This is a genomic window from Stenotrophomonas sp. PS02301 (assembly GCF_029959485.1).
Classification (GTDB): domain Bacteria; phylum Pseudomonadota; class Gammaproteobacteria; order Xanthomonadales; family Xanthomonadaceae; genus Stenotrophomonas; species Stenotrophomonas maltophilia_Z.
Genome location: NZ_JASCOO010000016.1, coordinates 1 through 56371, shown reverse-complemented (window position 1 = coordinate 56371; position 56371 = coordinate 1). Strand labels below are relative to the sequence as shown.

General features: G+C 67.7%; 54 protein-coding genes (1 of these 54 cut by a window edge). 35 read left to right on the top strand and 19 right to left on the bottom strand.

The window, feature by feature from the left end; translation table 11 throughout:
- From QMX81_RS06880 to QMX81_RS06840, 9 genes are all read left to right on the top strand, one after another.
- Positions 1-794 carry the final stretch of an FUSC family protein gene (locus QMX81_RS06880; protein WP_282259965.1) on the top strand. It extends 1222 nt beyond the left edge of the window, so only the last 794 of its 2016 coding nucleotides appear in the window; its start codon lies beyond the left edge, outside the window; it ends in the stop codon at positions 792-794.
- A 4-nt stretch (positions 795-798) separates the two neighbouring features.
- The gene (locus QMX81_RS06875; RefSeq protein ID WP_088433403.1) at positions 799-1008 is read left to right on the top strand and encodes a DUF1656 domain-containing protein; all 210 of its coding nucleotides are present in this window, start codon (positions 799-801) and stop codon (positions 1006-1008) included.
- 1 nt (position 1009) lies between these two features.
- Positions 1010-1894: a biotin/lipoyl-binding protein gene (locus QMX81_RS06870; RefSeq protein WP_282259964.1), complete on the top strand. Its 885-nt coding sequence runs from the start codon at positions 1010-1012 to the stop codon at positions 1892-1894.
- Entirely contained in the window at positions 1891-3351 is a 1461-nt protein-coding gene (locus QMX81_RS06865) for an efflux transporter outer membrane subunit (protein ID WP_282259963.1), read from the top strand. The genes QMX81_RS06870 and QMX81_RS06865 overlap by 4 nt, the downstream gene beginning before the upstream one ends.
- A 309-nt stretch (positions 3352-3660) precedes the next feature.
- A complete protein-coding gene (locus QMX81_RS06860; protein ID WP_282259962.1) occupies positions 3661-4827 on the top strand; it encodes a hypothetical protein in 1167 nt (388 codons plus the stop codon).
- Positions 4820-5092, top strand: coding sequence for a hypothetical protein (locus tag QMX81_RS06855; RefSeq protein WP_282259961.1), 273 nt, complete (start codon positions 4820-4822; stop codon positions 5090-5092). Before QMX81_RS06860 ends, QMX81_RS06855 begins: the two co-directional genes overlap by 8 nt.
- A 355-nt stretch (positions 5093-5447) precedes the next feature.
- Positions 5448-5660: a helix-turn-helix domain-containing protein gene (locus QMX81_RS06850; protein ID WP_282259960.1), complete on the top strand. Its 213-nt coding sequence runs from the start codon at positions 5448-5450 to the stop codon at positions 5658-5660.
- A gap of 136 nt (positions 5661-5796) precedes the next feature.
- Positions 5797-6066, top strand: coding sequence for a hypothetical protein (locus QMX81_RS06845; RefSeq protein WP_088433391.1), 270 nt, complete (start codon positions 5797-5799; stop codon positions 6064-6066).
- A gap of 156 nt (positions 6067-6222) precedes the next feature.
- On the top strand, positions 6223-6909 hold the full coding sequence (locus tag QMX81_RS06840; protein WP_253247686.1) for a hypothetical protein: 687 nt from the start codon (positions 6223-6225) through the stop codon (positions 6907-6909).
- Positions 6910-6916: 7 nt separating this feature from the next.
- On the opposite strand, the gene QMX81_RS06835 is transcribed toward QMX81_RS06840, so the two are convergent.
- A complete protein-coding gene (locus QMX81_RS06835) occupies positions 6917-8401 on the bottom strand; it encodes an FAD-dependent oxidoreductase (protein WP_282259958.1) in 1485 nt (494 codons plus the stop codon).
- 114 nt (positions 8402-8515) lie between these two features.
- Here QMX81_RS06835 and QMX81_RS06830 point away from each other — a divergent pair, with 114 nt between their 5' ends.
- The 3 genes from QMX81_RS06830 (at position 8516) to QMX81_RS06820 (ending at position 10525) form a co-directional block, all read left to right on the top strand.
- A complete protein-coding gene (locus QMX81_RS06830; protein ID WP_282259956.1) occupies positions 8516-8935 on the top strand; it encodes a MarR family transcriptional regulator in 420 nt (139 codons plus the stop codon).
- 73 nt (positions 8936-9008) lie between these two features.
- A complete protein-coding gene (locus QMX81_RS06825; protein ID WP_282259954.1) occupies positions 9009-9824 on the top strand; it encodes a trypsin-like serine protease in 816 nt (271 codons plus the stop codon).
- Between the two features lie 113 nt (positions 9825-9937).
- The gene (locus QMX81_RS06820) at positions 9938-10525 is read left to right on the top strand and encodes a hypothetical protein (RefSeq protein ID WP_088433386.1); all 588 of its coding nucleotides are present in this window, start codon (positions 9938-9940) and stop codon (positions 10523-10525) included.
- A gap of 117 nt (positions 10526-10642) precedes the next feature.
- On the opposite strand, the gene QMX81_RS06815 is transcribed toward QMX81_RS06820, so the two are convergent.
- Both QMX81_RS06815 and QMX81_RS06810 read right to left on the bottom strand, forming a co-directional pair.
- Positions 10643-11545, bottom strand: coding sequence for a tyrosine-protein phosphatase (locus QMX81_RS06815; protein WP_282259949.1), 903 nt, complete (start codon positions 11543-11545; stop codon positions 10643-10645).
- Positions 11546-11562: 17 nt separating this feature from the next.
- The gene (locus QMX81_RS06810) at positions 11563-13845 is read right to left on the bottom strand and encodes a TonB-dependent receptor (RefSeq protein WP_282259947.1); all 2283 of its coding nucleotides are present in this window, start codon (positions 13843-13845) and stop codon (positions 11563-11565) included.
- 129 nt (positions 13846-13974) lie between these two features.
- On the opposite strand from QMX81_RS06810, the gene QMX81_RS06805 reads away from it, so the two are divergent.
- From QMX81_RS06805 to QMX81_RS06795, 3 genes are all read left to right on the top strand, one after another.
- Entirely contained in the window at positions 13975-14619 is a 645-nt protein-coding gene (locus QMX81_RS06805; protein WP_282259945.1) for a TetR/AcrR family transcriptional regulator, read from the top strand.
- Positions 14620-14791: 172 nt separating this feature from the next.
- Positions 14792-15178, top strand: a complete 387-nt coding sequence (locus QMX81_RS06800) for a lysozyme inhibitor LprI family protein (RefSeq protein ID WP_183073647.1) — start codon at positions 14792-14794, stop codon at positions 15176-15178.
- Positions 15179-15264: 86 nt separating this feature from the next.
- Positions 15265-16251: an MDR family oxidoreductase gene (locus QMX81_RS06795; protein WP_282259942.1), complete on the top strand. Its 987-nt coding sequence runs from the start codon at positions 15265-15267 to the stop codon at positions 16249-16251.
- Between the two features lie 13 nt (positions 16252-16264).
- On the opposite strand, the gene QMX81_RS06790 is transcribed toward QMX81_RS06795, so the two are convergent.
- The 3 genes from QMX81_RS06790 to QMX81_RS06780 form a co-directional block, all read right to left on the bottom strand.
- The gene (locus tag QMX81_RS06790) at positions 16265-17572 is read right to left on the bottom strand and encodes a chloride channel protein (RefSeq protein ID WP_282259940.1); all 1308 of its coding nucleotides are present in this window, start codon (positions 17570-17572) and stop codon (positions 16265-16267) included.
- Between the two features lie 107 nt (positions 17573-17679).
- On the bottom strand, positions 17680-18210 hold the full coding sequence (locus QMX81_RS06785; RefSeq protein ID WP_282259938.1) for a nuclear transport factor 2 family protein: 531 nt from the start codon (positions 18208-18210) through the stop codon (positions 17680-17682).
- Between the two features lie 3 nt (positions 18211-18213).
- The gene (locus QMX81_RS06780; protein ID WP_282259936.1) at positions 18214-19284 is read right to left on the bottom strand and encodes an aldo/keto reductase; all 1071 of its coding nucleotides are present in this window, start codon (positions 19282-19284) and stop codon (positions 18214-18216) included.
- A 158-nt stretch (positions 19285-19442) separates the two neighbouring features.
- Between QMX81_RS06780 and QMX81_RS06775 the strand changes: the two genes are divergently transcribed.
- The gene (locus tag QMX81_RS06775; protein WP_282259934.1) at positions 19443-20327 is read left to right on the top strand and encodes an AraC family transcriptional regulator; all 885 of its coding nucleotides are present in this window, start codon (positions 19443-19445) and stop codon (positions 20325-20327) included.
- Positions 20328-20427: 100 nt separating this feature from the next.
- Here QMX81_RS06775 and QMX81_RS06770 read toward each other — a convergent pair whose 3' ends face one another.
- The 9 genes from QMX81_RS06770 to QMX81_RS06730 form a co-directional block, all read right to left on the bottom strand.
- Positions 20428-20583 carry a hypothetical protein gene (locus QMX81_RS06770; RefSeq protein ID WP_167390404.1) on the bottom strand — a complete coding sequence of 52 codons (156 nt, stop codon included), beginning with the start codon at positions 20581-20583 and terminating at the stop codon, positions 20428-20430.
- A 70-nt stretch (positions 20584-20653) separates the two neighbouring features.
- Positions 20654-20776, bottom strand: a complete 123-nt coding sequence (locus tag QMX81_RS06765; RefSeq protein WP_282259928.1) for a hypothetical protein — start codon at positions 20774-20776, stop codon at positions 20654-20656.
- Entirely contained in the window at positions 20773-21540 is a 768-nt protein-coding gene (locus tag QMX81_RS06760; RefSeq protein WP_282259927.1) for a YggS family pyridoxal phosphate-dependent enzyme, read from the bottom strand. The genes QMX81_RS06765 and QMX81_RS06760 overlap by 4 nt, the downstream gene beginning before the upstream one ends.
- A gap of 111 nt (positions 21541-21651) precedes the next feature.
- Positions 21652-22158, bottom strand: a complete 507-nt coding sequence (locus QMX81_RS06755) for a hypothetical protein (protein WP_121037061.1) — start codon at positions 22156-22158, stop codon at positions 21652-21654.
- 111 nt (positions 22159-22269) lie between these two features.
- Complete coding sequence (locus tag QMX81_RS06750; RefSeq protein ID WP_282259925.1) at positions 22270-25371, bottom strand: error-prone DNA polymerase; 3102 nt, start codon at positions 25369-25371, stop codon at positions 22270-22272.
- Entirely contained in the window at positions 25368-26783 is a 1416-nt protein-coding gene (locus QMX81_RS06745) for a DNA polymerase Y family protein (RefSeq protein WP_282259922.1), read from the bottom strand. Before QMX81_RS06745 ends, QMX81_RS06750 begins: the two co-directional genes overlap by 4 nt.
- A gap of 9 nt (positions 26784-26792) precedes the next feature.
- Entirely contained in the window at positions 26793-27410 is a 618-nt protein-coding gene (gene imuA, locus QMX81_RS06740; RefSeq protein ID WP_088433373.1) for a translesion DNA synthesis-associated protein ImuA, read from the bottom strand.
- A 256-nt stretch (positions 27411-27666) separates the two neighbouring features.
- On the bottom strand, positions 27667-28101 hold the full coding sequence (locus tag QMX81_RS06735; protein WP_070425312.1) for a glyoxalase: 435 nt from the start codon (positions 28099-28101) through the stop codon (positions 27667-27669).
- Positions 28023-29360 carry an MFS transporter gene (locus QMX81_RS06730; protein ID WP_121037056.1) on the bottom strand — a complete coding sequence of 446 codons (1338 nt, stop codon included), beginning with the start codon at positions 29358-29360 and terminating at the stop codon, positions 28023-28025. The genes QMX81_RS06735 and QMX81_RS06730 overlap by 79 nt, the downstream gene beginning before the upstream one ends.
- 74 nt (positions 29361-29434) lie before the next feature.
- Here QMX81_RS06730 and QMX81_RS06725 point away from each other — a divergent pair, with 74 nt between their 5' ends.
- Together QMX81_RS06725 and QMX81_RS06720 are read left to right on the top strand one after the other, a co-directional pair.
- Positions 29435-29878 (top strand): helix-turn-helix domain-containing protein, encoded by a 444-nt coding sequence (locus tag QMX81_RS06725; RefSeq protein WP_282259910.1) that lies wholly within the window; start codon positions 29435-29437, stop codon positions 29876-29878.
- A 268-nt stretch (positions 29879-30146) separates the two neighbouring features.
- Positions 30147-32966 carry a glycoside hydrolase family 3 C-terminal domain-containing protein gene (locus QMX81_RS06720; RefSeq protein WP_282259908.1) on the top strand — a complete coding sequence of 940 codons (2820 nt, stop codon included), beginning with the start codon at positions 30147-30149 and terminating at the stop codon, positions 32964-32966.
- 38 nt (positions 32967-33004) lie between these two features.
- Here QMX81_RS06720 and QMX81_RS06715 read toward each other — a convergent pair whose 3' ends face one another.
- Positions 33005-33901 (bottom strand): LysR family transcriptional regulator, encoded by an 897-nt coding sequence (locus QMX81_RS06715; RefSeq protein WP_282259906.1) that lies wholly within the window; start codon positions 33899-33901, stop codon positions 33005-33007.
- A 106-nt stretch (positions 33902-34007) separates the two neighbouring features.
- Here QMX81_RS06715 and QMX81_RS06710 point away from each other — a divergent pair, with 106 nt between their 5' ends.
- The 4 genes from QMX81_RS06710 (at position 34008) to QMX81_RS06695 (ending at position 39744) form a co-directional block, all read left to right on the top strand.
- Positions 34008-35363 carry an MFS transporter gene (locus QMX81_RS06710; protein WP_282259904.1) on the top strand — a complete coding sequence of 452 codons (1356 nt, stop codon included), beginning with the start codon at positions 34008-34010 and terminating at the stop codon, positions 35361-35363.
- A complete protein-coding gene (locus QMX81_RS06705) occupies positions 35360-35755 on the top strand; it encodes a hypothetical protein (RefSeq protein ID WP_121037046.1) in 396 nt (131 codons plus the stop codon). Before QMX81_RS06710 ends, QMX81_RS06705 begins: the two co-directional genes overlap by 4 nt.
- 98 nt (positions 35756-35853) lie before the next feature.
- The gene (locus QMX81_RS06700; RefSeq protein ID WP_282259901.1) at positions 35854-37749 is read left to right on the top strand and encodes a CocE/NonD family hydrolase; all 1896 of its coding nucleotides are present in this window, start codon (positions 35854-35856) and stop codon (positions 37747-37749) included.
- A gap of 123 nt (positions 37750-37872) precedes the next feature.
- The gene (locus QMX81_RS06695) at positions 37873-39744 is read left to right on the top strand and encodes a hypothetical protein (protein ID WP_282259899.1); all 1872 of its coding nucleotides are present in this window, start codon (positions 37873-37875) and stop codon (positions 39742-39744) included.
- 11 nt (positions 39745-39755) lie between these two features.
- On the opposite strand, the gene QMX81_RS06690 is transcribed toward QMX81_RS06695, so the two are convergent.
- Positions 39756-40850, bottom strand: coding sequence for an alkene reductase (locus tag QMX81_RS06690; protein ID WP_282259897.1), 1095 nt, complete (start codon positions 40848-40850; stop codon positions 39756-39758).
- 208 nt (positions 40851-41058) lie between these two features.
- On the opposite strand from QMX81_RS06690, the gene QMX81_RS06685 reads away from it, so the two are divergent.
- The 7 genes from QMX81_RS06685 to dld all read left to right on the top strand — a co-directional run bounded on the left by QMX81_RS06685 (position 41059) and on the right by dld (position 48364).
- A complete protein-coding gene (locus tag QMX81_RS06685) occupies positions 41059-41817 on the top strand; it encodes an SDR family NAD(P)-dependent oxidoreductase (protein WP_282259895.1) in 759 nt (252 codons plus the stop codon).
- A gap of 99 nt (positions 41818-41916) precedes the next feature.
- On the top strand, positions 41917-42375 hold the full coding sequence (locus QMX81_RS06680; protein WP_121037036.1) for an MgtC/SapB family protein: 459 nt from the start codon (positions 41917-41919) through the stop codon (positions 42373-42375).
- Positions 42372-42806 carry a VOC family protein gene (locus QMX81_RS06675; RefSeq protein ID WP_121037034.1) on the top strand — a complete coding sequence of 145 codons (435 nt, stop codon included), beginning with the start codon at positions 42372-42374 and terminating at the stop codon, positions 42804-42806. Before QMX81_RS06680 ends, QMX81_RS06675 begins: the two co-directional genes overlap by 4 nt.
- A 185-nt stretch (positions 42807-42991) precedes the next feature.
- Entirely contained in the window at positions 42992-44650 is a 1659-nt protein-coding gene (lldP, locus tag QMX81_RS06670; RefSeq protein ID WP_282259890.1) for an L-lactate permease, read from the top strand.
- A gap of 67 nt (positions 44651-44717) precedes the next feature.
- Positions 44718-45482: a transcriptional regulator LldR gene (gene lldR / locus QMX81_RS06665; protein ID WP_121041082.1), complete on the top strand. Its 765-nt coding sequence runs from the start codon at positions 44718-44720 to the stop codon at positions 45480-45482.
- A gap of 3 nt (positions 45483-45485) precedes the next feature.
- Positions 45486-46646 (top strand): FMN-dependent L-lactate dehydrogenase LldD, encoded by a 1161-nt coding sequence (gene lldD, locus QMX81_RS06660; RefSeq protein ID WP_121037030.1) that lies wholly within the window; start codon positions 45486-45488, stop codon positions 46644-46646.
- Positions 46643-48364 carry a D-lactate dehydrogenase gene (dld, locus tag QMX81_RS06655; protein WP_121037028.1) on the top strand — a complete coding sequence of 574 codons (1722 nt, stop codon included), beginning with the start codon at positions 46643-46645 and terminating at the stop codon, positions 48362-48364. Before lldD ends, dld begins: the two co-directional genes overlap by 4 nt.
- Positions 48365-48397: 33 nt before the next feature.
- Here the strand turns inward: dld and QMX81_RS06650 are convergent, their stop codons facing one another.
- Positions 48398-48703: a hypothetical protein gene (locus tag QMX81_RS06650; RefSeq protein WP_121037027.1), complete on the bottom strand. Its 306-nt coding sequence runs from the start codon at positions 48701-48703 to the stop codon at positions 48398-48400.
- A gap of 118 nt (positions 48704-48821) precedes the next feature.
- Between QMX81_RS06650 and QMX81_RS06645 the strand changes: the two genes are divergently transcribed.
- From QMX81_RS06645 to QMX81_RS06625, 5 genes are all read left to right on the top strand, one after another.
- A complete protein-coding gene (locus QMX81_RS06645; RefSeq protein WP_121037025.1) occupies positions 48822-49316 on the top strand; it encodes a DUF1543 domain-containing protein in 495 nt (164 codons plus the stop codon).
- Positions 49317-49416: 100 nt separating this feature from the next.
- Entirely contained in the window at positions 49417-50043 is a 627-nt protein-coding gene (locus QMX81_RS06640) for a decarboxylase (RefSeq protein ID WP_152151351.1), read from the top strand.
- Between the two features lie 86 nt (positions 50044-50129).
- Complete coding sequence (locus QMX81_RS06635) at positions 50130-50918, top strand: CDP-diacylglycerol diphosphatase (RefSeq protein ID WP_282259875.1); 789 nt, start codon at positions 50130-50132, stop codon at positions 50916-50918.
- Entirely contained in the window at positions 50915-51769 is an 855-nt protein-coding gene (locus QMX81_RS06630) for a hypothetical protein (protein WP_282259873.1), read from the top strand. The genes QMX81_RS06635 and QMX81_RS06630 overlap by 4 nt, the downstream gene beginning before the upstream one ends.
- A 125-nt stretch (positions 51770-51894) precedes the next feature.
- Complete coding sequence (locus QMX81_RS06625; RefSeq protein ID WP_088433354.1) at positions 51895-52662, top strand: SapC family protein; 768 nt, start codon at positions 51895-51897, stop codon at positions 52660-52662.
- Between the two features lie 75 nt (positions 52663-52737).
- On the opposite strand, the gene QMX81_RS06620 is transcribed toward QMX81_RS06625, so the two are convergent.
- Positions 52738-53454, bottom strand: coding sequence for an MgtC/SapB family protein (locus tag QMX81_RS06620; protein WP_282259871.1), 717 nt, complete (start codon positions 53452-53454; stop codon positions 52738-52740).
- A 164-nt stretch (positions 53455-53618) separates the two neighbouring features.
- Here QMX81_RS06620 and QMX81_RS06615 point away from each other — a divergent pair, with 164 nt between their 5' ends.
- The gene (locus QMX81_RS06615) at positions 53619-56342 is read left to right on the top strand and encodes a TonB-dependent receptor (protein ID WP_282259869.1); all 2724 of its coding nucleotides are present in this window, start codon (positions 53619-53621) and stop codon (positions 56340-56342) included.
- The last annotated feature ends 29 nt before the right edge of the window (positions 56343-56371 follow it).

Below are 56371 nucleotides of genomic sequence, written 5' to 3'. Positions count from 1 at the left end.
CGCCCGCGGGCCATGTCATGCGCTATCTGGCCGGTTCGGCCATCGGCGTGGCGGTCGGCCTGGTCTACGGACTGGCGATCCTCCCTGGCATGTCCGGCTTTGTCGGTCTGGCCGTGGCGCTGGCGCCGGCCCTGCTGCTCAGCGGCGCCTTTCTGGCTCGGCCGGCGTTCACCCTGGCTGCACTTGGCGTGGTGCTGACCTTTCCGCTCGTTGCCGGCCTCGGCGCCACCAATGCATGGGATTTCGTGGCCGCCGTCAACAGCAGCGTGGCGCTGCTGGTGGGTATGGGCGTCGCGTTGTGCAGCATGCTGTTGTTCCAGACCCTGGATACCCATCGCAGCCGCCGCAGGCTGCAGGCCGCGCTCCGGCACGATGTCGCGCGGCGGATGCGCGGTGGCGTGAGTGACGTCGCCGGCTGGAGGAGCCGCATGGTGGACCGCCTGGGTCTGCTGGCACCGCGGCTGCGCGGACAGCCAGGCGCCAGCCAGTGCCTGCGCGCGGGCTTTGCCGCTCTGCGTGCGGCCGATGTGGTTGCCGAGCTTCGCTGCCTGGGCAGCCGTTCGGACGCGCCAACCATCCGCCGCTGTCATGCAGCGCTGATCGACGCGGTGATCGATCACTGCCAGCGCGACACGCTCCAGCGCCATGCCCCGGATACGCACCTGCTGGACTGCCTTGATTGTGCCCGGGGAGCGGTGCTGGCGGGGGATGAGCCAGAGCGCACGCGCCTGCTGTTGCTGCTCGCCGCACTCCGCCGCGATGTGCTGGCACCCCTGATCGCGCATGGAGACTGATGCGATGTTGCCCGACGTTTCCGTTGATGGCGTTTTCATCCCCGGCCTGATGGCCGTGGCCCTTGCCGCGCTGGCGCTGTCGTTGATGGCGTCGCGGCTGCTGGCGCGGCTCGGGCTGTACCGGCTGTTTGCCTGTCGCCCGCTGGTCGGCCTGTCCCTGTTCGTCATCCTGGCCGAATGGTTGATCCAGTTCGTGCCCCTGCTTGAGAAATGAAATGAAGCACACGCTCGTTGTTCTTGGCCGTTGGAGCGCTACGCTCTGCCTGGTCTCCCTCGCCGTGATCGCGGTTCTGTCGCTGTGGAGCCGATACGAACGGCATCCCTGGACGCGCGATGGTCGCGTCCGCGCGGATGTGGTCCGGGTCGCGTCCGACCAGGGCGGGCTGGTCACCCGGGTGCTGGTGCAGGACAATCAGCGGGTCAGGGCAGGGCAGTTGCTGCTGGTACTGGACCAGCCGCGTTTCGCCGCCGCGCTGGAAACGGCCGACGCACGGCTGCGCAGCGCCCAGGCGACGCTTGCGCTGGCGCGCCGCGAATCGGCACGGGACGGTGCCCTGGGCAACCTGGTCGCCTCCGAGACACGGGAGCGCAACGCCGCCAAGGTCGACACCGAAGTGGCCGGCCTGGCCGAAGCGCAGGCCGAGCGACGAGTGGCACGGCTGAATGTCCAACGGACCGAAGTGCGCGCCACTGCCGATGGCATCGTGACCAACCTGGACCTGCACCCCGGCGACTTCCTGCCGCCGGGCACCCAGGCCATGGCCCTGATCGCCACCCGCAGCCTGCGGATCGAGGGCTACTTCGAAGAAACCAAGCTTGCCTGCATCACCGAGGGCGATCACGCGACAGCGCGCCTGATGGGCGACACCCGTGACGTGCACGGCCACGTCGAGAGCATTGCTGCCGGCATCGCCGATGACCAGCGCTCGAACACCCACAACCTGCTGCCCGCGGTGGCGCCGACGTATGCGTGGGTGCGGCTGGCGCAGCGCATCCCCGTGCGCATCCGGATCGACGACATCCCGCCTGATACCCGCCTGATCATCGGCAGGACGGCCAGCGTCACCATCACCCCGACGGTACGGGGCGCCTGCAAATGAGGGCGCACCTTCGGCGTGTGGGCGCGATCAGTGCGATGCTGTGGTTGTCCGGCTGCGTATCGGGTCCGGATTACCGTGTTCCGGCCACTGCCATGGCGGTGGCGCCCGATGCCCAGGGTCGCTTCGCTTCAAGCAGAGCGCCAACGTATACGCAGGCCGAGCCGCCAGACCATTGGTGGCAGCTGTACCAGGACGCGCAGCTGGAGGCCTACGTGGCCGAAGCGCTGCGGGCCAACACGGACCTGCGCGCGGCCGATGCCAATCTTCGGCGTGCCTCGGCGGTGGTGCTGGAGCATCAGGCGCAAGGCACCTTGCGCACCGACACTGCGGCATCAGGCACGCTCGCGCATGCGGGCGGCTACACGCTGCCCTCGGGCTCGCTGCCGCAGGCCTATGCGCTCGGCATCACGCTGTCGTATCCATTGGATCTGGCCGGCGGCATCCGCCGCGGCATCGAAGCGGCCAGCGCCGATGCCGAAGCCGTCGCAGCGGCCCGTGACCACGTCAGGGTGACGGTCGCGGCGGCGGTGACCCGCGCCTACGTCGGCGCCTGCGCCGCCAATCAGACGCTGGCAGCGACCCAGCGTGTGCTGTCGACCCAGCGCGACACGCTGGATGCGACCCGCCGGCTTGCCGCCGGTGGGCGCGGCACGGAGTTCGACGTGACCCGTGCCAGCGCCGCGGTCAACCGGAGTGCGGCGGCCGTTCCGCAGCTGATCGCCGAACGTCAGCGAGCAGTGGCTCAGCTGGGTGCGCTGATGGGCCGGGTGCCGTCCCATTATCCGCAGGAGGTCAGCGCCTGCGCGCGACCGCCCCGGCTGGATCGGCCCCTGCCGGTGGGCAACGGGTGGCAGCTGATCCAGCGGCGTCCGGACATCCGTGCGGCAGAACGCAGCCTGGCCGCTGCGACGGCCACCATTGGCGTGGAGACCGCCGAGCTGTATCCGCAGGTCAACCTCGGCGCCTCGGCCGGCATGGCGAATGCCCCCCGGCGGCTGCTTGCCAGCGAGAGCGTCGGTGCCAGCGTCGGGCCGCTGCTGTCATGGCGCTGGCCGAACCGGCGCGCAGTGAAGGCCCGGATCGCTGCGGCCAATGCGCGTGCGGAGGCGGCGTTGGCCTCCTTCGATGGCGCCGTGGTGCAGGCGCTGCAGCAGACAGACACCGCGCTATCCACTTACTCGCAGGCGCTCGATCGCGAGGCCAGCCTGGCCCGAGCGCGTGAGGACGCCGCCCATGCCAGTGCGCAGGCCGGGCAGCTGTACCGGTTCGGCCGAATCGGTTTCATCGACGTGCTCTCGGCAGAGGCGGCGCTGGCGGATGCGGAATCCGCATTGGCGTCCTCGCAGGCACAGCTGATTGACCGCCAGGTGGACCTGTTCCTGGCCCTGGGGGGCGGTTGGTCGCCGTCCGGCCCGGGCGACGATGCGGAAGCGGAGGCGGCGCAGCGCGCCCCGTGAGCGCAGGCAGGAGGTCGGCCTCATGGCGTCACTGCCCGCCTCGGGTTACCTTCCGGAGCTGGTGCAGCGTGGGTACGCCCAGGGAGAGGTGCGGGAATGATGGCAGGGATGTCCACAATGAAGCGGGCAAGGCCGCCGCGGCGTCCTGCACGCGGTCACCGCGTTGCTGTCGCCGTCGCAGCCGTCATCGCAACCCTTTGGCTGATGCCCTGCAGCGCTGCACCCCAGGCTCCGCCGGCGGGGGTCGATGACGCGCTGACCAGGGTCGCCAGCGTGGCGGAGGCCGCGTCGTCCAGGCAGGTTGCACAGATGCTGTGGGGAACACCACTGGATGCGCCGGTGGTGGTGCACGACCGCGGCTCCGGCACCAGCTGGCGGAGAAACGGCGTTGCAGGCACCACGCTCCCCGTCGTGCTTCGCAACGACCAGCCGCCCGCGAACACCTGCATCACGATCGATGGTGCCCCTGCGGTGCTGCTGCTTCTGCCACTGCCCGCAGAGCTGGACGGACTGGCCACGCTGCTCTGGCACGAGCAGTGGCACTGCGTGCAGGCGGCCCTCGGCCTGCCTGCCGCCGAAGGTGACACGGCCCATCTGGACAACGAAGCCGGTCGCACCGCGTTGCGGCTGGAGATGCGTGCGCTGGCGCAGGCACTCTCCACGCGCGATGAGCGCCAGGCGCGCCAGCATGCGGCAGCGGCGCTGGGCTTCAGGGCATTGCGTTCGGACGCTGCGGCAGCGGGGACACGCGCGCTGGACGAAGAGGCGAAGGTGGAGCGCAACGAAGGCCTGGCCGAGTACACCGGGCGCAGAATCGCCGCGGCCGCGCATGAGGGCGATGCGGTGTCCGCCGCGGTGGATGCGCTGGCCAAGGCGGATGCGTCGCAGAGTTTCGTGCGTTCGGCGGCGTACGCGACCGGACCGGCGTACGGGATGCTGCTCGACCGTTGGTCGCCGCCATGGCGCAGCGGGTTGTCTGCCCGCTCGGCATTGCCTGCGCTGCTGGCCGATGCGCTGGGCGGGCCCGGCATCGCAAAGGGCGATGCCGGATATGGCGCGGACGAGGTGCGCGCAGAGGAACGCGAACGCGCCACAGTGCGGGAGCGACGCAGCGCCGGCTATCGTGAGCGTTTCCTCGGTAACGATGCGGTTCGGCTGGAACTGCGCAAACCGTCGGTGTCGTTCGATCCGCGTTCTCTCTTCCCGCTCGACGATGCCGGGACGGTCTATACACCCCTGACGGTGCGGGACGAGTGGGGCGAGCTGACGGCGGCGGCCGGTGCGTTGCTCTCCAAGGACTGGGCGCTGCTCAGCGTGGGCGGCGGCGCCGTGGAAGGCGAGGGGGCCAGGTGGTCGGGCCCCGGCTGGACGCTGGTGCTCAGCGAGGGGTGGCGCCTGGGCAGGGATGCCGGCGGCTGGCGTGTGACGAAGGCGCTGGAGGCGAGCGTGGGTGATCGGGCCGGCGATGATGAGTGAGGCATCGCATCAGATAAGGACGCACCTTCAATGCGGTGATGTCGAGCTGGCCCATGCCGTTGGCAAAGCCGCCTTGCGTGACACCCCCGACGACCCGGCCGTGGTGTCTGCGCTGCTGGAGCTCACTGCCAAGCTGCGCTCGGAATGCATGGACATGGCGATCAGGAAGATGGATGGCAGCGCCATCTACGCTGCAACGGAAGCACTTCTGCGTGAGGTCAATGTGCTCACCGGACAGGACCTATACGGACGTTTCGGACCGTAGCGTCCGTTCAAGGCGGCATTGTCGCCTGGCGTGCCTTGCAGCACGTCCTCCCTGCAGCAGGCGTGAAGCGGGCACCGGGTCTTTCCCGGGTCTCAGTCATCTGACGATTGCGCTCCGCGTCATCGCCTGAAGACATCGCACCCCTGTGCCCGCCGCGCCCTCAGCGCACGCCGGGCGGCAGCGCCGTGCCCGCGGATTGGCCGTCCCCCACGCGGATGGGCAACGGCACAGAAATCGCTTGACCTTCCAAGCGTGGCATGCCGGACAACTGTCGCCGGAGCCGCTCCGGTTCAGCAATCCAGACATCCAACCGCAGTCGCGAAAGGCACAACGATGACAATCACGCGGGCGAACGGTGGCGAGGCTGTTCCATCGAGAAGTCGGTATGAGTTTTGGCGACTGGCGGCGGCGGATGTGCCTGCTGCTCAGCCTGCCGCGCCTCGCCTCGGGCGTCTCCATCCTTGAGGTTGCGCTGGAGCATGGTTATCAGAGCCCAAGCGCGTTCTCGGCCATGTTTCGCCGCTCTCTCGGGGTGTCACCGACGGAGTATCTGGTCTCCAACGTGTGAGGTTTTCAGAGTGGGAAAACGAGAGCGCATGTCCTTCACGCTGCCTCTACGTCGCCGAGCTTCAACTGAATGCCGGTCATGGCGCTGGCGTAAACGCCGCTATAGTCCGAACACCCCATGAGAAGGAGGCAGTGCGATGATTCTGACCAAACAACACCTGACGACCGCGCGTACGCTTGCTGTGGCGCTTGTCGCTACCGTGGGCCTGAGTGCCTGTGCGACCTACAAAGACGAGTTTGCAACGATCAATTCACGCCTCGACCAGCTCGACGTGAAGGTGCAGGGTGCAGCGCAGAGCGCCGAGTCCGCCAATCAGTCGGCGCAGCAGGCCAACCAGCGTCTGGATCAGATCGAGGGCCGCGTCCAGCAGCTCGAACAAGCACCGCGTCGCAAGCCGCGCGGCTGATTCGTTCCCGCAGCATGTATCAGGCAGGCAACGTGTGAATCGGAAACCAGTGGCCTTTGCAGGCCACTGGTTTCCTGTGGCTGTGCAGTCTTCAATGTAAGGAATTGTCCCATCCGTACGCACTCATACCCTGTAACCCGGGCCCTGCGTGGCGCATTGGCCGTGGCGCTGGCGTTCACGAGCATCGGCGTGGCCAGCGCCGAGGATGCTCCCGCTCAGCCAGCACCCGCCGTCGATGAGCTTCCGCAAGGGCAGGCCGTGTCCGAGACCGTGATTGAACTCGCGGGCTGGGTTGTCGCGAGCAAGGACAGCCAAGGCTATCCGTTTGCGATCATGGACAAGGCCGCTGCGCAGATCCTGGTCTTCGACGGCGATGGCAAGCTTCGCGGCGCCGCCCCGGGGCTGTTCGGCTCGGCGACCGGCGACCACATCGCGCCGGGGATCGCCGGCCTCGCCCTTCGCGAAATTCCCGGCCGGGATCGCACGACGCCCGCCGGGCGCTTTGTGGGGGGCTTCGGGCCGTCCATCGACGCGGGCCGCGTCCTGTGGGTCGACTACGATTCCGCCGTCTCCATCCACCCCACAGCGACAGGTGTCCCGAAAGAGCGACGGGCCGAGCGACTGGCATCGGCGTCACCGGACGACAATCGCGTCACCCATGGCTGCATCAATGTCTCGCCGGCGTTCTACGCGCAGATCATTGAATCTACCTTCCAGCGCGGCGGGGTGTTCTACGTCCTTCCCGACAAGGCCTCGATAGCGGAGACCTTCCCGGAGTTCGCGAAGAGTCGCGAGGCGACCCAGGGCGATGAGGGAGCCCGCGCGGGTCCCGCCGGCAAGTAATGCGTCGTCATGGCGCATGGCGTTCAAAATGCGCCAGCAGCGCCGCCAGGTGCGGCGTGTCGACGATAGCGGCGATATAGCCGTCCGGCCGGATCAGCAGCCACGCGCCCGGTTGCACGCCATAGGCCTCGGCGAAGTGCCCGTCCGCATCGCGCAGGTCGCCAGCCGGGCCGATGATGTGGACGCGCAACCCCGCGCGCGAGGGGGCGCTGGACCGATCGCAGGCGTAGCCCAGTAATGTCCAATGCGTTCCGCGCAGCACGTCGAACAGGCGCACGCGCTGTCCACCCGCGCCCAGGAGCGGCGCATCGGGCGCCCGGCTGCCCGGCGCGGTGCGTCCGCTGCGGGCCTCGGCAGCCAGCGTGAGTGACGATTCACCATAGGCGAGATCGAGCTGCTGCACGTCGCGCCCGCGGCGGTTGTCGCCGCGCTGGGCCTGAGCGAGCAGCGTCGTGGCAAGCCCGAGCATCGAGGCTGCAATGGGGCGGCGCTCTTCCTCGTAAGTATCCAGCAGGGCCTGCGGCGCACCCTTCAACACCGCCGCCAGTTTCCAACCGAGGTTGTAGGCGTCCTGCGCGCTGGTGTTCAGGCCCTGGCCGCCGGTGGGCGGATGCGTGTGGGCGGCGTCGCCGATGAGGAAAACGCGGCCGTCGCGGTACCGGTCGGCCAATCGCGCGTTCATCCGGTACGCCGAGGCCCAACAGACATCGAGCACTTCGAGATCGTTGCGGCCGGTACGCATGCGCACCATGTCCGCCAGCCCGTCGATGGAAAGGTCGACGTCGCCCTCGAACGGCACGGGGGCCTGCAACTGGAACAGCGCTGTTCCCATGAGCGGGCATAGCGAGATGCGCCGCGCCATGTCGTCCTCGTTGAAACTGTGCCAAGCATCGCGCGGCAATCCCTGCAGGACGATGTCGGCCACCACCGCGCGCACACCCAGTGTTCTGCCCGGGAAGCCGATGTCCAGGGCCTGCCGCACGAAGCTGCGGCCGCCATCGGCGCCCACCAGATAGCGCGTCTGGAGCGTCTGCTCGCCCGTGGGGGTGGCGAGCCGAACCGTCACGCCATTTGCGTCCTGCTCGACGCCGATCAATCCATGCCCGAACTCGACCCGGTGGCCGAGCTCGGCAAGTCGATCGCGCATCACGGCCTCGGTCAGGAACTGCGGCACCATCAGCGGCTGGCGGTAGGGTTCGACCGGCGTAGCCGGTGCGCCTTCGATGACCGTCGCGTCGACGCTGCTGCCGTCGGCGCAATGGACCCGGGACACTGGGTAGGGCCCACCGGCCGCGAACAGCTGATCGAGGATGCCCATGTCCTCGAAGATTTCCTGGCTGCGCGGCTGGATGCCCTTGCCGCGCGAGCCGTGAAAGGGCTGCTTGCGCTGTTCGAACAGCCGGAAGGCGACACCGCGGCGCGCCAGTTCGATGGCCAGGGTGAGGCCGGCAGCGCCGGCACCACAGATCACTACATCAGGGGTATTGCCCATTGTGCCGCTCCAGGTGTGTGTAATATGCACTTACTTGGAGGGGATGCTATGCCTGCGAAAAATAAGGTGCAAGATACACATAATTCTTCCGCATTGAAGTCGCTGCACCTTTCCATGGTCAGCCTCGCCAGCGTGATGAATCGGCCGCGCAACGATGAGCGGCTGATCCAGGAGGCCGGGGTGACGCTGGACCAGGCCCTGTTCCGCCTGCTGGTGGTGATCGAGCGGGTCGGCCCCATCGGCGTGGTGGACCTGGCTGACCGGCTGGGCCGCGACTACACCACCATCAGCCGACAGGTCGCCAAACTGGCGGCGATGGAGCTGGTGACACGTCGTGGAAACCCCGAGGATCGCCGCATCCGTGAGGCGACCATCGCGCCGAAGGGCAAGGAGATGACCGATCGGCTGGACGCCGCACGCGAGCGGATCGGTCGGGAGATCTTCGCGTCCTGGGCGGCGGAAGATGTGTCGGAACTGGTGCGGTTGATGGCAAAGTTCGCCAGCGCACTGGAAGCCCGTGAACGCGCGCCGTAGTGGCGCACCGCGGCCTTCCCAGCCCGTCCGTTCGTCTACCGGATCCCGTTGTCAGACCCTCAAGGCATCACACGTGAAAGGATTGCTGCTTCTTGCCCTGCTCACGGTCGCGTCCTCGACCGCCCATGCCATCGTCATCCGCCACGACGTGGACGATGCGCGGTACCGCGTTCCCGCCACCGAGTTTCCGGCCCTCGTGGATATGCCCGGCGAAGGCCACGGCGCGCTGATCGCACCGCAGTGGGTGCTCACCGCCGCGCACACACTGCCGATGCATGCCGACCTCAAGCAGGTGGTGATCAATGGAGCGGCCCGGGACGTCGAGCGCGTCATCACCCATCCCGGCTACCGGACGCTGCCGCAGACCTTGATCGATCAGGCCATGGCCAGTGGCGAGGCGATGCTGATCGTGGTGTTTCTCGCCTCGGGCGATGATGTTGCGCTGATCCGGTTGAAGGCGCCCGTCACGGATGTTGCGCCCGTTGCGCTTTACAGCGGCAGCGACGAGGCCGGCCAGATCGCGAAAATCCTGGGGAAGGGCGCAACGGGTACCGGCGCCACCGGGCATTCTCCCAACGGCCCCAATCGCACCGAGCTCCGGCGTGCGTTCAACCGGATCACCAGCGCCTACGACCGCTGGCTCTGCTACGTGTTCGACGAACCGCCGGAAGCGTTGCCCCTCGAGGGCGTGCTGGGCAACGGTGACAGCGGTGGCCCGGTGCTCATCGAGCGCGATGGCCAGTGGCTGCTGGCCGGGCAGGGAGCCTGGAAGGTCGTGCAGGGTAATGTGCTGACGGCCCGTCCCGGGCGCTATGGGCAGGTGACCTGCAATGTGCGCGTGAGTCACTATCGGGACTGGATTCAAGGTGTGATGGCCGGGCAGCCTTAGATGGCGTTGGAAGAGGGTACCTGGCGGACCAGGTATCACCGCGTGGCGCAACGTCAGCGGCGATGCCAGGGCTATGATCCAAGGAAGGGCATCAGCAAAGGAGCACCAAGCACATGGACGTTGTAGAACCGCTGGAGGTGCTTCGCACGTCCGTACGCCGCCTCACTCTGTTGACTATCGCCCTTGGAGTGCTTGTTGCGGGCCTGGCCGTGGCAGTCATCGCATTGTCGATGGCGCCGCGCGGAACACTCACCGTTGATGAACTCCACGCCCATCGCGTCGTTGTGCTGGATGACCAAGGCGTAATGCGCGTTGAGGTGGGCCAGGATGCAGTTGATGCCGGAAGGCGATCGCGCACGGCCGGTGTGTGGCTGTACGACGCCAAAGGCGATGAACGCGGTGGGATGGCAACCCACGAAGATGGCCTGGTAGGTCTTGCCTTCGATGCCCCGGTGGGGAAGGGCGAGGATCACCTGCGTGATCGCCTGAGCCTGCGCGTGAATGCCGACGGTGCTTCCCAGGTGCTGCTCACGGACAACCTGACCCGCGGCATTGTCGGTCTTCTGTCCGACGGCACAGGCAACGGCGGGGTGGAGACGTATCGCTGGGACATGGATGCCAAGCTCATCCACCGCCGTTACATCACGTTCGATCAGGACGAGCGACAGCAGCGCCCGCTGGGTGAGCCGCAGGCGCAATAGGCCGTCATCGCTCATGCCCACGCAGCGCCGCGTGCTCGTCCGGGATCGAGCGCTGCTGGCTCACCTCGGATCGAGCAGGCGCCGGGCGTCCCCCGGCGCCTGCGTCATGCATTGCGGTCAGCCCGCCTGACCCAATCGCACCTTCAGCTGATCGATCTCCGCCTCGCTGACGCCGATGGACTTCAAGTAGCCTTCGGCACCGCCGTACTGCTGATGCAGAGCCACCAGGAACATCGCCATGTTCTCCGGCGCGGTGCCGGACATGCCGGCCATTTTCCTGCCGATCTCCGGGTTCTGCTTGATCAGTTCCATGATCTGCGCGTTCATCGCGCTGTCCTTGGGCTGGCCTTCCAGGTAATGGGCGGAGATCGCGTAGTTGTGCACGATGTCCGCGCGCGACACGCCGGCCAGATCCAGCAGCAGCCCGGCGATGATGCCGGTGCGGTCCTTGCCGGCGGTGCAGTGGAACAGCACGGTGCCGTCGCGCTCGGCGGCGATGCGCTGGAAGACCTGCTTGAACTGCGGCTGGCTGTGATCCAGCCACTGCACATAGGCCGCACCCAGCGAATCCGGGAAGGTGGTCATCATTTTCTGCAGGTCCATCTTCTCGGTGCCCATCAGCGAGGTGCGCTGGTAGGCGAAGCGGGCATCGTCGGCCAGCAGGTCCGGCGACTGCGCCTGCTCATCGGCGGTGCGCAGGTCGATATCCAGCGTGACGCCGGCGGCAGCCAGTGCGTCGCGATCGGCGGCCGTCAGACGGCCCAGGTCCGAGGTGCGCACGAACGCGCTGGCCGGGATCGGGCCATGGCTGCCCTGCAGGCCGGCAAAGGTGCGCGTGTTCCATGCGCCCTGCAGCGGCATCAGGCGTTGTGCATCGGCGGCGACCGGCTGCACGTTGGTGGTACGCGCGGCGGCTGCCGTGTCGGCGACGGGTGCGCGGGCCAGTGCGATGCCCGCGCCAGTGAGCATCGGCAGGCTGAGGGCAATGGCAAGGGCAAGGTGGTTGCATCGAAGGTTCATCGGGATCTCCAGGGCGATCAGAAGGTGACGGTGACGTCCAGGCCGTAGGTGCGCGGGTCGTTGAAGATGCCGCTCTGGCCTAGTGAGGCGTTGTTGAGTTTGTAGAACAGGTGTTCTTCGTCGAGCAGGTTGCGCGCCCACAGCGAGACGGCCAGGGTCGAGCCGGTGCTGTTGAGGGGGACGTCGATCAGCGCGACGCGGGCGTTCACGATGAAGGAGCGGTCGGTGAGCATCTGGTCGTATTCGCTGGTGTAGTAACCGTCGGACCAGTTGCCATCCAGATGGAACTTGAGCGCGGAGAAGTTGGCGAACGGCACCAGGTAGTCCAGCGACACGCTGCCGGCGTTCTTCGGCGCCAGCAGCGGCTGCACCGTGACCTGGACACCGGCGCCGAACGGATCGACCGCGCTCTGCGCATCGATGCGGGTGTAGGCGTAGTTCAGGCCCACGGTCAGGTTGTCCACCGGCATCACGTTGAATTCGAGCTCCGCACCGCGCGAGGTCCCGTTGCTCAGTGCGTTGGTGGTGACCATGGTGGTGCGGGTTTCGCCGCTGTTGGGGTCGAACGGCAGCGAGAAATCCATCTGCTTGTGTTCGATCTTCGAATCGAACAGGGCCAGGTTCAGGCGTGCGCGGTTGTCCCAGAACTGCGACTTGACGCCGAGCTCGATCGCAGTCACTTCTTCCGGCGCGAAGGCGGTATACGTGGTGGAGCGCGAGTTGGCGCCGCCCGCCTTGAAGCCGGTGCTGTACTTGGCATACACCATCGCGTTGTCGCCCACGTCGTAGGCGATGTTCACCATCGGGTCGAAGCGTCCCCACGCATCGTCGAAGGCAAGGTCGGTTGCCAGGCCGTTGACGATGTACAGGCTGCCCTTCTTGTCATCGCGCGTGTAGCGGCCACCGGCGGTCAGGTGCAGGCGCTCAAGCGAAGCCGGTGTCCAGGTGGCCTGGCCGAAGATGCCCAGGCTGTCCGTCCAGGCCTTGCTGGCGCGGTCGATGCGCACGGCGCCCAGGTTCAACGGGTTGGTTGCCGGGTTGAGCGTATAGCTGTTGCCGCCCGGGCCCCACAGCAGCATGTTGGGGGTCTGCGCGTTGTCGCCGGCGGTTTCGTGATAGTAGAAGGCGCCCGCGAGGAACTGCACCTGCGAGGTGGTGCCGATCAGCTGGAATTCCTGGCTGTACTGGTGCTGGTAGACCTGGGCGAGGCTGTAGCGGCCGAAGGGTGTGTTCGGGCCACCGTAGGCGGAGATCGCGTCGACCAGCCCCATGTCGAACTGACCCTGGGTCAGTTCCCGATAGGAGCTGATCGACTTCAGTTCCACGTTCTCGCTGAGGGTCCAGCCGAGGTTGAGCAGGTGGCCGCTGGTGCGGCCGATGTTGTCTTCCTGCGGGCCACCAAGGATGGCGGAATCGCGTCGGTCCTCACTGGCGCCGGCCTTCTGCAGCGGGCTCACATAGGCGCCGGGCACCAACAACTGCGTGTGGTACGGCGTGGTGGCATCGTAGGAGCGGTCAAAGGCGTACAGCGCGGAGAAATCATCGCTGGGCTGCCACAGCGCGCTGAAGCGTGCGCCCCGCTTGTCGTAGCTGTTGAAGTCGCGCTCGCCGCGCATCGGGTTGTCGGTGGTACCGCCGCGTTTGGCCTGCACGGCGTCGATCTTGAAGCTCACATCGCCCACCTTCGGCAGGTCCAGATGCAGGCCCGTGGTGTAGCCACTGTAGTTGGAGACGCCGGCACTGACGCTGCCGCCAAACTCGCCGGTGGGCTGTCTGGTGACAATGCTGATCGCGCCGCCTTCGGTGTTGCGGCCGAACAGCGTACCCTGCGGCCCCTTCAACACCTCGATGCGCTCCACGTCGTACAACATGCTGCCCAGGCCCTGCGCGCGGCCCATGAACACGCCATCGACATACACGCCGACACCGGCATCGCGCGCGGGCTGATTGGCATCGCCGGAGGCACCGATCCCGCGGATGCCGATGTTCAGCGCCGAGCTGCGGGTGGCGAACGGGGTGACACGCAGTGAGGGGATGGAGCCATCGGAGAGGCTGCCGATCGAGATCGCGCTGCGATCCTTCAATGCTTCGGCATCCACCACGGAGACCGAGATCGGGGTGTCCTGCAGATTGGTGGCACGCTTCTGGGCGGTAACGACCACCTGGTCCAGCGCGACCACATCGCGGGCGGCGGTGTCGGCGGTGGCGACAGTGGTGGCGTCATTGGCCACGGCGAGACCGGGCAGGGCGGTGGCAATGGCAAGGGCTAACAGGCGACGGTGCAACGGGGCGTGGCGCATCGGTCGGGTTCACGGAAGGAAGGGGGCCGGCGCAGTCTGGGTGTGCGAAATGACAGGTGAATGACCGTTCATTCAGGCCCGCGTTTGCCGTACCATCGGTGCTCAACTGGACGCCATCTACGACAAGCAATGACGCTTACCCCCCTATCCGGCGCCCCCGCCGAAGACGCTGCAGCCGCGCGTGCCGAAGTGCAGCGCCAGCGGATCCTGGACGCCGCGCAGCGCTGTTTCATCGCCCGCGGCTTCCATGCCGGCTCGATCAGCGACATCGCCGCGGAGGCGGAGATCAGCCAGGGCCTGATGTACCGGTACTTCGAGAACAAGCGCGCGCTGATCCTGGCCTTGATCGAACGGCAGCTCGCCTACGACCAGGATGCGATCGGCCATATGCCGGCGGCGGCCGATCTGGTCGACGGGCTGCTGCGCTGCTATCAGCTGTGGGCGCGGGGCGAAACGCTGGAAACCCGTGGCAATGCCATCGCCAATGTGGCGCTGTATGCGGAGATCACCGCCGAAGCGCATCGCGATCCGGTGATTGCCGAGGTGCTGCGCCGGCACGACAGGCAGACCAGTGCGGCGATCACCGCGTGGTTGCGGCAGCACGACATCGCGCGCGGCCGCACGCCCGAAGACGCCGACCTGGAGCGCCGCACGATATTGATGCGGCTGCTGGTGGAGGGCCTGGCGATGCGCGCGGTACGCGATCCGGATGTGGCCGCCGACACCGTGCGGGCGCTGCTGACGGCCTCGATTGCAACCGTGCTGGGGGAGTAAGCGCAGTCACGTGGATTTCACGGATCGGCGCGGTTAATCCGCCCGTGGCGGTCTCCCCGCTGTCCCGTGTGGAGCGGATCCAATGCGCATGCTTCCTTCGCTTCTCCTTGTCTGCGCACTGGCCCCGGTGGGGGCGACATGCGCCCAGGCACCCAAGGCGGCTGTCAGGGCCGTGGCGTCACCGCATACCTCCGATGGCATGGCCTGCGACAGCCCGAACCAGTCGCAGGCCGGGCTCAACCAATGTGCCAGCAACAGCGCGCAGCGCGCCGATGCCGAGCTCAATCGGATCTATGCCAACGTGCTGGCACTCAATGCTCAGGACCCCGTTTTCCTGGAGCGGTTCAAGGCAGCGCAGCGCGCCTGGCTGGTGTTCCGCGATGCCCAGATCGCGGCGCGGTATCCGTCTCCAGACGACTATGGGAGCGTTCTGCCGATGTGCCAGAGTGGCGACTACGAGCAGCTGACCCTGGATCGGATCAAGCAGCTCAAGGCCTGGGTTGCCGGGGTCGAGGAGGGTGACGTGTGCGCCGGGTCCTATCCCATGAGCGGGCGCTAGCCGGGGCCGTTTAACGCCTCGGTACGGCCAGGTGCGCACACTGGTTCTGTCTGCACCGTCCCTCATGCACCCGAACCGGAGATCCCATGTCCTTCAACGCCCTCCTTGCGACCAAGACTGGCGATACCATCGCGACCGGTCTCGTCCAGCTGACCGAGCAGGATCTGATGCCCGGCGACGTCACCGTTGCCGTGGAGTACTCCACGGTGAATTACAAGGACGCCCTTGCGCTGAGCGGCCGTTCGCCGGTGATCCGCACCTTCCCGCTCATTCCCGGCATCGATCTGGCCGGTGTGGTTGAAACGTCCACCCACCCGGGTTTTGCGCCGGGCGATCGCGTGCTGGTCAACGGCTGGGGCTTGAGCCAGACCCACCATGGCGGCTATGCGCAGAAGGCGCGGGTGCCAGGCGAGTGGCTGGTGAAGATTCCCGCGGCGTTTTCCAGCCGCGATGCGATGGCGGTCGGTACCGCCGGCTACACCGCGATGCTGTCGGTGCTGGCGCTGGAGCATGGCGGCGTGTCACCGGATCAGGGCGACATCCTCGTCACTGGCGCGAACGGCGGTGCCGGGTCCATCGCGATCGCACTGCTCTCCACGCTGGGTTACCGGGTCGTCGCGTCAACCGGCCGGCTCGAGGAATCCGCCTATCTCAAGGAACTGGGTGCGGCAGAGATCATCGACCGCGCGACGCTGTCCGAGGCCGGTGCGCCGATCGCCAAGGAACGCTGGGCCGGTGCGATCGACGCGGTGGGCAGCCACACGTTGGCCAATGTGCTGGCGCAGACGCGCTACCGCGGCGTGGTGGCGGCGTTCGGGTTGGCCCAGGGTGCGGATCTGCCGGGTTCGGTGCTGCCTTTCATCCTGCGCAACGTGACGCTCGCCGGCATCGATTCGGTCAACGCGCCTTACACCGCTCGCGAGCAGGCGTGGACGCGCCTGGCGGCCGATCTGGACCTGGGCAAGCTGGCGCGCACCACCCAGATGATCGGTCTGGCCGAGGTGCCGGCGCTGGCCGACCAGGTGCTGCAGGGGCGTGTGCAGGGCCGCACCGTGGTCGACGTCAACGCGTGATCCAGTCGCGGCACTAAGGCGGGTGGGGGCCCGGCAGCTGCTTGACCAGCTGTTCGGCCATGGCCTTGTAGATCGGCACGCGGCACACCAGGCCGGAGACGCCGCGCGCGACCAGCACGGTGGCCAGGATGGGCAGCAGCATGTCGCTGCTGTCGGTCAGCTCCAGCGAGATGACCGCCGAGGTCAACGGTGCCTGGGTGACGCCGGTTAGGTAGGCACACATCCCCAGCAGCACGAAGATGCGTTCATCGACCGAAGGCATGAGGGCGGCGAGGTTGTGGCCGAGCCCGGCGCCGACGGCCAGGGCGGGCGAGAACAGGCCGCCGGGAATACCGGCGACGTAGGAGACCAGATTGGCGACAAGCTTCATCAGCCCGAACTCGTGACCCACCGAGGGTGCTCCCTGCACCAGCCCCTTGGCCTGCTCGTAGCCGGTGCCGAAGGCCCCTGCGCCAAACGCTGCGCCCAGCAGCACCAAGGCGAGCCCGCACAGCGCCGCCAGCAGGACCGGATGGCGCTGGCGCAGCGTGCCCAGCCAGCGTGGTCTGCCTTCCATGGTCAGCAGCACGGCTTTGGCGAACAGGCCGCCAAGCAACCCCGCGGCGGTGCCGCACAGCACGATCGCCAGCCAGGCCTGCCCCAGCGGCAACGTGGCACTCACCTTGCCGAAGTACGTGTAGTTGCCGAGCAGGCCCAGCGACACCACGCCACCCACGATGACCGCGGTGAGCAGCGTGCCGGAGAAGCGGTGCTCGAAGCGGCCGCTGAGCTCTTCGATGGCGAATACGATGCCCGCCAGCGGCGTGTTGAACGCCGCCGCGATGCCGGCTGCGCCGCCGGCGAGCAGAAAGTGCGACAGCTCTTTCGGATCGCGGAACCCGAACCATCGCCCGAACATGTACATCACGCTGGCACCGACGTGCACGGTAGGGCCCTCCCGGCCCACCGAGGCGCCCCCGAGCAACGACAGCGTGGTCAAGGCGAGTTTGCCTGCCGATACGCCCAGCGAGAGATTCACACGCCGGAACGTGGGCGTCGGGATCTCCAGGGCCGCGATCACCTGCGGAATCCCGCTGCCGCGGGTGGGCTTGAGCGCGCCACTGGTCAGCCACGCCAACAGCGCGAACACGGTTGGGGTGAGCAGCAGCGCCCACCAGATCGAATGGGCGATGATCGACTGGAAGACCCGGAAGGCCGCATCACTGGCCTTGGCAAACACGATCGCGACCAGGGCGACAGCCACGGCGCCGCCCCACAGGGCCGCACGGCGCTTCCACGCATCCCTGGACAGGAGAGGGCGTTGAGGGTCTGGCGAGGTCATGGGGCGGATTATCCCACGGTGATTCGCCGGTCCTTTTCACCCAATCTGTCGGTTTGCGCTTTCAAACGCGGGTGCCAGCGCGGTGCCAGTGCAGGCACGCTGCGGGTTCACGTGCCGGGGGTGTCCGTGCCGGGCAGGCGGTGGATGACAGCGTCGTAGGGAACAAGGTCGAGGAAGGCGGTGACGTCGACCGCCTTGCCCGCGCGCATCCGGAATATCCAGACGTAGTCGTTGCGATACGGCCTGCCGTCCCGGGCCACCGCGTTGCCGGCCCACTGGATGATCACATGCTCGCCGTCCGCCCAGATCTGTCGGGAGGTCGGGCGGACCGGCGTGCGTAGCCGGCTGACGAAGGGAAGCACCGCGCGGGCGATGAAGTCCTCCCGCCCGCGGTAGGTGCCTGAGCTCGGGCTGGAGCCGGCGATCGTCCACACGACCTCGGGTGCGAGCACTTCGTCGAAGAACGCCGTGCCACCGGCCGCCCATCGATCGAAGGCCTCGGTCACCACCTGCTTGTTGTGCGCCGTGTGCGGCAGGGTGGCTTCAGCCGCCGCGGCGACCGGGATCAGTGGCCCAACGGCGAGCGAGGCCACCGTGATGGCCGTGGCGAGCATCCCGCCAAAGAGAGAGGTTGCCATGGCTTATCTCCGCCCGCTCAGCGTGGCGGTGCCGAAGATCAACTGCTGGGCCATCGGCCGGCCGATGAAGCGGGCGGGGAAGATCGGTGCCGGTGCACTGGCCTCATCCAATCGGGCCAGATGCGCCTCGCTCAGCACGACGGTGAGGGCGCCGAGATTGTCTTCGGCCTGCGCCACGGTGCGTGCGCCGATGATCGGCGAGACCACCGCGGGGTTGGCCAGCGTCCAGGCAATGGCCACCTGCGAGCGCGTCACGCCCAGTTCCTCCGCCACGTCACCCACCACTGCGGCGATTGCCAGCGAGCGTTCGTTGAGATGACCGATCGAGGCGATCACCCCTTTGCGGCTGCTTGCCACGTCCGCACCATTTTCGTCGGAGAGATCGGCGCGGGTGTACTTGCCGGTCAGGATGCCACCCCCCAGTGGCGACCACGGCAGTACCCCCAAACCCATCGCCTGGGCCATGGGCATGAGTTCGTGCTCCACGGTGCGCTCGACCAGGCTGTACTCGATCTGCAGCGCGATCAACGGCGACCAGCCGCGCAGGTCCGCCAGGATCTGCAGTTCGGCGACGCGCCACGCCGGGGTGTTGCAGATGCCCAGATACTGGACCTTGCCGGCGCGGACGAGATCGTCCAGCGAGCGCATCACTTCGTCCGGGCGGGTGGTGAAGTCCCAGGCGTGTACGTACAGCAGATCGATGCGATCGGTATCCAGCTGGCGCAGGCTGGCTTCCACCGAGCGCACCAGGTTGTAGCGGTGGTTGCCGCCGGCATTGATGTTGGCCGGGTCGCGCGCCATGGTGAATTTGGTGGCCAGCACCAGCCGGTCGCGCTGGGCCTTGGCGAAGCGGCCGAGGATGCGTTCGGCGGCGCCGTTGGTGTAGTTGACCGAGGTATCGATGAAGTTGCCGCCGCGGTCGACGTAGGCATCGAAAATCCGCTGGGCTTCAGCGTCATCGGCGCCCCAGCCCCAGTCGGCGCCGAAGGTCATCGTGCCCAGCGAGAGGGGGGAGACGCGCAGCCCGGAACGGCCGAGCAGGCGGTAGTGATCAAGCGAGGCAGGGGACGTCATACGAAGGATCTCCGGGGCGGGCAGGCGGTGCCTGCGTGGGCTCCCATTGTTCTGGCGCGTCGCGTTGACCCGGTAGCCGGGTCCTCCGGCATGCTTGCACGATCGTACAAACACGACGGATGATGTCGACCTGTCCTGCCGCGCCCATGGAGACCTGCATGGCCCCGCTCGCGTTGTTCCGTGATGCCATCGCCCGGCATGCACCGCGCGATGGCACCTTCGCGTGCCGGCTGCCCGGGGTGAAGCTGATCCGTTGCAGCACCGCGACGCTGCCCATGCCGGTGATCTACGAGCCCACCGTGTGCTTCGTCGCCCAGGGCCGCAAGCGTGCCCTGCTCGGGTCGAGCGTTTACTACTACGATCCGACCCGTTATCTGGTGGCGTCGGTCGGGCTGCCGGTGATGGGCTCGGTGATCGAGGCGACCGCGACGCAGCCGTATCTGAGCCTTCAGGTCGATCTCGATGCGGCGGTGCTGGGCGAGCTCGCGCTGCAGTATCCGCAGCCTGCCGGCGAGCCAGCGGTCGCCGCGGGCCTGGCGCTCGACAAGATGACACCCGGGCTGCTGGATGCCGCCACGCGGCTGGTCTGCTTGCTGGATTCACCGGACGACGCCGAGGCGCTGGGGCCGCTGGTGCTGCGCGAGATCCTCTATCGGCTGTTGACCGGCCCCAACGGCAGCGTGCTGCACGCGATCACCCGCGGCGACAGCCGGCACGGCCAGGTTGCCCGCGCGATCCTGTGGATCCGGGCGAATTTCCGTGGTGTCTGGCGTACCGATGAGGTGGCGCGCGTTGCGGGCATGAGTCGTTCGAGCTTCCATGCCCATTTCAAGGCGGTCACGGCGATGAGCCCGCTGGACTTCCGCACACAGTTGCGGATGCAGGAGGCGCGCCGGCTGATGGTCAATGACGGTCTGGATGCGGCCGATGCCGGCCACCGGGTGGGCTATGAGAGCCCCTCACAGTTCAGCCGGGACTACTCACGGCTGTTCGGCATGCCACCGGCAACGGACGCGCAGCGGCTGAGGTTGGCGGAGGTGTGAGCGTGCCGGTGCTTGCGCGATGACATCGGGAGGAGCTGCGGGACACCGTGGTGTGGCCGCAGTCCCATGATGCCCGCGATGTAAGCGAAGGTGCCGCCGGTCAGACCGGGGCGAAACCGCGGGTGGTCTTCTTTTCGTTCTTTTCCGCCTTCTTTTCCTTGGCGGTCTTGGCAGGTTTCTTCTTCTGCTCTTTCTGTTTGTTCAGGCCTTTGGCCATGGCGACGCTCTCCAGGTGGGTTGCAACGGAGGCGAGCATGGCACATCCGGTGTCGGCCGGCGCATCGGCGTGCGGTGGGTGCGCTGAAGTGAACCCGGGGTGCGGCCGTTCATGGCGCAGGCATATCCCGATAGGCCGCCTCGCTGCTCAGCACCTTCAGTCCGTCCGGGCCACTGTGCAGCCGCCGCTGCTCACCGACCGCCTGCTGCCATTGCAGGCGATAGCCGCTCATGTCGGGGTCGGCCAGTAGACACTGTCCGGCGTCGAGCGCGCACCGAAGATGGCCTGGCCCACGCGTACCACGGTAGCGCCTTCTTCGATGGCGATCTCGACGTCACCTGACATGCCCATGGAGAGCTCCTCCAGGCTGATGCCCGTCGGCAGGGTGGGGCGCAACCGGTCGCGCAGGTCGCGCAGGCGCGCGAAGCACGGGCGCACCTGTTCCGGATCCGGCGAGAACACCGCCAGGGTCATCAGCCCGCGCACGCGCAGATTCGGAAACGCTGGCAACTGCTGCACGAAGTCGGCGACCTCGATCGGGTCCAGGCCGTACTTGCTGTCTTCGCCGGAAGTGTTGACCTGCACGAACACATCCAGCGTGCGCTGCTCCAGTTCCAGCCGCTGATCCAGTGCCTGTGCCACGCGCAGGCTGTCCAGCGCCTGGAACTCGCTGGCGAAGCGTGCGACGTCACGTGCCTTGTTGGTCTGCAGGTGGCCGATCACCGACCAGCGCAGGCCGGGCAGGTCGGCCATCGCCGCGGCCTTGCGCTGGGCTTCCTGCACCTTGTTCTCGCCCAGCTCATGGCAGCCGGCCTCCCACGCCAGGCGCAGGCGGGCCTCATCGACGGTCTTGCTGACCGGCAGCAGGCGCACGCTGGCCGGGTCGCGGCCGGCCAGTGCGCAGGCGCGGGCGATGCGTTCGCGGACCATCGCCAGGTTGTGGCGGATCTCGTCGACAGTGGTGGCCTGGGGCCAGGTGGGGGCAGCGATGGGCATGGGGAGCTCCGGAAGCGGGGACGGCTGCGGCGCGTCGGCGCGCCGGCAGGGCGGTCCCGTAACACCGGACAGGTTGTCATAGCGCTACCCGAAAATCACCGCCCGCCGATGTCAGGGCGCCGCAGCGGCGTTCGGGCTGACGTAGTGCGTCTGTTCGTCGTCGTTGAGGAAGATCAGTTCCGGTTTGCCCTGCCAGGAGGTCAGCATCGCGCCGGTGCTGTTCTGGTGCTTGACCACCAGGGTGGCGCCGCGATCCGGGTTGGCGGTGACCTTGAATACCTCGGTGGTGCCGGTGGCATCATCGAGGGTGAGGATGGCCTCGTCGCCGACATCGGCGGTGCCGTAGCCGCCACGCTCGGAGCCATCGGCGCCCAGCAGGATCAGGCCTGACAGCGGTGACGCGCGCGGCCCCTGGGTGACGCCCTTGGTGAGCGGATCGGGGACGGGGGCGCCGAGAATCACCCGCGCCTGGCCACTGGCATCGCGGATCACCAGGCCACGGGCGGTGATGACACGCTCCTCGGACTGGCTCTGGTGCAGGCGCAGCGCGGTCCAACCGGAAACGATCAGGGCGAGGCTGGAAACGACCAGCGTGGTGATGGTCAGCGCGCGCGACATGTGGCTCTCCGGATCCTTGGAAGGCTGCGACCATACCGGATAGGGTATTCACGACACCAGTCGGAAAAGTCTGGAATTACATTCAGAGCGTGAGGTCGGTCACGGGATGGCTCAGCGGAAATCGCGGCTGTGGGTACGCACGCCGTCGATCAGGGGGTCGATGTTGTGCATCTGGCGGACGATCAGGTGCTGCACGCCGTCCACGCGTTCGAGCCGGCCGTCGATCTGCATCAGTTGCGCTTCAACCAGTACGCGATGCTGGCGGTCGGCGATCTTGCGCCAGACCACGGCGTTGACCATGCCGCATTCGTCTTCCAGGGTGAGGAAGGTGACCCCGCTGGCGGTCTGCGGGCGCTGGCGCATGCGCACCAGCCCGGCAAAGCGCACGCTGCGCCCGTGCGGCAGGGCGGCCAGTTCGTCGGAGCGGTGGCAGCGGCGCTGGCGCAGCTGGCTGCGGATGAAGGAGACCATGTGCCGGCCCAGCGTGGTGCCGGTGGTGTTGTAGTCGGCCTGCATGTCCTCGAACGCGCTGGGCAGCGGCAGCGGGACGGCGGCCTCGGTGGTGGCGCGGGCAGATTCGAACAGCGGCAGCGGCTTTTCCACGCCGGAGACGTCCCAGCGTGCACGATGGCGATGGCCGCTCAAGCCCTTGAGTGCACCGGCATCGGCCAGCAGGCCCTGGTGGCGACGGTCCAGCTGCGCGCGCTGGCTCAGGTCGGCCACGCTCTCGAAAGGCGCGCGGTGGCGCGCCTGCACCACGCCGGTGACGACCGCCTCGCTGAAGCCATCGACCAGACGCAGGCCCAGACGGATGCCGAATGGCCGGCCCGGCGAGGTGGGCGGGACCAGTGTGCAGTCCCAGTCGCTGTAGCGCACATCCACCGGCAGTACCGGCACGCCATGGCGGCGCGCGTCCTGCAGGATCTGGTCCGGGGTATAGAACCCCAGCGGCTGGCTGTTGATCAGGCTGGCGGCGAATGCGGAGGGGTGATGGCACTTGAGCCAGCAGCTGACATAGGTGATCAGCGCGAAGCTGGCCGCATGGCTTTCCGGGAAGCCATAACTGCCGAAGCCTTTGATCTGCTCGAACAGGCGCTCGCCGTATTCGCGGCTGTGGCCCCGGCTGGCCATGCCGGTGAGCAGCTTGTCGCGGTGCGGCTCCAGCCCGCCGTGGCGCTTCCACGCGGCCATCGAGCGGCGCAGCGCGTCGGCTTCGCCGGGGCTGAAGCCGGCGGCGGCGACCGCCAGCTGCATCACCTGTTCCTGGAACAGCGGCACGCCGAGGGTGCGTTTGAAGACCTTCTCCAGCTCGGGGGGATAGTCGACCTCTTCGATGCCTTCTTCCTTGAGCTTCTTCCGTCGATTCAGATACGGGTGGACCATGTCGCCCTGGATCGGGCCGGGGCGCACGATCGCCACTTCGATCACCAGATCGTAGAAGCAGCGCGGCTGCATGCGCGGCAGCATCGCCATCTGCGCGCGCGACTCGATCTGGAACACGCCCAGGGTGTCGGCGCGGCAGATCATGTCGTAGGTGGGGCCATCGCCGGAGGGGATATCGGCCATGCCCATCTTGGGCTCGCCATGCGCTTCCAGCATCGCCAGGCACTTGCGCACGGCGGTGAGCATGCCCAGTGCCAGGCAGTCCACCTTCATCAGCCCGGTGACATCCAGATCGTCCTTGTCCCACTGGATCACGGTGCGGTTGTCCATGGCCGCGTTTTCCACCGGTACCATCGTGGACAGGGGGTGTTCGGAGATCACGAAACCACCCGGGTGCTGGGACAGGTGGCGCGGGAAGTCCACCAGCTCGGCGGTCAGGGCGACCACGCGCCGCATCAGCGGGGTCTCCGGGTCGAAGCCGCGCTCGCGCAATGCCTCCGGCAGCGGCTCGTGGCTGCTCCAGCGGTCCAGGCAGGCGGCCAGTTCGTTGACCTGGTCTGGCGGCAGGCCCAGCACCCGGGCCACATCGCGCACCGCGCTGCGACCGCGGTAGCTGATCGCCACCGCGGTCAATGCGGCGCGTTCGCGACCGTAGCGGTTGAACACGTACTGCAGCACTTCCTCGCGGCGTTCGTGTTCGAAGTCGATGTCGATGTCCGGCGGCTCATCGCGTTCGGCGGAGATGAAGCGCTCGAACAGCAGCGCCATCTCGCTGGGGTCGATCTCGGTCACGCCCAGCACGTAACACACCGAGGAATTGGCGGCCGAGCCGCGGCCCTGGCACAGGATTTGCTGGCCGCGCGCGAAGCGCACGATGTCGTGCACGGTCAGGAAGTAGGACTCGTACTGCTTGGTGTGGATCAGCGCCAGTTCGTGTTCGATCTGGTGGCGTTGCTGGGGCGTCTCGCCCGCGGGCCAACGCCATTGCATGCCTTCTTCCACCAGCACCCGCAGCCAGCTGGCGGGGTCGTGACCGGCCGGCACCAGCTCGCGCGGGTAGGTGTACTTCAGTTGCTTGAGATCGAAGTGGCAGCGCTCGGCGATGCGCACGGTTTCGGCCAGCAGCTCGGGCGGGTACAGCGTGGCCAAGGCCTGGCGGGTACGCAGGTGGCGCTCACCGTTGGGGAACAGGCGCCAGCCGGCTTCGCCGAGCGTGCAGTGGTGGCCGATCGCGGTGAGGGTGTCCTGCAGCGCGCGGCGGCGGCGCACATGCATGTGCACATCACCGCTGGCCACCAATGGAATGCCCTGGTCGCGACCGAAACGACGCAGGCGCTGCAGGCGCGCGCGGTCGTCGGCCTCGCGGTGCAGTTCAACCGCCAGCCACAGGCGCTGCGGGAAACAGGCCTGCAGCCACTGTGCATCCTCGATCCCGGGGCTGGGGGCGACCCACAGGCACAACAGGCCCGCATGCAGCTGTTCCATGTCGCTGCGCAGGCAGCGGTACTCGCCCTTGGGCGCGCGCCGGCGGCAGGTGGTGATCAGCTGGCACAGCGCGGCGTAGCTGCCCTGGTCGGTGCACAACAGCACCAGTTTCGGGCCATCTTCCAGCTGGAATTCGGCACCGGTGATCAGGGGCAGTGCGTGCTTCTGCGCCGCCTGCCAAGCGCGCACGATGCCGGCCAGCGAGCACTCATCGGTGATCGCCAGCGCGTGGTAGCCCTGGCCCTTGGCACGCGCGAACAACTCCTCGGCGATGGACGCGCCGCGCTGGAAACTGAAGGCCGACAGGCAATGCAGTTCGGCGTATCCGGGCAGCGGTGCGCTCATGCGAACCAGCCGTGCAGCATGAACGGTCCGCTGCGTGCATCAGCGGCGGTATAGGCCCAGCCGCGCTGGCCTTGCGTGGTTTCGACCACGTAATAGTCGCGGCGGATGTCGTCGGCATCCCACCAGCCCGACTCGATCCGCTCCGGCCCGGACAGGATGCGCAGGTGTGGGTCCTGCAGCGCCTGCGGCTGGGCCAGCAGCCAGCCCGGGCGCATCGGCAGTACCGCAGGCGGGGCCTTGGGTGCGCCCTGGGCGTCACCGGTCGCGCGTTCGGGCCGATGATCGGCGCGCAGCCCCAGCCCCTGCACGGCGTCATCGCCGAGCCGGGCGCGCAGGCGCTCGCGCAGCTGTTCCCACGGCATGGCCTGTTGCGGGCGCGGGTCGAACAGATCGCGTGCGGCCGGCACGAACGGCGGCAGTTGCTCGGCCTGCAGGCGCAGGCCGCGGCTGCCCGCTGGCAACTGCAGATGATCCACACGGTTGCGGGCCAGCTCGAACAGCATCGCCGGTTCGCGCTCGGGCGCGAGCAGGCCGATCGAGAGGCGCGTATCGGGGTGGTGTTCGTGTTCGAACCACAGATCGAACTGCAGCACGCCGCCATCGCGCGAACACAGGAACGCGGCCAGATCGGCGGTCAGGCGCCGCAACGGGAACAGCATGGCCTGGGTGGACTCGACCTCGTACTCGAACTCGATGCGCGCATCGAAGCGGTCCGGCGGCTGGAAATAGCGCAGCGGCGGCGTGCTGATCCCGCGCAGCGCATCCAGGTGCGCCAGTACCTGCGGCGGGAAGCGCCGGGCCAGGCTCTCGCGCGGCAGGCCGAATGCCGCGCCCAGTGTGCGCAACCCCGAGCGCGCCAGCACCGTGACCGCCTCGGCCGGCAACCCGCTGCGTTCGATCGGCACCTGGGCCAGGGCCGCCTCCACCTGGTGCGCAGCCACGCCGAGCCGGCCATGCACGCGGGCCAGTACGCTGGCGGCATGCGGATTCGGTGCGGCCACCAGCCGGTGGCGGAAACCCAGTTCGGTCAGGCCACGGGTGAGCCGCTGCTCGACCTCCGGCCAATCACCGAACAGCGCGCGGCTGGCCCGGATCTCCAACGCCAGCGCGTGCGGGAAATCCAGGCTGACCTGCGAGCTGATGCCGTACAGCCAACTGGCCAACAGCTGGCGGGTGGCCTCTTCGGCGCGCGGGTCGTATTCCACGGTGAGCATGTCGCGGGTGAGCACCTGCGCAGCTGAGAGCAGCATGCCGCGGCGCAGCCCCAGCTGCCGCGCCGAGGGACTGACCGCATGCAGCACGCGCCGCTGCGCCGGGCCGGTGACCAGCACCAGCGGCGCGGCCGGGTCCGGTTGCTGGCGCAGGGCGGCATCCAGCGCCAGGTGCGGCAGCAGCAGGCAGGCCCAGTCCACGGCGGCCGCTCAATGGGCCACGGCCAGCGGCAACGGCTGGGCCGGTGCCAGCCCGCCACGGCATTTGAGGACACGCACCTGGCCATCGTCGAGCTGCAGGCGCAGCGCGGCCGGGGAGGGGTTGCGCGCGTGCCGGGCATCGCGGAAGGAAAACCCCAGGCACTGGCCGGTTTCGGCCGCCACCTGCAGCCGGCGCAGCGCGCGGTCATCGGCCTGTTGCGGCCAGCACAGCACCGCCGCGCACGCGGCCGAGCGCAGGCATTGTTCGGCGGCCCACAACGCATCGCGCGGGCTGGCCTGGACCACCTGCACCTGGTTCAGCGCCAGCCCGGCGCGGGCCCACGCCGGGGCATGCGGCAGGTGCGGCGGGGCGATCAGCACCACGGTCTGCTGTTGCTGGCTCAACCGCGCCAGCGTCGGCCAGACCAGGGCCAGCTCACCGACCCCGGGCGAGGCCAGCAGCACCTCCGACAGCGCCGAGGGCGGCCAGCCACCGCCCGGCAGGCGGGCATCCAGCGCCGGGTGGCCGGTCGGGTGCGGGGCCACCTCCGGGAAGGCCGCACGCGGCTGCCCCCGCCAGACCCGGCGGGTTTCCAGCAGCCGGTCCAGGGCCAGCACGGCGCCCATCAGCGGGCCTCCCGGCAGGGCTGGAGCAGGTGGAAACGGGCAGGAAACAAGGGCATGGCGGCGAGTATCGGCAGCACGCGTGTCAAAGGCTGAGACCGACAATCCTACCCGCAATTAGTAAAAATGCTAACGAATTCGGCGGCCGGATTCCGAACCGGTTGGGGGTGATGAATGCTTCAGGAGCGCGGAATGGCAGCGCGCCAGATGGGATGGCCACGCGCGTGATGGAGGGCATCCACGCATGGCGTGGATCTACTCAGCGCCCCTGCGGATCGGGCCGGTGGTGCACGTACTCGACCACGGTGCCGTCCGGATGCACGGCGTTGAAGGCCGCCCCGGTGGGCACGACCTGCAGTGGAAAGATGATCTGCGCCCCGGCCGCCACCAGCCGGTCGTAATAGGGCTGCACGTCATCCACCAGCAGCGTGCCGGTGGTGGAGGTGAACGGGGCCAGCTTGTCCGGCGCGCCCTCGATCAGCAGGAACGCCCCGACCATCGCCAGGCGCAGGCCGGCCTCGGGGAACGGAAAGCCCGCATCGGCGACCACGCCCTGCAACTGCTCGTAGAACGCCACCCGTGCTTCCAGTTCGCCTGGGCCGACGAACACCCGGATCAGCACCCGCGGGCTGCGTTGCCGGGAGGTGTCGTTGCGGTCGCGCCAGAGTTGATCGAAGTGGCGGTGTGGGGGCATGCGGCGGCTCCGGGACGTGAGCGCTCATTATCGAGCCGCGATCCGCCCGGAACCGGGCAGGCCTCATGACCACCGGTGATGGCGTGATAACCCGGCATCGCCCACCAGGCCAGCAACGCCAGCAGCGACACACCGGCACCCGCCGTGCAGACCCCGGGCCAGCCGAACGCGGCATACAACGCACTGCCGGCCAGCGCCCCCAGCCCACTGCCGGCCGCGTAGAACAGCATGTAGGCGGCGATCACCTGCGCCTGCGCATGCGGGGCTGCGGCCAGAATCCGGCTCTGGTTGGTCACGTGCAGCGCCTGCACTGCCATATCCAGCAGCAGCACGCCGAGCACCAGCCAGCCCAGGTGGTGGGGCATCGCGGCGATCGGCAGCCAGCTCAGCAGCATCAGCCCCAGGGCGCCGGTGGTCACCCGCCCGGCATGGCCCCGGTCACTCCAGTGCCCACTGCGTGCCGCCGCCAATGCACCGAGCAGCCCGACCAGCGCGAAGGCACCGATGGCGGTGTGCGTGAGCGCATACGGCGGCGCGCCCAGCGGCAGGCTCATGCTGCTCCAGAACAGGCCGAACACGGTGAACAGCAGCAGGCCCAGCACGCCGCGCTGGCGCAGCACCGGCTGTTGCCGCAGCAAGGCGATCAACCCGGTGCGTGCGGTGGGTGGCGTCGCCACCGGCAGCCGTGGCAGACGCGCCCACAACAGCGCGCCCGTCACCACCATCAGCGCCGCCGAGAGCAGGTACACCGCCCGCCATCCGCCCAGATCGGCCACCGCGCCGGCCACGACGCGTGCCAACAACAACCCGACTACCACGCCCGCCTGTGCGGCGCCGACCACGCGGCCGCGCTCGTGCCCGCCTGCAGCGGCGGCGGCATAGGCGATCAGCCCCTGGGTCATCGCGGTGCCGAGCAGGCCCACCGCCAGCATGCCCAGCAGCAGGCTCCAGGCCTGCGCGGCCAGCGCGACGGCCAGCAGGGCCAGCACCAGGCCACCGGTCTGGATCGCCATCAGGCGGCGGCGGTCCACGCGGTCACCCAGTGGCACCACCCATAGCAGCGCAGCCACCGACCCCAGCTGGGTGGCGGCGATCACCGCGCCGATGCGGGAGGTGCTGATCTGGAGATCGGCGGCCAGCGCGTCCAGCAAGGGCTGGGCGTAATAGACATTGGCCACGCTCAAACCGGCGGCGCAGGCGAACAGCATCAGCAGGGCGGAGGGGAGGCGGGAGGCAGGGGGTCGGGCGATGATCGCCATATGTAGTCTCAAAATAGAACCAGTTGATTCTGGGGCATGTGGTTCTAAAATGAAACCTGGAAAGGAGGCCGCTCATGACAACCGATGCCACTACCCCCTGCCCGGTGGGGCGCGCGCTGGATCTGGTCGGTGACCGCTGGTCGCTGCTGATCGTGCGCGAAGCTTTCGACGGGGTGCGCCGCTTCAGCGATTTCCAGCGCCGCCTGGGAATGTCGCGCAGCATGCTGAGCCAGCGCCTGCAGGCCTTGCTGGAAGCGGACGTGCTGGCGCAGCAGCCGCTGGGCGAAGGCCGCAGCTATCAGGAATATGTGCTCACCGAGCGCGGTCGCGCGCTGTTCCCGCTGGTGGTGGCGCTGCGCCAATGGGGCGAGGCCTTCCTGTTCGCACCCGGCGAGCCGCGCTCGGTGCTGCAGGCCGACAGCGATGGGCAGCCCTTGGCCCCGATGCAGCCGCGCGACCAGCGTGGGCAGGTGGTTGAGGACGCCGACACCCGGGTGATGAAGCCGCTGTCGCCCTGATTTCGCGCGGGTTGCGGTGTCTCAAATGTAAGCATCCTGTTGACAGGGATGAACACGCTCGCCCACTCTTCCGGGGTGGGGCGCCGGTCACGGGCTCCCGGGTGGTGCGGCTGTCACGACGGGCGGAGGGGCCTGGACGTAGTCGTCATCGCCTTGCGTTGTAAACGGTTCCGCGCGCCCGCGCGTGGTTCCCGCCGACATGGCGCTGCACCCTTCTGCGGCAAGACTCCCTGGATTTATTGCGCAAGCAAAGGTGTTTCGTCCGCTCATGAAAACGATTTCAAAGCCCCTGGCCCTGACGGCCGCCATCGCGCTCTCGCTGAGCGCTTCCGCCTGGGCTGCTGCCCCGGCCGCCGCCACCGACGCGTTCACCGTGCTGACCCTGGAACAGACCCCGGGTGAGCTGGACGCCGCCGTGGTCGCCGCGCAGCTGGAGCAGCTGCAGGTCGATGCAGTGACCGTGCGCAACGTGGAACGCCGTGCCGACCGCGTGGATCCGCTGCAGGGCCTGGCCGATGCGCTGGGTTATCACTATCGTTTCGTGACCGCCGATCCGGCCGCCGCGCAGCAGACCGGCAGCGTCGTGCTCACCCGCCTGCCGATCGAGGCCGAATCGGGCACCGAGCAGCCGTCGCTGAATTACCTGCGCCTCAACGATGGCCGCCACGTGGTCGCGCTGTACACCAGCGCCGCCGATGCGGCGGCACTGCCCCCGCTGGTCACCGGTTCGCGCCTGGGCGCGCCGGCCGTGCTGCTGGGCGCGGTCAGTGCCGATGCAGCCACCACCGCAGGCTTCGATCCGTCGCGCGTCGCGCTGGAAGCCAATGAAAGCTACTTCAGCGATGGCTTCCAGTCCGCCACGTCGGCGGCGATCAAGCTGCGCACCCATGACGGCAAGAAGGGCACCACCGCCGCCACGCTGCTGACCCTGGGGTATGCCGCGCCGGTCGGTGGCGACACGCCGTGGATGGACACCGGCCTGAACGCCGATGCCCGTGCCAAGGCGCTGCTCGCGCAGATGACCGTGGATGAGAAGTTCCAGATGCTGCACAGCTACTTCGGGCTGGGCAAGGATGGCGGTCCGCTGCCGGAAGGCGCGGTCGGTTCGGCCGGTTTCGTGCCGGGCGTGCCGCGCCTGGGCATTCCGGCGCAGCAGTCGGCCGATGCCGGTGTCGGCGTGACCAATCCGGGCGGCCTGCGCAAGGGCGACCACGCCACCGCGATGCCGTCCGGCCCGTCCACGGCCTCCAGCTGGAACCCGGATATCGCCTTCGCTGGCGGTGCCACCATGGGTCGCGAAGCCTGGCAGCAGCGCTTCAACATCCTGTTGGCCGGCAGCGTCAACCTGCAGCGCGATCCGCGCAATGGCCGCAACTTCGAATACGCCGGTGAAGATCCCCTGCTGGCCGGTGTGCTGGTCGGTGAGTCGATCCGCGGCGTGCAGAGCCAGCATGTCATCTCCACCATGAAGCACTTCGCGCTCAACGACATGGAGACCTCGCGCAATTTCCACAGCGCCGAGATCGGCGAGCAGGCGATGCGCGAATCGGACCTGCTGGCGTTCGAGATCGCCATGGACATCGGCAAGCCCGGTTCGGCGATGTGCTCGTACAACCGCATCAACGGCACCTACGGCTGCGAACACGATTACCTCATGAACGAGGTGCTCAAGCAGGAATGGAAGTTCCCCGGTTTCGTGATGTCCGACTGGGGTGGCGTGCACAGCGGCTCCAAGGCGGCGCTGGCCGGCCTGGACCAGCAGTCGGCCGGTGAAGTGTTCGACAAGGCGGTCTATTTCGACGAACCGCTGCGCCTTGCCGTGGCCGGTGGCGTGGTGCCGCAGGCGCGCCTGGACGACATGGTGAGCCGCATCCTGCGTACCATGTTCGCGCACGGCAATTTCGATCTGCCGCCGGTGCATGAGCCGATCGACGACGAGGCCGGCTTCCACGCCGCGCAGCGCACCGTCGAAGAAGGCAGCGTGCTGCTGCGCAATGCCGATGCTCTGCTGCCGTTGGGCAAGGACGTGCAGCGCATCGTCATCATCGGTGGCCATGCCGACAAGGGCGTGATCGGCGGCGGCGGTTCCTCGATGGTGGGCTGGACCGCGCGCGGCACCAATGCGGTGCCGGGTGTGATGCCGACGACCTGGCCGGGCCCGGTGATCTTCCACCCGTCCTCGCCGCTGGAAGCGCTGCGCGCCGAGCGTCCGGATGCCCGCATCGATTACGTGGATGGCCGCGATGTGGCCGCCGCCGCGCGCGCTGCCGCTGCCGCCGATGTCGCCATCGTGTTCGCCACGCAGTGGTCGGCCGAATCGGTCGATCTGCCGCACATGCAGCTGCCGGACAACCAGGACGCGCTGATCGCCGGTGTGGCCAAGGCCAACCCGAAGACGGTGGTGGTGCTGGAAACCAACGGCCCGGTCGAGCTGCCGTGGCTGCAGCAGGTGCCGGCCATCCTGCAGGCCTGGTACCCGGGCATCCGGGGCGGTGAAGGCATCGCCGCGCTGCTGACCGGCAAGGTCAATCCGTCCGGTCGCCTGCCGGTGACCTGGCCGACCGATGTCAGCCAGCTGCCGCGCCCGCACGTCAATGGCCTGGGCTTCAACCCGAAGAACAAGCCGGATGACACCATCGATTACGACATCGAAGGCGCCAACGTCGGCTACAAGTGGTTCGCCGCCAAGGGCCTGACCCCGCAGTACGCGTTCGGCCATGGCTTGTCCTACACCAGCTTCGGCTACGACAACCTGCAGGTGGTGGTGGACGGCCAGCGTGTGGTCGCCAGCGTGGACGTGCGCAATACCGGCAAGGTCGCCGGTGCGGATGTGCCGCAGCTGTACCTGCAGCTGCCGCAGGGCAGCACCACCCCGATCCGCCTGATCGGCTTCCAGAAGGTGACGCTGCAGCCGGGCGAAAGCCGCCGTATCCGCATTGAAGCCGAGCCGAAGACGCTGGCCAGTTTCGATACCGCTGCCAAGCAGTGGAAGATCGCCGGTGGGCAGTACGAAGTGCAGCTCTCGCGCGCGGCCAATGCACCGGTGCAGCGCGTGCCGCTGGAGCTGGCCGAGCAGGTGGTCCGCTGAGCTGACTGGCGGGGCACGACCGTGGGTCGTGCCCCCGGTTACCCCGGCAGGTGCTCGCGCAGGTGCGCCAGCAGCAGCCGGACCCGGCGCGAGGGCTGGGTGGTGTTGGGAAACACCGCATACACGCCCTGGCGCGGGAAACGATGACGGCGCAGGATCGGCAGCAGCCGGCCCTGCGCCAGATCGTCATCGATCAACCACTGCGGCAACACCGTCGCGCCGGCCCCGGCCAGCGCGAATGCGCGCAGCGTGGAGGCGTTATCGACCGTGACCACCGCATGGGCGGGGTTGCAGGCAAACACCTGGTCGCTGCCATCGGGCGCCACCAGCGGTAGATCCGCCAAGCGCGGATACCCCAAGCGTGGCAGCGTGCGGATCCAGTCCGGGTCATCGCGCGCGGCATCATCGGGCAGCGTGGACAACAACGACGGCGCGGCGACCGCGCACAGCGCGTGCTCGTCCAGCAGGGTCGCGCGCAGCTGCGAATCCTGCAGGCGCCCCAACCGGATCGCCAGATCGAACCGCTCGGGAATCAGGTCCGCCGGTGCCGGTGAGGTGGACAGGTGCAGGCGCAGCTCGGGATGCAGGGCGCGGAAGGATTCCAGCACCGGCACGACCCGGACGATCGCATACTCCGGCGTGGTGGTCAGCCGCAGCGTGCCACGCAACTGCAGCTGTTCGCTGCGTGCCTCCTCGATCGCCAGCTCGGCAGTCGCCAACAGGGCGGTGCAGTGCTGGTAGAAGCGTTCGCCGGCCTCGGTCAGCGCCAGGCTGCGGGTATTGCGCACCAGCAGGGTCACGCCCAGTTCCTGCTCCAGCCGTTTGAGGTTGAAACTCACCACGGCGCGGCTCTGGCCAAGGCGCTGCGCGGCAGCGGTCAGGCTGCCGGCGTCGACAATCGCCTTGAAGGTCTCGAAGCGGTCCAGGCTGACCATGGCGGCGCTCTGACTGTCAAAAAAGGTTTGACAGTCTGGCATCCGGTTGCCCGTATATCCAGCCACCGCCAACGCGCATGCTGCCGCCTCGCAATTGGAGCGCCGCATGACATACCGGGCCAGGGTGGAAACGCTGTACCTGCTGGGATTCTCGCTGGACCTGGTGAACATGTTCATCGGTACCGTCGCGTATCCGGCCATCGCCGCCGACCTGCAGGCCTCCGTGCCGCAGCTGGCGTGGATCGGCAACGCCTACATGCTCGGCCTGACCCTGGTGATTCCACTGGGCAGCTGGCTGGCCGCGCGCCTCGGCGAGCGCAGGGTGCTGTGCCTCTCGCTGGCCCTGTTCACCGCGGGCGCTGTGCTGGCAGGCACCGCGCCGAGCATCGAGTGGCTGATCGGCTGGCGCCTGCTGCAGGGGCTGGGTGGCGGGCTGTTGATTCCGGTGGGGCAGGCGATGGCCTACCGCGAATGCCCGCCGGCCGACCGCGCGCGTCTGACCGCCCGCATCATGGCGGTGGCACTGCTGGTGCCGGCGCTGTCGCCCACGCTGGGCGGCCTGCTGGTGGAGTGGGGCTCATGGCGCGGCGTGTTGCTGGTCAGTGTGCCCCTGGCCATGGTGGCCTTGGCGCTGGCGGCGTGGTGGGTGCGTTCGCGTGAGCCGGTGGTCGTACCGGCGCTGGACCGTCGCGGGCTGCTGTTGGGCTCACTGGGCCTGAGCGTGTTGCTGGTTGCGCTGAGCCTGTTGGCAGAGCCGGGGCAGCGGATGCTCGGCGCGGGCCTGCTCGTGGTCGCCACCCTGGTGCTGGCGTTGTATGCCCGCAGTGCGCGCCTTACGGATCATCCGGTCCTGCAGTGGTCGCTGCTGCGGCATGCCTCGCTGCGGCTGGCGATGCTGATCTATCTGCTGGTGCCCGGTACGTTCATCGGCACCCAACTGGTGGCCACGCTGCTGCTGCATCGCCAGGGCTACGGGGCCGCAGCGATCGGGGGTTTCATGCTGCCGTGGGCGATCGCCTCGGCCTGCGCCATCGCCACCACACGGCACTGGCTGCCACGCATCGGGGCGCGCCCGCTGTTGACGGCTGGCATGGGAGGCCAGGCGGTCGGCATCGCGTTGTTGATCGGCCTACCGGCCAGTCAGCCGTGGTTGCCGGTACTGGCCTTCGCGCTGATGGGGCTGGGCGGGAGCCTGTGCAGCAGCAGCGCACAGACGCTCGCGTTCCAGACACTGGCGGACGCGGAGCTGCTGCCGGGCAGTGCGCTGTGGAATCTCAACCGCCAACTCAGCTTCTGTCTGGCCGCCGCGCTGTTGGCCTGTGTGCTGGCAGTGCTGTCCTCCGTGCTGCCAGCGCACGCGTTCCCGCTCACCCTGATGCTGGCGGCGGGCATGAGCCTGCTGCCGATGCTTCTGCTATGGCGCCTGCCGGCGTCTTCCCTTGCCTTGAGAGCCTCCCCATGAATGACACGCTTGCCTTCAACGAGATCCATGACCTGCATGTGCTGATCGAAGACTGGTTCACCGGCCGCTCGCCGGTGGCTGCGCTGGACACGCTGCTGGCCCGTTTCAGCGAGGACTTCAGCATGGTCGGGATCCGTGGCATCCGCCTGGACAAGCCCGCGCTCGCCGACCTCTTCGCCTCCGCCCATGGCAGCCGGCCCGGGCTGCAGATCACGGTCGATGCAATGCAGTACCTGCCGCTCGCGCCCGCCGCCTGCGCGGTGCGCTATCGCGAGGATCAGATCGGCGCGGAGGGCACCGGCCATCGACGTGAGGCCTTGGCGGTTCTCGTGAGCCGCCCGGACGGCACGCTGCGCTGGCAGGCTTTGCACGAAACGGTGGTTGGCGGCTGAATGCGCGAAATGGCCACGGAACAGGCCGATCGGCATCTACCGGCGCAGGCCGCGCGGCGCTAGGCTGCGGGAGTTGCCATCACTGCCGGGAGAGCCCCATGCGTGTGCGTGTAGTGCCAGTTGCGCTGTTGAGTCTGATGGTTGCCGCCAGTGTGTCGGCGCAGACCTCGCCGATGACCCCGGACATCCCCGCCAAGGGCTTCGTGACGCCCACGGCGCAGGACAACTACGACAAGCGCGTGGTGATGGTGCCGATGCGCGATGGGACGAAACTCTACACGGTGATCGTGGTGCCCAAGGGCGCCAGGCACGCGCCGATCCTGCTGACCCGTACGCCTTACGATGCCGCCAACCGTGCCAAGCGCATGGATTCGCCGAACATGCGCGACATCCTGCCGCAGGGCGACGAGGTGTTCGTCGATGGCGGGTACATCCGGGTGTTCCAGGACATCCGCGGCAAGTACGGCTCCGAGGGCGATTACGTGATGACCCGGCCGCTGCGCGGGCCGCTCAACACCACGAAGGTGGACCACGCGACCGACGCGTGGGACACCATCGATTGGCTGATCAAGCATGTACCCGAAAGCAATGGGAAGGTCGGCATGCTGGGTTCGTCCTATGAGGGCTTCACCGTGGTGATGGCGCTGACCAACCCGCATCCGGCACTGAAGGTGGCTGCGCCGCAGAGCCCGATGATCGATGGCTGGATGGGCGATGACTGGCTCAATTACGGTGCGTTCCGGCAGGTCAATTTCGGCTATTTCACCGGTCAGCTGGCCAAGCGCGGCAAGGGGCCGTCGATTCCCAGCGTGGGCTACGACGACTACACGACCTTCCTTCGCGCCGGCTCGGCCGGGGACTACGCCAAGGCCAATGGCCTGGATCAGTTGCCGTGGTGGCACAAGCTGATCGAACACCCCAGCTACGACGCGTTCTGGCAGGAACAGGCGCTGGACGCGCGCATGGCCAAGACGGAGCTGAAGGTGCCCACGATGTGGCTGCAGGGCCTGTGGGACCAGGAAGACATGTGGGGCGCGGTGCACAGCTACGCGGCGATGGAGCCGCGTGACACCGGCAACACGCTGAACTATCTGGTGATGGGGCCGTGGCGGCACAGCCAGGTCAACTACGACGGCAGCAGCCTGGGCGCCTTGAAGTTCGACGGGGACACCGCGCTGCAGTTCCGCCGCGATGTGCTCAAGCCGTTCTTCGATCAGTACCTGGTGGATGGCGCGCCCACGGCGCAGACGCCGCCGGTGCTGATCTACAACACCGGTGAAAACCAGTGGGACAAACTGCAGCAATGGCCGCGCAGCGTGGCGCAGTCCAGGCCGCTGTATCTGCGCGCGGGCGGCAAGCTGTCCTTCGAAGCGCCGCAGGCGGGTGAGGCGACGTTCGAGGCCTATGTGTCCGATCCGGCCAAGCCGGTGCCGTTCGTGCCGCGCCCGGTGCGGTTCGCTGATCGGGATATGTGGACGAGCTGGCTGGTGAAGGATCAGCGCTTCGTGGATGGCCGCCCGGACGTGCTCACCTTCGTCAGTGAGCCCTTGACCGAACCGTTGCGGATCGGCGGTGCGCCGCAGGTCAATCTGCAGGCAGCCACGAGTGGCAGCGACAGCGACTGGGTGGTGAAGCTGATCGATGTGTATCCGGACCAGACGCCGTCGACGCCGGAGATGGGCGGCTACGAGCTGTCGGTCTCGATGGCGATCTTCCGTGGCCGGTACCGCGAGAGCTTCAGCGATCCGAAGGCGATCGCGAGCAATCAGGTGCTGGACTATAAATTCGGTCTGCCGACCGCGAACCATGTGTTCCAGCCGGGTCATCGGGTGATGGTGCAGGTGCAGTCGAGCCTGTTCCCGCTGTATGACCGCAACCCGCAGACGTTCGTGCCGAACATCTACCTGGCCAAACCGGGCGATTACCAGAAGGCGACGCAGCAGATCTGGCACGCGCCGCAGCAGGCCAGTTTCATTTCATTGCCGGTGTACTGAGCGCAAGCGCGTTCCCGGTGCCACGCCGCGGCCATGAATGCCGCGCGCGGGGGGAGTGCCGGGCACATTGCATCGCCAAGGGACAGGCGCTAGCGTGCAGCTCCACTTTGTCTGATCCGACCGATGAAAAGGATGTTCGTGGTAGGCGCGCTGATCTCGCTGGCAGGCGGCGCGCAGGCGCAATCGTTCACTGTGTTGGGCAACAGCTTCGGCGCCGAGGCGCTGGTGTCCGTCGATGGCCGCCTGCTGGTGCCGCCCAATGGCGCGCGCATGCATCGGCTGTCCGCCGACCGCTGGATGCGTGCGCAGGGCCCCACCACGCCGCAGCAGTGGTACGACGATGCAGGACGACTGCTGCGTGAGGATCGCGGTTATACCGAGTACCACGAACGGTTCGTGCTGCCGCAGGCCGCACCCGGTGATCCGTTGTGGGAGGCGTTCATCCAGGCCGATGGTGAGGCGGTCGGTGGCCGGGGCGTGGTGGATGCGCTGGGTCAGGTTCGTTTTCCAGCGCTGAAGGATGGCGAATGGGTGCCATTGGCGATACCCGATCGCGTGCTGTGGAACGCGCGCAGTGGTCCGCTGCGCTTCCATGACCTGCAGGGGCGCGCGGTCGTGGAACTGGACGAGCGGCAGGTCCAGTGGGTGGCCGGGCCCTTCGTCGGCCGCCACGTGTATGTCGCGTGCAGTGTCCAGGTGCCTGAGCACTGCGACGTGCGGGATGAATCCGGTACGACGGTGTTTTCCGATGACATCGATGCGCTGTTGCCCGTCACCGACGGTGGCTGGTGGCTGCGCCAGGGCGAGCTGTGGCGGCGGGTGGATGCACAGGGCAGGGCGACGGACAGTGCGCGCTACCAGCAGGATGGTCTGTATCCCCGTTATCGCCAGTATGGCGGCACTGCGGGCCGGCGCGACTGGCCCGAGCAGGTCAACCGGCATGCCACCGGCAGCGCCGACGACACGCCCGAGCCCGGCTGGCTGATGGCCGACGGACACTTTGCCGCACAGCGTGGCAACGTCCGCCTGGATTACTGCGGTGGCCGCTGGCAGGTGCTGGACAACGAGGGCGCCAACTCGCCCACCGCCGCCCCGGCCGCGCTGGCAGCGGTGCTCGACGAGCCCGATGCCGAACAACGGCAGGCACCGCCGTGGCGCGTGCGGCATCCCACCGAGACCGAGACCGCAGCGGTGCTGGACTGCAATGGCGAGGTCGTGTTCGCGCCTTCAGACGTGACCCGGTTCGACGCCGTCGGCACTGGATTGCTTGGAAGGGTCGGCGGCGAATCCTCACCGCGCCTGTGGTGGGATGGACGCACGGCCTACACGGTGCCTGCCGACATGGCCATCGACGAACGCCACGTCACCCCGCCGTTGCTGGTGCTCCGGGGGGAGGCCGCCGGCGTCAACCACCTGTACAACCTCGAGCGTGGCCGCATCGTGGGTCGTCCGTTCGAAGGTGTGGTGCGCATGGACGGTGGCCGGGTGGTGTTCCGCCGGGACGGGAAACTCGGCATGATGCTGGCCGATGGCAGCGAACCGGCGCCGCCGGAGAGCTTCGATATCCTGCCCTGGGGCAAGGACCGCACCTGGACGCGCCGCTATCTGGACGGGGGCGATGAAGAGCTGGTCCTGCTGGACGCCAGCCATCAGGTGCTGCTGCGGCGACGCCTGCTGTTCAGTGGTGTGGAACTGCAGTCCACTTGGCAAGGGGATGTGGAAAGCCAGCCGCTGACGCTGGTGAATCTCGGCACGATGCGCTTTGCCGATGGCGAATACTTCGTCCAGCAATGGCTGGATCGCGACGGACAGGTGCTGCTCAGTGACATCAGCTGCCCGGCACCCGGCAATGGCCCGCCCTCGAAGGGGAAGGGCGTCCTGCTCGGGCGCGGGTGGCGCGTGGACAGTGTGCCCACGCGCCCCTGCAAGCTGCCCCGGGCGCTGCTGCCGGTGCTTGCCGGCGGCGATGTGACCGATGCGATGCGCGACCGGTAACCGCGCGCGGATCAGCCTGAAACGCTGGGGTAGTCGGTGTAGCCGTGCGCACCGCCGCCGTACAGCGTGTCCTGGTCCAGCTCGGACAGTGCTACGCCGAGACGGAAGCGCTCGACCAGATCCGGGTTGGCGATGAAGGGGCGGCCGAACGCGATCATGTCGGCATAGCCCGACGCCACGGCCGCTTCCGCGCGTGCCTGGTCATAGCCGTTGTTGGCGATCCAGGCTCCCTTGAATTTGGCGCGCAGGGCGGCGTAGTCGAAGGCGATGTTGTCGCGTGGGCCACCGGTCGCCCCTTCGATCACATGGATGAAGGCCAGCGGGCCGATGGCATCCAGGCGCTCCACGGCGCGTTCGAACAACGGCTGCGGGTTGGAATCCTCCGCGTCGTTGGCCGGTGTCACCGGCGACAGGCGCACACCGGTGCGTTCGGCGCCGATTTCCGAGACGATCGCGCGGACCACTTCATCGAGCAGGCGGGTGCGGTTCTCGATGCTGCCACCGTAGCCGTCGGTGCGGTGGTTGATGCCATCGCGCAGGAACTGGTCGATCAGGTAGCCGTTGGCGGCATGCACTTCCACGCCGTCAAAACCGGCGGTGATCGCGTTGCGCGCGGCCTGGCGGAAGTCCTGGATCAGGCCGGGAATTTCGTCCAGGCGCAGGGCACGTGGTTCGGAGACCTCTTCAAAGCCCTTGGCCGTGAACGTTTTGGTGTTGGCACGCAAGGCACTCGGTGCTACCGGGACCTCGCCCTCGGGCAGCAGGCTGGTGTGCGAGATGCGGCCGACATGCCACAGCTGCAGCACGATCTTGCCTCCGCGTGCATGCACCGCATCGGTGACCTTCTTCCAGGCGTCGATCTGGGCTTGGCTGTAGATGCCGGGTGTGTCGAGATAGCCCTGGCCCATCGGGCTGATCTGGGTGGCCTCGGCGATGATCAGGCCGGCGCTGGCGCGCTGCTCGTAGTACTGGATGGCGAGCGGATTGGGGATGCGGTCGTTGATCGCGCGGTTGCGGGTCAGCGGTGCCATTGCGACGCGGTTGGCGACGTCGATGGCCCCCAGGCGGGTGGGGGAGAACAACTGGCCGTCATTGGAGTCTGTCATGGGTTTACCTTGGGGGAGGGCGGCCGCCATCGGCGGATGAAAGAAGGGATGTGGGCGTACGACCCCGAGCATAGGCCCAGGTGCGTTGCAGTGATGGGAAGGATTGTTGCGAAGCATCCTGTGCACGTTCTGTAACGTTTTCGCGGCGTATGGTCCAGGCATGGGCAGGCACTGCCCGCAGCCTTATTCCAACCCGAGGAACAACGCGATGATTGATTATCAACTCAAGGAAAAGGTCGCCATCGTCACCGGCGGCGTCTCCGGCATCGGCCTGGCCGTGGCTGAGCTGCTGGCCGATTCCGGTGCAGCGGTAGCGGTGTGGGATCTCAAGGCCGACGCCGTCGAGAAAACCGCCGAGACGCTGCGGAAGAAAGGCGTGAAGTCGATCGGCATCGCCTTGAACGTCACCGACGAGCACGCCGTTGAAGCGGCCGTGAAGCAGACCGTCGAGGAACTCGGCGGGCTAGATATCGCGGTGAACAACGCCGGTATCGGCGGGCCGTCGGCGGCCAGCGGCGACTACCCGGTGGAGGGCTGGAAGAACGTCATCGACGTCAATCTCAACAGCGTGTTCCTGTGCCAGCGGGCGCAGATCCAGGCGATGCGCAGCGCGGGCAAGGGCGGCAGCATCATCAACATGGCCTCCATCCTCGGCCAGGTCGGTTTCAACAACTCCGCGGCCTATGTCGCGGCCAAGCATGGGGTCGTCGGTCTGACCCAGACGGCGGCGTGGGAGCACGCCGCGGACAAGATCCGCATCAATGCGGTGGGCCCCGGGTTCATCGCCACGCCGTTGCTGGACAAGATGGACCCGAAGGTGAAGCAGGCGCTGGAGAGCAAGCACGCGCTCGGCCGGCTCGGCACCCCGGAGGAAGTCGCTGCGCTGGTGGCCTGGTTGGCCAGTGCGGACGCCAGCTTTGCCACCGGCACGTACTACGCCATCGATGGCGGTTATCTGGCGCAGTAAGCCTTGCAGCGGCAGGCTCACCCGGGCCTGCCGCTGGCTTCACGGTGCTCAGACGCCCTTGTCTGCGACGCTCCGTCCATTGCTGGATGAGAGGTGCAGATGGGACTGGAACAAGATCTATCAATCCTGCTGCGGATCGCCGTGGCAATGCTGCTCGGCGCCACGCTCGGCATCGAGCGGGAGATGGGCAAGCATGCGGCTGGGCTGCGCACGCACATGCTGATCGCCGGTGCCGCCGCCCTCATTGTCGGGCTCGGTGACAGCATTGCCGAGCACTTCCAGGAAGAGCGCTACCGCGACCTGCTGCAGGTCGATCCGGTCCGTCTGATCGAAGCAGTGGTGGCCTGCGTCGGCTTTGTCGCCGCCGGTACGATCCTGCGCGGTTCGCGCGACGATCAGGTCAGCGGCCTGACCACGGCCAGCTCACTGATCATGGCCGCAGCGATCGGTATCGCGGTCGGCATCGGCGAGTACGTGATCGCTGTCGGAGTGAGCGTGTTGTGCCTGATCGTGCTGGTGGTGTTCAGCCGTATCGCTAAGAAACTGGAGTCGTCATGAGCAGCGAACGTCCCTTCGAGATCCAGCGCATCGACCATGTGGTGCTGCGCGTGCAGGATCTGCCACGCGCGGTACGCTTTTACTGCGACGTGCTGGGCTGCACGGTTGCCCGCGAGCGGCCCTCGCTGGGCATGGTGCATCTGCATGCCGGCGAATCGCTGATCGATCTGATCAGTGTCGACGGCCCGCTGGGGCGCGAAGGTGGCGCAGCACCTGGGCGGGAAGGGCGCAATGTCGAGCATGTCTGCCTGCGCGTGGAGCCGTTCGACGCCGAACAGGTGCGCGCGCATCTGCAGGGGCTGAAGGTGGCGCTGAGTGGACCGGCCGAGCGCAACTACGGCGCGGAGGGCGACGGTCTGTCGCTGCGCCTGCGCGATCCCGATGGCAACTCGGTCGAGCTCAAAGGCCGCTCCAACGACTGCGGCTGTTAAATGGTAATACCAATAGGCGGGCCTAGACCTATGGTCTAATAGGCTCGCCTTGCGTTTGGCGTTTCAATGCGGGCAGTTTCAACGACTTCCATGAGTATTGGTACTACCAATGCTCATCGTTGAACGTTCTTGGCTCGTGCGGTGCTGACCGCGCGGGCCCCTGTCCGTCTTGATGAGATCCGCCGATGCAGGCCTGGCAACAACTGTATGACCCCGCTGGCAACCTCTGGCTGTCCAGCCTGATCGCGCTGCTGCCGATCGCCTTCTTCTTCGTCGCCCTGGCTGTGCTGCGCATGAAGGGGTGGCTGGCCGGCACGATCACCGTAGCGATCGCGTTGGCAGTGGCCCTGCTGTTCTACCGGATGCCGCTGTCGCAGGCGTTCGCGGCGGCCGGGTATGGCTTCGTCTATGGCCTGTGGCCGATTGCCTGGATCATTCTGGGCGCGGTGTTCCTGTACAAGGTCTCGGTCAAGACCGGCCAGTTCGACATCATCCGCGCCTCGATCCTGTCGGTGACCGAAGACCAGCGCCTGCAGATGCTGATGGTCGGGTTCGCGTTCGGCGCGTTCCTGGAAGGGGCGGCCGGCTTCGGTGCGCCAGTGGCGATCACCGCCGCGCTGCTGGTCGGGTTGGGCTTCAAGCCGCTGTATGCGGCCGGCCTGTGCCTGATCGTCAACACCGCGCCGGTGGCGTTCGGCGCGATGGGCATTCCGATCATCGTGGCCGGGCAGGTGACCGGTCTGGATCCGTTCGAGATCGGACAAATGGCCGGGCGCCAGCTGCCGTTCCTGACCCTCATCGTGCTGTTCTGGATCATGGCGATCATGGATGGCTGGCGCGGGGTCAAGGAAACCTGGCCGGCGGTGCTGGTGGCCGGCGGTTCCTTCGCGATCGCGCAGTACCTGACCTCCAATTTCATCGGCCCGGAGCTGCCGGACATCACCGCTTCGCTGACGTCGCTGGTCTGCCTGACCCTGTTCCTGCGCAGGTGGAGGCCCGTGCGGATCTTCCGCTTCGATACCGAGACCAGCGCTGAAGCCGCCGCCCAGGCACTGGAGGCCCCGCGCTATTCCACCGGCCAGATCATCAAAGCGTGGTCGCCGTTCCTGATCCTGACCGCGATGGTCACGGTCTGGAGCATCGCGCCGTTCAAGGCACTGTTCGCCGCCGGCGGCGCGCTGGAGCACTGGGTGCTGAAGATTCCGGTGCCGTCGCTGGATCAACTGGTGCAGAAGATGCCGCCGATCGTGCCGGTGCCGACCGGGTACGAGGCGGTCTACAGGTTCGATGCGGTCTCGGCGACCGGCACGGCGATCATGCTGGGCGCGGTGATCGCAATCGTGCTGCTGAAGATGCGCCCGGCCGCGGCGCTGCGCACCTTCGGCGAAACCGTCAACGAGCTGAAAGTGCCGATCTATTCCATCGGCATGGTGCTGGCGTTCGCCTTCATCGCCAACTACTCGGGGTTGTCGGCAACGTTGGCGCTGGCCCTGGCGCATACCGGCAAGGCCTTCACCTTCTTCTCGCCGTTCCTGGGCTGGCTGGGCGTGTTCCTGACCGGTTCGGACACCTCGTCCAACGCGCTGTTCTCGGCGCTGCAGGCCACCACGGCACAGCAGATCGGTGTGTCCGAGGTGCTGCTGGTCGCGGCCAATACCACTGGCGGGGTAACCGGCAAGATGATCTCGCCGCAGTCGATCGCCATCGCCTGCGCGGCGGTCGGCCTGGCCGGCAAGGAATCGGACCTGTTCCGCTTCACGGTCAAGCACAGCCTGATCTTCACCGTGATGGTCGGCATCATCACCACGGTCCAGGCCTACTGGCTGACCTGGATGATTCCCTGAGCCCATGCGCGGCATTCCGACCACCGGCATCGACCCCATCGCCCGCCACGCGGGCGACAATGGCGGCATGAAGAACGAACGCCTGTCCGACAAGGTGGCCGCGCAGCTGCGTGGCCTGATCCGTGAGCAGAACCTGCAGCCGGGCGACCGGCTGCCGGCCGAGCGACCGCTGGCGGTGCAGCTGGGGGTGTCGCGCACGGCGCTGCGCGAAGCGATCGCGCAGCTGGCCAGCCAGGGCCTGCTGAGCGCGCGGGTCGGCGGCGGCACCTACGTGAGCGAGCCGGCGGCCCGGGCCCGGCAGACCATCGATGAGCCGTTGATGCCGTACCTGCCGCTGTTCCAGGGGGACCCGGAATACCGCTTCGACGTGCTGGAGATCCGCCACGCGCTGGAAGGGGCGACCGCCTGGCATGCGGCATTGCGCGCCACCGACGAAGACCGCGCCAAGATCCGCCAGGCCTTCGATACCATGATGGCCGCGCACGGCAAGGACGATCCGGCCGGCGAGGCACAGGCCGATGCGGCCTTCCACCTGGCCATCGCCGAGGCCTCGCACAACCTGGTGCTGCTGCAGGTCATGCGCGGCCTGTTCGACCTGCTGCAGACCAATATCTCGCAGAGCCGCGAGAAGCTCTATACCTCGGCCCGCACCTTTGAGCCGCTGTCGGTCCAGCACCGCGAGATGATGGATGGGGTGCTCTCCGGCGACCCGGAACGCGCGCGTGCCGCCGCGCACGCGCACCTGGAATTCGTGCACACCTCCCTGCGCACGCTCGACGACAACGAAGCCCGGCGCGCACGTGCGTCGCGGCTTCCTTCTTCCCACGGTTGACCCATGATCATTTCCGCCTCCACCGATTACCGCGCCGCGGCACAACGCCGCCTGCCGCCGTTCCTGTTCCACTACATCGATGGCGGCGCGTATGCCGAGCACACCCTGAAACGCAACGTCGCCGACCTGTCGGACATCGCACTGCGCCAGCGCATCCTGCGCAACATGTCCGATCTGAGCCTGGAAACGGAGCTGTTCGGCGAACGCCTGGCGATGCCGGTGGCGTTGGCACCGGTCGGACTGACCGGCATGTACGCGCGCCGCGGTGAGGTGCAGGCGGCGAGGGCGGCGGCGAGCCGGGGGATTCCGTTCACGCTGTCCACGGTGTCGGTCTGCCCGATCGAGGAGGTGGCCCCGGCCATCGATCGGCCGATGTGGTTCCAGCTGTATGTGCTCAAGGACCGCGGCTTCATGCGCAATGCGCTGGAGCGGGCCAAGGCGGCCGGCGTGACCACGCTGGTGTTCACCGTGGACATGCCGACGCCGGGCGCACGTTACCGCGATGCGCATTCGGGCATGAGTGGCCCGAACGCGCCGGCGCGGCGCATGCTGCAGGCGGTGACTCACCCGCGCTGGGCGTGGGACGTCGGCCTGTTCGGCCGCCCGCACGATCTGGGCAACATCTCCACGTATCGCGGCAGCCCGACCGGCTTGGCCGACTACATCGGCTGGCTGGGCAACAACTTCGATCCGTCCATTTCGTGGAAAGACCTGGAGTGGATCCGCGAGTTCTGGACCGGCCCGATGGTGATCAAGGGCATCCTCGATCCGCACGATGCGCGCGATGCCGTGCGTTTCGGGGCCGACGGCATCGTGGTCTCCAACCACGGCGGGCGCCAGCTGGACGGCGTGCTGTCCACCGCGCGGGCCTTGCCGGCGATCGCCGATGCGGTCAAGGGTGAGTTGAAGATCCTGGCCGATTCGGGCATCCGCAACGGCCTGGACGTGGTGCGCATGATCGCGCTCGGCGCGGACAGCGTGCTGCTCGGCCGCGCCTTCGTCTATGCGCTCGCCGCGCAGGGCGAGGCCGGCGTGGCCAACCTGTTGGATCTGATGGCCAAGGAAATGCGTGTGGCGATGACGCTCACCGGCGCGAAGACCATCGCCGATATCAGTGCCGATTCGCTGGTGGACGCCACCCGGCGCCTTGCGGTCGCACCGTGAGCGGCGTCGGCAGCGATAGCGCCGCGTTGCTTGCGCAGCTGCGCGGCATCGTCGGCGACGCGCACGTGCTCTCGGGCGACAAGCCGACCCGGCGCTTCCGCAGGGGCTACCGCTTCGGCGACGGCCCGGTGCTGGCGGTGGTACGCCCGGGCACGCTGCTGGAACAGTGGCGCGCCCTGCAGGTCATCGTGGCGGCCGATGCCATCGTGATCATGCAGGCCGCCAACACCGGCCTCACCGGCGGCTCCACCCCCGATGGTGCCGATTACGACCGTCCCGTGGTGATCATCAGCACGCTGCGCCTCACCGGCGTGCAGCTGATCAACGCGGGCCGCCAGGTGGTGTGCCTGCCTGGGGCGACGTTGGACCGTCTGGAGAAAGTGCTCGCGCCGCTGGATCGCGAGCCGCACTCGGTGATCGGTTCGTCGTGCATCGGCGCGTCGGTGCTGGGCGGGGTCTGCAACAACTCCGGTGGCTCGCTGGTGCGGCGTGGCCCGGCGTATACCGAGATGGCGCTGTTCGCCCAGGTCGATGCCCACGGCCAGCTGCAGCTGGTCAATCATCTTGGCATCGCGCTGGGCGACACCCCCGAGCAGATCCTGGAACGGCTGCAGCGCGGCGACTACGTGCCCGCCGATGTGGACAACGGCAACGGCCGCGCCGCCTCCGACCCGCGGTATGCCGAGCAGGTGCGCCAGGTCGATGCAGCCACGCCGGCACGCTACAACGCCGATCCCTCGCGCCACTACGAAGCCTCCGGCTCGGCCGGCAAGCTGGCGGTGTTCGCGGTGCGGCTGGATACGTTTGCGCGCGAGCCGGGTGAGGTGTTCTACATCGGCAGCAACGCGATGGAGGATCTGACCGCGATCCGCCGCCATCTGCTGACCGCGTTCGAACGCCTGCCGATCTCCGGCGAGTACCTGCACCGCGAGGCGTATGACATCGGCGAGCGCTACGGCAAGGACACCTTCCTGCTCATCGATCGCTTCGGTACGGCCCGGGTGCCGGCTGCGTTCGCGTTGAAAAGCCGCGTCGATGGCTGGTTCGAAAGTCTCGGCCTGCACGGGGTCACCGACCGGGTGATCCAGTGGGCGATGCGCTGCCTGCCACGCCATCTGCCCGCGCGCATGGGCCAGTTCCGTGACCGCTACGAGCACCATCTGCTGCTCAAGGTGTCGGCGGTGGATGCCGCCGCAACCGAGACCTTCCTGCGCAATCACTTCGCTGACGGCGAGGGCGACTTCTTCCAGTGCACCGCCGGGGAGGGGCGCAAGGCGTTCCTGCATCGCTTCGCCGTGGCCGGCGCGGCCGTGCGGTATCGCGAAGTGCACCGGCGCGAGGTCGAGGACATCGTGGCCCTGGACGTGGCGCTGCGACGCGACGACCGCCAGTGGGTGGAACACCTGCCATCCAACCTCGATGCATGCCTGGCCGGCAAGCTGTATTACGGCCATTTCCTGTGCCACGTGTTCCACCAGGACTACATCGTGCGCAAGGGGGAAGATCCATTGGCCATCGAGCACGCGATGTGGGCGCTGCTGGATGCGCGCGGTGCCGAGTATCCGGCTGAGCACAACGTGGGCCACCTGTACCCGGCCAAGCCGCCGCTGGCGGCGTTCTACCAGCAGCTGGATCCCAGCAATACGCTCAATCCGGGCATCGGCCAGACCCCGAAGACGCGCGGATGGGGCAGCTGCGACTGCACCACCCACGGGTAGAGCCACCCATGGGGTGGCTTTACCCGCGCGGAATCACTCGCAACGGACGGCGGTGATCACGTTGTCCTTGTCGATGAACACCCGCAGGCGATCCTGGCGCAGGTCACGGGTGGTGATCGTGGCCGGGCCGATCGGGTTGATCAGGCCGGCGCCGCTCTGTACCAGCAGCTTGCGCATGTTCGCTTCGTCGGCCGGCTGGCCAACAGCCCAGCCCAGCGCATCGGCCTTGCACAGGCCTGGGCCCTTGATTTCCGGCCCCGGCGTGCTGACGCAGGCGGCCAGTGACAGGGTGCCTGCGAGCATGATCGCGGCGAGGGGATAGCGGTAAAGGGATGTCATCGGGTCGCTCCTGCGGGGTCAGGCGCCGACCATACCACCGCGGTGCGCAGGGACGTGTGGTGGCTACCCTGGCGTTACACTGACGGCCTCTCACGATCGATCATGCCGGGAGTCGCAGGTGCTGCACGTGTTCATGCTTGGCGGGCGCCATGCCCGGGCCAGGATCGAGGTCCACGATGTGGCCTTCGCCAACGTCGATGTCATCGAAGAGGCCTACCCGCAGTTGCGCCAGGAGTGGTTCGGCGAACGCAAAGGGCTGCATGTCGATGGCTGGCTCGCGGTGGATGGGGTGGAGGCGTACCAGGTGCGCTTCGGCGAGGTGGCCCCGGCGGCGGGCGCGCCGCGGCTCTACTTTCTCAATCTAGGCGGGTATGCCGCCGGCGCGCTGGGCGAGGCCCATGACTACCGGCTGCTGGTCGCCACCAGTGTCGAAGAGGCCAAGCACAAGGCCAGGGCGCTGCGCGATGCCAGCTGGTTCAAGCCGCATACCGATGCCCTGCTGGAGGTCGATGACTGCATCGCCATCGATCAGGTCGGCGGCCGGTATGTGCAGCTTGAGCGCGGGGAGCACCAGGGCATCGCGCTGGTCAGTGACTACATCGTGATCGGCTGAACGGCCCCGATTGCCCGCGGCCGTGCCGCTGGCGCATAGTGTCGCGGTCTTGTGAGGTCCGGCGATGTCGCCGCGACAGGTCAACCAACGGAAGTAGCGCATGCAGAGCAGGAAGATCACCGCCGCAGTGATCGTGACGCTGGGAATGATGATGGCAGGCAACGCCGTGGCGGCCGAGCCGGACGCACCGGTGTTCGGTGGCTGGCGCAACCTGCATTCGGCCAGTGGCGCCGAGCCGGTACTGAGGAACCAGCCGTTTGCGATCCTGCCGGGCGAGGTTGCCAAGGGCGAGCGCTTCGCGATCCTGGACCGCGAGAACAAGCAGGCAGTGTGCTGCCTGGTGGTGGACAGCGACCGCCTCGATGCGATCGCGCTGGAGACCCGCTACCGGCTGCCCGGGGTATGGATCGCCGATCTGCTCGGCAACGAGGACTACAACCGCCGGCACGGCGACCCGCATGTGTTCGCGATGAAGCGCGAAGGCGAGCTGGTCGACCACGTCTTCTCGCAGGAAGGCGGCGGCTACAGCGATCTCGGTGGCCTGCTGCTGCCGGCCGGGGCTGCGCTGGATGCCAGCGGCAACATCAAGCTCGGCACCGTCATGTACCGCCTGCAGGTGCAGTCGCAGCGGTTCGCCGATGACAACGGCGCGCTGGATCGTTACACCCTGCAGCCGCCGGCACCGGCCGCGCCGGTGGTGGTCGAGGTGCCTTACAGCACCTACTGACACGGAAGCGACAGAACCGGCACGGTACAATCGCGCCCGCCCACCGGCCGTGCCGGCCGGGCCCGCATCCTTGTCCGAGCCTGTCCGTGATCGCCCGATTCTTCCTGTCCTGTGCGCTGCTGCTGTTGGCCGCCTGCGCCACGCCGGCCCGGCCACCGGCCAAACCGCCCGCCAATCCAGACGCCCTGTGGGGCATCATCCAGCGCGATTGTGCCGGCGATGCCGCCCCCCGTGGCAGCTGCCTGGCGGTGGCCGCCGAGGCGCAGCGCCGCGATGTGCTGCTCAAGGATTCGCACGGCCACTACCAATTCCTGGTGTTGCCGCTGGACCGGGTCTCGGGGATCGAAAGCCCCGCGCTGCTGCGGGCCGGAGCACCGAACTACTTCGCCGCGGCCTGGGCCGCCCGCAGCCACACCGAGCAGGCGCTGGGCCGGTCCCTGCCGCGCGACGTGGCCAGCCTGGCCTTGAACTCCCCGCATGGGCGCTCCCAGCACCAGTTGCACATCCACGTGGATTGCCTGCGGGCGGATGTCCTGACCCAGCTGCGCCGGCTGCAGCCCTCCATCGGCGCGGACTGGCAACCACTGCCGGAGCCGCTGCGCGGGCATGCCTATCTCGCCCGCCAGCTGCCGGGTGCCGAGCTCACCGCGAATCCGGTCCGTCTGCTGGCCGCTCATCTGGCCGAGCCTGCCGATATCGGCAACTGGTCGCTGGTGGTGGCCGGGCAGACGGACCCCGCCGGTGCCCCGGGCTTCGTGCTGCTGGCCACCCGGCTGGACCTGGCGGCGGGCAACAAAGCCAGTGGCGAGGAACTCCAGGACCACGCCTGCGCCGTGCTGACCGGTGCAACCGGGCCGCTGGAGGGCGTGCTGTGAGGCGCACCTGGGCGTGGGCGGTATGGATGGTGCTGCCACCGTTGCCCGCGTTGTGCTGGGCAGCGGCGGATGACGCGGGTGCACGCCTGCAGGACGTGTCCGGCAATCGGCTGATACCGCTCGCGGCAGCGCCTGCAGGGGCAAGTGATGCGGCGGCCGGCGACCAAGGGTTCGACCCGCGCTGGTACTGCAGCGCGGACCAGCACTGGTGCGTGCGCGTGCAGCCGGGCGACGACGAGGAACAGGTGGTGCTGATCGTGCGTGAGCGCTCCGCTGGCAGGGATATCTCCCGCCGCGCGTTCGCGCTGGCCATCGGCAACGCCGAGGGCGGCCTGCAGCCTTGGCCGGCCCTGGTCGAACTTGGCCCGGCCGCGGGGGGCGGTGTACTGGTCGGCGTGGATGCCCAGGCCAGCACGATGTACTCCGGCGGCGGCGCCAGCGTGACCGAGCGGGTCGTGGCGCGCGTCATGCGCCACGCAGCCGACGCCGACTCTGGCGAGGTGCTGCGGCTGCCGGTGCAGGGCCATGCCAGCATCCGCGCCTGCTTCAGCGAGCGTGATATGGACCTCCGCGCCGGCGCCTGTCACGACGAGTATGGTTTCGATGCAGCGCTGAGCCTGGATCCGGCTGGCGAGGGCATGCCGGTGCTGCGCTATCAAACGCACGCGCACCGGTTTCCTGCGTTTGCCTCACGCAACCAGGATTCGCTTGCGCATGGCCGGGTAAAAACGTCGGAACTGCGCACCGTGTCGGATCCGGCCTGCTCGTATCAGCGGGTGTACCGCTTCCAGAACGGTGCCTATATGGCCGATCAGGCATTGCCGGACTGCAGCGAATTCACCGAACTGTAGTGGGGCGCGGGAATCCAACGCGCGATTGAAATAAAAACCGCGGACGTGGCACGTTATAGTGGCCGTTCAATGCGGTTCCCGCTTTCGCGCCCGGGCTGACTGGCGCGTCGTATCCGACTTAATCCATGACTGCTGAAACCACGACTCCGCCCGCCGCTGCGCCGTCCCAGGCCACCGGTCCGCTGTTCTACCAAGCGCCCGTGCCGCTGCGCTCGGATCTGCATGCCGCCTGGCGCCTGGTGCCCGACACCGCGCATTTTGCTGCCGACACCAATGCGATCCCCGCCGTGATCGGCGAGTTCGGCTCGCTGGCCCAGCATTACCCGATCATTTTCACCGGGAAGGACGCGATGCCGCTGGTGGCCGTCGGCCTGGCCCAGCGCAACCTGTTCGTTGCCGATGGCGTATGGGACGAGCAGAGCTACGTGCCGGCGTACGTGCGCCGCTACCCGTTCGTGTTCATGCAGGCCGGTGAGCAGGACGAGTACGTGCTCGCGCTCGACTCGGCCGCCAAGCAGGTCAACCAGGGCCAGAGCGAGGACGGCGTGCCGCTGTTCCAGGATGGCAAGGCGACCGAGATTGTCGACAACGCGATGCGCTTCTGCGGCGATTACACGCGCGAGCATGATCAGACCCGTCGCTTCACCGCCGCGCTGATCGAGAACGATCTGCTGATCGACCGCAACATCGACGTCACCCTGGCCGATGGCCGGCAGATGTCGATCAACGGCTTCCAGGTCGTGGACGTGGAGAAGTTCGCCGCGTTGCCGGACGCCACCGTCGTGGCCTGGCACCGCAGCGGCTGGCTGGCGCTGGTGCATCACCACCTGAGCTCGCTGGCACGTTTCAGCGCGCTGGTGAGCCGACAGAGCGCGCTGCCTGCCGACGCCTGATTCAAGGCGCACGGGCCATCACGGAAACGGCGGCCGCAGGGTCGCCGTTCTTCGTTGTGCAGGGTAAGGTGCGGATCAGTCGCGGGTGCTGACTTCCCAGTTGGCATGCACCACGGCCGGCTGCCGCTGCAGGCGGGCGACCACGGCATCGAGCTCGTCGGCACTGACCGCCGTGCTGACCAGGATCGCGACCAGCTCGACCGGGCCGTCGCCGTGTTCGATCACCTGCACGTCGCTGACCGGGTACTGCGCGGCCTCCAGTGCGTCCACCAGGCGTTCGCGTGCCAGGGGCGTGGCGGCAGGGTCCACGCTCAGGCGCACCTCGTAGGTCGCTTCAGAGGCGGCCTCATTGATCGGGATGCGGTTGATCGCGTTGACCAGCGGGCGCAGCAGCGTGTTGCCGGCGATGATCAGCACCGTCAGCAGCGCGCCTTCGGCCAGCATGTCCGCACCGGTGCACGCACCGACCGCCGCCGAGCACCACAGCGTCGCGGCGGTGTTCAGGCCACGCACGTTCATGCCTTCCTTCATGATCACACCGGCGCCAAGGAAACCGACCCCGGACACCACGTAGGAGATCACCCGCACGGCTTCAGCGTTGCCGGCGATGCGCATGCCCAGATCCACGAAGGCCGCTGCGCCGACCGCCACCAGCACATTGGTGCGCAGCCCGGCGGTGCGCTGGCGGTACTGCCGTTCCGCGCCGATCAACGTGCCGAGCACGAACGCGGCGACCAGGCTGACCACGGTGTCCAGGAAGGGATGCAGCTCGAAGGTCTGGATGAAGCGCATGCGGAGTCCTTGCAGGGCAGGGCTTAGGCGAAATCCCGATAAGCATATCCCGGGCGGTCATTTCCCCCTTTTCCGCCTGTTCAGCAGAATCACGGCCCCTCCCTCACTACACTCTGGCACGGGCCTGCCCGCGCCGGTACGTAGCTCTTTTACCGGAAATCTGCATGTCTGTGCTGTATCGCCCGCTGCGTCGGCGGGTCCTGGTTCTGTCGTTGTTGCCCCTGCTCGGCGCAGGTTCCATGGTCCACGCGGCCGATGCGCCCACCCAGCTCGATGCCGTCACGGTCACCGGCTCGCGCATCCCCCGCGCCAGCGTGGAAGGCCCATCTCCGGTCACCGTGATCACCCAGGAGCAGATCGAGGCGCAGGGCTACCGCAGCGCCTTCGAAGCGCTCAGCGCGCTGACCGAGAACACCGGCAACGTGCAGGGTGAGGATTTCGGCAACACCTTCACGCCGGCCGCCAACACCATCAACCTGCGTGGCCTCGGCCCCAACCGCACCCTGGTGCTGGTCAACGGTCGCCGCCAGTCGGATTACCCGCTGGCCTACGAAGGCTCGGTCAATGTGGTCAACCTGGCCAACATCCCGAGTGCGCTGATCGACCGGATCGAAGTGCTGGCCGGGGGCGCCTCGGCGGTGTATGGCTCCGATGCGATCGCCGGTGTGGTCAACATCATCCTCAAAAAGACCTACGACGGCGTCGGCATCAATGTGCGCGCCGGCACCACCGAACAGGGCGGCGGCGACAACCAGCGCCTGCAGGCGGTCGGCGGCGGCTCGGGCGAGCAGTGGGACGCGATCTTCGGGCTGGAGATCGCCAACCGCAAGGCCATCTACGGCTCGCAGCGCGATTTCATGGATTCGCTGACCGACGATCCGCGTGGCGTGGCACCGCTGGCGACGGCGGTGGCGTATCGCCGCAACGCCTCCACCAATAATTACATCGATCCCGGTGCCGACGGCTGCGATGCCACCAGCACGCTGTATGGCGACAGCGTGTTCCGCGCGCAGAATCCGCGCCAGGGCTGGTACTGCGGCAGCAATGAGGCCGCGCCCACGTTCTGGACCGTGCAGACAGAGAAGCGCAACATCGACGCCTACAGCGCGGTGACCTGGCGCTTGAACGATCGCCAGGAACTGTTCGCCGATGCGGCCATCGGCACCGCGCGCATCTACAACAACACCCGCGCACCGAGCTGGACCTCCTCGCGCAATTACTTCTACAACCAGAACAGCGGTCAGCTGGAAAGCTGGTACCGGCGTTTCGCACCGGAAGAGATCGGCGGCGTGCAGCGCAATGCCAACCGGTTCCTTGAGCAGTCCTGGTCGTTCAACGTGGGCGCGCGTGGCAGCATCGGCGGCTCGGACTGGGATTACGAAGCGGCCTACAGCCGCTCGCGCTATGAGAACAAGACGCAGCGCCCGGGCCTGTTGATCGGTATCAACGAGTACCTGCTCGGCCCGCAGCTCGGCACCCGCAATGGCGTGGAGGTCTACGCGCCGGATCCGTCGCGTCTGTACCAGCCGCTGACCCCGGGCGAGTACGAGGGCCTGTCGGACCGTTACGAGAGCCGCAACGCCGCGTGGCTGCAGACGGCCAGCGTCAGCGTCAACGGCCAGCTGTTCGATCTGCCCGGTGGCCGTGCCGCGCTGGCAGCCGTTGTCGAAGCGGGCAGCCAGGGCTACAGCAACCGCCCGGACCCGGCGTTGGCACAGGGTGCGTTCTGGAACCTCAATGCCGGCATTCCCGCCGGTGGCGAACGTGATCGCTATGCGGCCGGCGTGGAGCTGCAGCTGCCGTTGCTGGAGCGCCTGACCGCCACCGTGGCTGGACGCTACGACCAGTACCGCGCCGCCGGTGGTCACCTGGGCAAGGCGACCTGGAGCACCGGCCTGGAGTTCCGTCCGTTCGATACGCTGCTGCTGCGTGCCAGTGCGGCGACCAGCTTCCGTGCGCCGGACATGAACTACGTGTTCGCGACCGAAACGCGTGGCTACAACCCCGGCATGACCGACTACTGGCGCTGCCGCAGTGCCGGCCAGGCGTATGACGACTGTGACTTCAGCGGGCTGGCGATCGACTACACCAGCGGCGCCAACCCGCAGCTGCAGCCGGAAACCGCCAGATCGTATGGCCTGGGCTTCGTGTGGTCGCCCTCGGCGAACCTGGACTTCACGGCGGACTACTACGACATCCGCATTGACGATGAGGTCACCAACCTCGATGCCACCCGCATCCTGAAGGACGAAGCGGACTGCCGCCTCGGCCAGACCGTGGGCGGTGACGCACGCGATATCGGCTCGGCACAATGCCAGGATGCACTGCGCCGGGTGATCCGCAACCCGGCCGATGCCGCCGTGCAGCCCAACCAGGTCGTGCGCGTGCTGATCAACCCGATCAACGCCGCCTCCGAAACCGTGCGCGGCATCGACCTGAAGTCGAATCTGCGCTGGGATGCAGGCCGTTACGGTCGTTTCTCGGCCCGCGTGGCGTACTCGCTGGTGATCGACCACAGCTACCGCCAGTTCGCTGGCGATGACGTGCAGGACCAGCGCAATTCGCTGGATTCCTACCAGTGGCGCAGCAAGGTCAACGGCAGCGTCACCTGGGCGATCAATGACTGGACCGCCACGCTGTACGGCATGCGCTACGGCTCGTTGCCCAAGACCGACGGCAGTGGCCGCATCGCCCCGTACATGACCTACAACGCCAGCCTGTACCGCAAGCTCAATGACAACGCCACGCTCGGCCTGATCGTCAACAACCTGCGTGACAGCCGCCCACCGGCAGACAAGAACGGCGGTGGTTGGCCGTTCTACCCGGTCGGCAACTACGACCCTTACGGCCGTCAGTTGTGGCTGGAGTTCGACTACCGCTTCCTGTAATCCGCTCGCGGGCCCGGCAATGCCGGGCC

Bases quoted from the DNA above. Each gene is read 5' to 3' on its own strand.
- QMX81_RS06875 (WP_088433403.1), top strand. From the start codon at position 799: ATGTTGCCCGACGTTTCCGTTGATGGCGTTTTCATCCCCGGCCTGATG.
- QMX81_RS06775 (WP_282259934.1), top strand. From the start codon at position 19,443: ATGGCCCCGCTCGCGTTGTTCCGTGATGCCATCGCCCGGCATGCACCG.
- QMX81_RS06815 (WP_282259949.1), bottom strand. From the start codon at position 11,545: ATGAACCTTCGATGCAACCACCTTGCCCTTGCCATTGCCCTCAGCCTG.
- QMX81_RS06715 (WP_282259906.1), bottom strand. From the start codon at position 33,901: ATGGTCAGCCTGGACCGCTTCGAGACCTTCAAGGCGATTGTCGACGCC.
- QMX81_RS06650 (WP_121037027.1), bottom strand. From the start codon at position 48,703: ATGACATCCCTTTACCGCTATCCCCTCGCCGCGATCATGCTCGCAGGC.
- QMX81_RS06820 (WP_088433386.1), top strand. From the start codon at position 9,938: ATGGACGTTGTAGAACCGCTGGAGGTGCTTCGCACGTCCGTACGCCGC.
- QMX81_RS06765 (WP_282259928.1), bottom strand. From the start codon at position 20,776: ATGAGCGGCTATCGCCTGCAATGGCAGCAGGCGGTCGGTGAGCAGCGG.
- QMX81_RS06750 (WP_282259925.1), bottom strand. From the start codon at position 25,371: ATGAGCGCACCGCTGCCCGGATACGCCGAACTGCATTGCCTGTCGGCC.
- QMX81_RS06615 (WP_282259869.1), top strand. From the start codon at position 53,619: ATGTCTGTGCTGTATCGCCCGCTGCGTCGGCGGGTCCTGGTTCTGTCG.
- QMX81_RS06675 (WP_121037034.1), top strand. From the start codon at position 42,372: ATGAGCAGCGAACGTCCCTTCGAGATCCAGCGCATCGACCATGTGGTG.
- QMX81_RS06870 (WP_282259964.1), top strand. From the start codon at position 1,010: ATGAAGCACACGCTCGTTGTTCTTGGCCGTTGGAGCGCTACGCTCTGC.
- QMX81_RS06735 (WP_070425312.1), bottom strand. From the start codon at position 28,101: ATGCCCCCACACCGCCACTTCGATCAACTCTGGCGCGACCGCAACGAC.
- QMX81_RS06685 (WP_282259895.1), top strand. From the start codon at position 41,059: ATGATTGATTATCAACTCAAGGAAAAGGTCGCCATCGTCACCGGCGGC.
- QMX81_RS06625 (WP_088433354.1), top strand. From the start codon at position 51,895: ATGACTGCTGAAACCACGACTCCGCCCGCCGCTGCGCCGTCCCAGGCC.
- QMX81_RS06710 (WP_282259904.1), top strand. From the start codon at position 34,008: ATGACATACCGGGCCAGGGTGGAAACGCTGTACCTGCTGGGATTCTCG.
- lldP (WP_282259890.1), top strand. From the start codon at position 42,992: ATGCAGGCCTGGCAACAACTGTATGACCCCGCTGGCAACCTCTGGCTG.
- QMX81_RS06695 (WP_282259899.1), top strand. From the start codon at position 37,873: ATGAAAAGGATGTTCGTGGTAGGCGCGCTGATCTCGCTGGCAGGCGGC.
- imuA (WP_088433373.1), bottom strand. From the start codon at position 27,410: ATGGGCGCCGTGCTGGCCCTGGACCGGCTGCTGGAAACCCGCCGGGTC.
- QMX81_RS06795 (WP_282259942.1), top strand. From the start codon at position 15,265: ATGTCCTTCAACGCCCTCCTTGCGACCAAGACTGGCGATACCATCGCG.
- QMX81_RS06805 (WP_282259945.1), top strand. From the start codon at position 13,975: ATGACGCTTACCCCCCTATCCGGCGCCCCCGCCGAAGACGCTGCAGCC.
- QMX81_RS06720 (WP_282259908.1), top strand. From the start codon at position 30,147: ATGAAAACGATTTCAAAGCCCCTGGCCCTGACGGCCGCCATCGCGCTC.
- QMX81_RS06790 (WP_282259940.1), bottom strand. From the start codon at position 17,572: ATGACCTCGCCAGACCCTCAACGCCCTCTCCTGTCCAGGGATGCGTGG.
- QMX81_RS06860 (WP_282259962.1), top strand. From the start codon at position 3,661: ATGCTGTGGGGAACACCACTGGATGCGCCGGTGGTGGTGCACGACCGC.
- QMX81_RS06760 (WP_282259927.1), bottom strand. From the start codon at position 21,540: ATGCCCATCGCTGCCCCCACCTGGCCCCAGGCCACCACTGTCGACGAG.
- QMX81_RS06835 (WP_282259958.1), bottom strand. From the start codon at position 8,401: ATGGGCAATACCCCTGATGTAGTGATCTGTGGTGCCGGCGCTGCCGGC.
- QMX81_RS06845 (WP_088433391.1), top strand. From the start codon at position 5,797: ATGATTCTGACCAAACAACACCTGACGACCGCGCGTACGCTTGCTGTG.
- QMX81_RS06680 (WP_121037036.1), top strand. From the start codon at position 41,917: ATGGGACTGGAACAAGATCTATCAATCCTGCTGCGGATCGCCGTGGCA.
- QMX81_RS06725 (WP_282259910.1), top strand. From the start codon at position 29,435: ATGACAACCGATGCCACTACCCCCTGCCCGGTGGGGCGCGCGCTGGAT.
- lldD (WP_121037030.1), top strand. From the start codon at position 45,486: ATGATCATTTCCGCCTCCACCGATTACCGCGCCGCGGCACAACGCCGC.
- QMX81_RS06830 (WP_282259956.1), top strand. From the start codon at position 8,516: ATGGTCAGCCTCGCCAGCGTGATGAATCGGCCGCGCAACGATGAGCGG.
- QMX81_RS06620 (WP_282259871.1), bottom strand. From the start codon at position 53,454: ATGCGCTTCATCCAGACCTTCGAGCTGCATCCCTTCCTGGACACCGTG.
- QMX81_RS06700 (WP_282259901.1), top strand. From the start codon at position 35,854: ATGCGTGTGCGTGTAGTGCCAGTTGCGCTGTTGAGTCTGATGGTTGCC.
- QMX81_RS06730 (WP_121037056.1), bottom strand. From the start codon at position 29,360: ATGGCGATCATCGCCCGACCCCCTGCCTCCCGCCTCCCCTCCGCCCTG.
- lldR (WP_121041082.1), top strand. From the start codon at position 44,718: ATGAAGAACGAACGCCTGTCCGACAAGGTGGCCGCGCAGCTGCGTGGC.
- QMX81_RS06690 (WP_282259897.1), bottom strand. From the start codon at position 40,850: ATGACAGACTCCAATGACGGCCAGTTGTTCTCCCCCACCCGCCTGGGG.
- QMX81_RS06640 (WP_152151351.1), top strand. From the start codon at position 49,417: ATGCAGAGCAGGAAGATCACCGCCGCAGTGATCGTGACGCTGGGAATG.
- QMX81_RS06770 (WP_167390404.1), bottom strand. From the start codon at position 20,583: ATGCTCGCCTCCGTTGCAACCCACCTGGAGAGCGTCGCCATGGCCAAA.
- QMX81_RS06785 (WP_282259938.1), bottom strand. From the start codon at position 18,210: ATGGCAACCTCTCTCTTTGGCGGGATGCTCGCCACGGCCATCACGGTG.
- QMX81_RS06780 (WP_282259936.1), bottom strand. From the start codon at position 19,284: ATGACGTCCCCTGCCTCGCTTGATCACTACCGCCTGCTCGGCCGTTCC.
- QMX81_RS06855 (WP_282259961.1), top strand. From the start codon at position 4,820: ATGAGTGAGGCATCGCATCAGATAAGGACGCACCTTCAATGCGGTGAT.
- QMX81_RS06810 (WP_282259947.1), bottom strand. From the start codon at position 13,845: ATGCGCCACGCCCCGTTGCACCGTCGCCTGTTAGCCCTTGCCATTGCC.
- QMX81_RS06705 (WP_121037046.1), top strand. From the start codon at position 35,360: ATGAATGACACGCTTGCCTTCAACGAGATCCATGACCTGCATGTGCTG.
- QMX81_RS06865 (WP_282259963.1), top strand. From the start codon at position 1,891: ATGAGGGCGCACCTTCGGCGTGTGGGCGCGATCAGTGCGATGCTGTGG.
- QMX81_RS06755 (WP_121037061.1), bottom strand. From the start codon at position 22,158: ATGTCGCGCGCGCTGACCATCACCACGCTGGTCGTTTCCAGCCTCGCC.